Consider the following 47682-nt stretch of genomic DNA (forward strand, 5'->3'; position numbering starts at 1 on the left):
AATAAAAAGAATTGATTGAGATATGTAAATCTACATTATCTCAGATATAAGTTCTGCATTCAAAATAGAAGCGCCTGCTGCACCCCTTATTGTATTATGCCCAACTAAAACATACCTAAGACTTTTATCAAATGCAGCATCCTTTCTGATTCTTCCAACAGTGACCGCCATTCCATTATCTGTATTTCTATCCATTCTTGGCTGCGGCCTGTTTTCTTCTTCCCTGATTACAACAGGATTTTTTGGAGCTGAATACAGATCGAGTTTCTGTGGAAGACCTTTAAATCCATTGAGAGATTTTTTAATATCATCTATTTCAAATTCATCCTCAAATTCAATGAAAACAGCCTCTGTATGACCATCTACAACCGCAACCCTATGACATGAAGCGCTTACTCCAAAATTTGCTGGAGTAACTTTTTCACCATCAAAATCACCGAGTAAATGAAGGGTTTCAGTTTCCATTTTCTCTTCTTCCCCTCCAATAAACGGGACAAGATTATCTACAATTGCCATTGAAGGAACACCATTATATCCTGCACCTGAAACGGCCTGCATAGTTGAAACATAAACTCTTTTTATATCATACTGGTCATAAAGAGGTTTTAAAGTAATTGTAAGCGCTATAGTAGAACAATTAGGATTTGTAACTACAAAACCATCCCATCCCCTGTTTTTCTGCTGAAGTTCAATCATGTCCAGATGTTCAGGATTTACTTCCGGTATTACCAGAGGTACATCTGGCTCCATCCTCATTGCACTTGCATTTGACGCTACAATGCATGATCTGGCAAACTTGGGCTCTACAACCGCTGCAGTATCTGCCGGAAGTGCAGAAAATACTATATCTACATCTTTAGCTTCCTTTGGATCTGTATCTACCACAGTTATGTCCTTTACACTTTCCGGTATTTTACTATCAAGATACCATGTTGCTGCGTCTTCATATCTTTTTCCTGCTGATCTTGCAGATGCTGTGAGTGCAGTGATTTCAAACTTTGGATGATCCGCCAATAGTTCGATGAATCTCTGCCCAACCATTCCAGTTGCTCCGAGAATACCTACGTTTACCATATAAAATCACCTATAATCATATTTAGGAAGTTGATATTATAAATCTATTCCCCTAACAATTTTATTTTTCCATCATATTTTTGAAGTCCTAACCTTAATTCACCATCATAAACTTTTGTATATCCATTTATTATCTCAAACATGATACCTACTTTTATTTTTTCTTTAGGAACTACATTGTCCCAGAGTTCTAAAACAATATCTCCAGTATTGTCTCTAATTTTTACAAGAGTAAGTATTTTAGTGCCATGTTTATATTCCAGCTCAATTATGTCTTCAATTTTTACTATTTCTCCTTTTATTTTAATCTGACTTAAGCCGCTTTTTAAACTTTTTATATTAACAAATCGGTTTATCGGTGAAAATCCTTTAATGGTGAATTCCCTGAATCCTTCTATTTTACCAACCTTTCCAGAAATTTCAACTTCTTCCCCAATTTTAGAGGTTTTAAGTCTCTCATTAGTACCTATAAATTTTATAGCTATGTCCTTTCTTTTTTTACCCAGTACATACGCTTTATTATTATCCAAATATCCTAAAATTCCATTGAACTTTACAATCCCATCATCTGAAATGCTGAACTTTTCTTCTTCCATGATTTTGTTAAAATCCTTCCGGTGTCTCTGAAATATCCCTGATAGATGATAGGACTTACAGGATAATACGTATTCATCATCAACATATTCTTTTGAAGTATTATGACTCCATAACCTTAAAAAAAATCCAACAGCACCTTTTACCGCATTATTATCTTTTGTGTAAAGATTTGCTTCAATTTGAGGCTTTCCTTCATAATCTCTGGTCGATCCAAGTCCACTGCCAGTTAGATTAGAAGAACCTACAATCATTTCCTTGTCATCGACTATTATCATCTTCGCATGGATGCTGTTATTATATTTTATGGATATATTTTCTCCAAAAATATTTTTCCACCGTTCCACATCATCCAGTTGATGTAATCTTCGAACCACATCCTCTTTTTCAAGTTTAGTAATTAAATATACTTCTAAATCTTCATTTTTAGATAATGCATTTTCAAAAGGAATAACAAATTCTTCTCCAAGTGTGATCCATGGATATATAATATAAATATGGTTTTTTGCCCTGCTTATCATATCATGGATTTTTCTTAAAGCACTTCTATCTTCCCTCAGGAAAGTAGGAACAAATTCCGTTGTTGATTCGTGTTTCTTAAAAAGCATCTATCCGCCTCAAAAAAATAAAAATAATCGTTACAATGGTTTATAATTATTATATACCCAAAACGTCTGCCATGCCACTTATCTTACCTTCTGGTGCTCCCACAACATACCTGACAGCTTTAATTACCCCATTAACAAATGCCTGTCTGCTGTGAGCCCTGTGAACTATTTCAATCCTTTCTCCATCTCCGGCAAAAAGCACTGTGTGGTCTCCTACTATGTCTCCTCCACGAACAGCATGCATCCCAATTTCTTCTTTGGTACGTGCGCCTACCATTCCCTGTCTTCCATAAACACACACTTCATCTTTATTTCTTCCAAGTTCATCAGCTATAATTTCAAAAGCCTTAACAGCAGTTCCTGAAGGTGCATCAGCCTTATGCTTATGATGAGCTTCAATTATCTCAATATCATAATCATTTAAAATACTTGCAAGGTCCTTTAAAACTTTAAAGAAGACATTTACTCCAACTGCCATGTTAGGGGCTATAACTGCCCTGATTTTATTGGTTTCAATGGATTTTCTGATCTCAGCCATTTGTTCATCTGAAAATCCAGTGGTTCCAACAACCAGATCAACACCACACTCGGCTGAGGTTTTAATTGTTTTGACTGCAGCATCAGCTATTGTGAAATCAACAAGAACATCAGGTTTCTTTTCCTTTAAAACTTCTGAAAGATTTTGAGCACCATTAACAGCAACATCCATTTTTCCAACACCTATTACTTCACCTACATCTTTTCCCTCTAAAGGAGTATTTGGTGCTTCTATTGCTGCTATTACTCTCATATCATCCTGTTCTAGTATGGTTTTAATAATTTTTGAACCCATTCTTCCACATGCGCCTGTTACAGCCACTCCAATCATTTTATCAGTCTCCAATAAATTTAAAATAAATAAAAAAAATTTTTTATTGCTTGAATCAAATTAAATCAAGCTGTTCAAGCACTTCTTTTAATTTAGCTTTATTTTCATCTTTAAGAGGTGCAAGAGGCATTCTGACAGGACCTGCTGGCCTTCCCATTATATTTAAAGCTGTCTTTGCTGGAACGGGATTTGTCTCAATAAATAATACTTTCATAAGATCATATAGCTCGTAGTGTGCTTTACTAGCTGCTTCAAAGTCACCAGCCAATGCATAATTAACCATTTGACTCATACGAGCTGGATCGACATTTCCCACAACACTGATAACACCTTTTGCTCCCATTGCAATCATAGGGAGTGTAAGGTCATCATTTCCTGACAAAACCATGAATTTATCAGCTTTACCAATTTCATCAATTTTTTTAATTATTTTAGACACTTTATCCAGGTCTGGATTTGCTTCTTTTATAGCAACAACATTATCAAATTGTGCCACTTTTCCAATAGTATCGACGTCTATATCCGTACCTGTTCTTGAGGGTACATTGTAAACTATTATTGGAATATCAGTAGAATCATTCATCAATTTATAGTGCTCATAAAGACCATGAGGTTGCGGCTTATTATAATAAGGTGTTATAACTAACGCAGCGTCTGCTCCTGTATCTTCTGCATGTTTTACAAGTCCAAGAGCCTCCTTAGATGAATTACTTCCAGCACCAGCAATAGTTGTAACTCTACCATTTACCTCATCAATTAGAATATCAACTAGCTTACGGTGCTCATCATGAGATACTGTAGCAGATTCTCCTGTAGTTCCAGCTGCTAATATCCCATCAACGCCCTTTTCAATTAAGTAATTTATATTTTCACGAATTCCATCCTCATCTATTTCATCATCTTCTGTGTATGGCGTTACCATAGCTACGGTTGTACCTTCCAACTTCATTTTAAGACACCTTTTACAAGTTCATAAGCCTTTCTGCCGTCATTCCAATCTACGAAAATGACAACAGAAGTTTGACTTGAAGAAATTTCAACAATATTAATCTTATTTTTCTGTAAAGGTTCAGTAATTTCTGCGATTACCCCAGGAGTGTCTATAAAATCCTGGCTTGAAACACTAATCATTGCTATTTCCCTTCCAAGGGAAAGAGAACTTAATTCATCAGTTTCAACAACAACATCATGAAGAACTTCATGAGCATGTTCTGATTCTGCTTTATTTATGAACACTGTTATTGAATTCTGTCCTGTAGATATTCCATAAATGTTAATTTTATGTTCTGCAAGTGTATCTGTGATCTTTGCTAAAATCCCGGTTTTAGTAAGGATTTCTTCCCCAACAACAGCAATAACTGAAATTGGTTCACTATTTAATGTTGCACTTTTAAGCAAATTATTACCATTAGAAGGTCCAATTATCTCGGTTCCCGGAGCAGATAAATCTCCATGTTCATAACCGATTATTTTAGCATCTATTTTCGGATCTTTATATTTTAAAGCATGAGGATGTAAAACTTGTGCTCCATGAGTAGCAAGATCTCTCATTTCCTCAACAGATATCTTATCAAGCTTTCTAGCTGTAAGAAGTTTATTTGGATCAGTTGACATCACTCCATCAACATCAGTCACAATAATGACTTCTTCAGCATTGAGGCAATGTCCAAGCAGAAATGCTGTTATATCGCTTCCTCCCCGACCTAAAGTTGTTATATTTCCTGATTCATCTTTTCCAAGGAAACCACAGACTATAGGAATTATACCTTCATCTACCATCTTTTTGATTTCACTTGATTTTTTCTCTGTTGCTTTAAAGTCAATTTTTGCACTTAAAAAGTTGTTATCTGTACTTATGGGCCAAGTATCTTTATAAGGATCTACATATTCAGATTTAACACCTAACGATTCCACTGTAGCTGAAAATATTCTTACACTGGTCATTTCACCCATTGAAAAGACTTCTGCAAGTTGTTTATCTGTTATAGATTTACCCATAGCGTCATCTACAACCTTCAAAAACTCATCGGTCGTTTTATTAATTGCAGATACAACCACTACTACTTTTTTACCTTGCATATATTCATTTACAACAGATTGCGCTGCTTTCTTAATCCTTTCTCCATTTCCTATAGATGTTCCTCCGAACTTGGCCACTATAATTCCCATTAAATGTCACACCCACAGTCATTGCGATTCTTGTCTAACCAATCTGGTTATGTATCCTGCAATTTTGTTTCTAAGATGTTTAGTACTGACTGTTGAATATTCTTCCACTAATTTCTTATTCTCATCAAAGTCAGTTGTGAATTTACCTTCGTAATTTTCTATTAATTCTTTTGCAGTTCTTTTAACAAATGATGTTCTTATGTTACCCATTGGTATTCCTCCTGAGTATTTCTTCCTGTTCTTTTTTACTTAAATCAGTTAAAATTTTCATGATTTTTTTAACGCAGCTTTCATCTAATTTATTTTGTTCTGCTATTTTTTTTGTTTTATCTTGAATATAATCTTCTCTCTTTTTATCTTCTATTTCCATACCTAAAACAATCTTAGCATTGACAATATCTCCTGCAAGAGATGTTCTTTTTGCTATTAGATTTATGATTTCTTCATCTATTTTGTCTATTTTATCTCTAGACCCTTGAAGAATTCTTAAAGCTTCAGCCCTATCCACAATTCATCACCTTTAAAGATGACCTAAATAGCCTTAATTACAGTACCTGCATTATCAACTTTAGTACGAATAATATTTCCCTGATATGATTTCCATGCATCCAAAACATTATCAAAGTTTTTATTATCAACTACAGCCACAAATGAAGGTCCTGTTCCAGACAATCCAGATGCAATTGCACCGGCATTTAACGCATCAAGGGCAATATTAGGATTAAATTCAAGCGCTGCACAATATAAAAGCCCATTTAAAGTTAGAGCTTTATAAATATCTCCATTTAACGCAAGATCAAATGCGAACTTAACATAAGGAGCAAGAAGTTTCATTCTTCCAACATCTGATTGTGCAGTTAGTGATTTTTTATTAGGTATATATATTAATATGTTTTGCTCTTCCATGTTCTCTTTTTTTAAAATTTTTCTTTTCATATTGTCAGTAACTGTTAAGCCACCATAGAATGATGCACTGGCATCATCAAATGCACCCGTAATAGTAACTCCTGCCTCCAGTGAAGAGTCTATAGCCATATTTAGTATTTTAGAATCATTTAAATGGAAATTAGCACCATATTCTTCAGATAAAGCCAAAACTGTTGCCATTGTAACTGCATTTGAAGTTGCACTGCTGCTGGAAAGACCTGATGCCACCGGAATATCCGAATAAGTCTTAACCCTAACACCAGTATCAATATCAAAACTCTTAAGCACATTCCTGACGCATATTTCCATTAAACTTGTATCAACTTCTTTATCCGATTCACATTTTATTTTTGATGCCTTTAATTCCACTTCTGCTGTAAGATATAATTCAATGCCGAATGCTGCGCCGTAACCTGTAGCTATAGCATTAATTACAGTTGCAGAACCTGGTGATTTAACAATAGTCTTCAATTTACCACCTTTTTGGTGTTATAAATAATCAGTTCGATAGGAAATTAATAATTATCTTTTTATATCATTTAAATATTTATATACATTAAACCCGAAATGCAAAATCAATAAAAATGGTGCGAAAACTCAATGTATATATAACTATCTGAGAATTATATAAATTAATATAATGTCGATTAAAAGTGATAAAATGGATAAAAATACTAAAATACTATTAGGATTAGGTATTTCTGGAATTTTCCTTTTATTTATTCTTTTAATAGGAGCAATAATCCTTATTGCACCTACAATAGTAGATAAAGTAGCAGTTATACCAATCCAAGGTGAAATTGCATATGGATCATCCAATATATTTGGAGGGAATGTAGCTAATCCTGAAGTTATAAAAGATCTTATTAAGCAAGCTGAAGAGGATGATTCTGTAGGAGCAATCCTATTAGATATTAACAGCCCAGGAGGAACACCTGTTGCAAGCGAAGAAATTATGGATGCTGTTAAAAACTGTAAAAAGCCTGTAGTTGCATGGATAAGCGATACTGGTGCGTCAGGGGCATATCTTGCTGCTTCCCCTGCAGATAAAATCATTGCGGGTCCTTCATCACTTGTGGGAAGTATAGGAGTGATATTAGACATAACCGATCTTTCAGAACTCTATCAAAAGATTGGAGTGGATAAATATGCGATTAAAGGTGGGGAATACAAAGACATCGGGGCTGACTACAGAAAAATGACTGCTGAAGAGAAAAAAATGCTGCAAAATATGGTGAATGAAAACTATGACCATTTCATTGCATTAGTTGCAGAAAACAGGCATTTAGATAAGAAATATGTTAAAGGTATTGCAGAAGGACAGATATATACTGGAAACCAGGCTAAAAACCTTAAATTAATTGATGGTGTGGGAAGTAAAGAACAGGCCATTGATACTGCTGCAAAAATGGGAGGAATAGAAGGAGAATATGAAATTATCACAATGACCCCTCCAGAATCATTAGAAGACATTTTAAGTAATTTCTCCTCTAAAATTGGATATTCAATTGGAAAGGGAATTGGAAGTTTATTAGAGGAAGATACGATTAAAAATATTTTATATTAAAAACGCTGGCAATAAGTTTAAATCCTAAAAAAATTAAATATGTATTTTATTGAAACAGAAAATGAATGAATCTGAATTAAATTTAGCATATTCAAACGGAGGTTAAATAATGACTGTTAAAATTGAAGTATTTACATCTCCTTCATGTCCATATTGTCCTATGGCCATAGAAGTTGTTGATGCAGTTAAAAAAGAAATGCAAGATGCTATTGAAGTTGAAAAGATTGATATAATGAAAGACCGCGAAAAAGCAATAGAATATGGATTAATGGCAGTTCCAGCAGTGGCCATAAATGGTGTAGTTAAATTTGTAGGCGCTCCTGAAAAAGAAGATCTTAAAAACGCCATACAAGAAGAGATGCAACAAGCGAGTTAATCAGAGAGATGGAAAATAACAGTGCTCCTCTTAATAAAGAGTTTAAATATAAAAAAACAGTTACTAATAAAAATTTTCCTTTTGGCATTACTACAGGAAGCGCGGCAGCCGCAGCTGCTCTTGCAGCCTTCCTTTCCATTAAAAATAACGTGAAATATGTGAATATAAAAGCTCCTGTTGGAACGCTTGAAATTCATGTAGATTACGCGAAAAAAATAAATTCTAATTCTGGAAGGGCTTGTATAATAAAAATGCCCTATAATGACCCTGATGTCACAAAAAACCTTCAGATATGTGCTGAGGTCAGTTTAAGAGAAGATGGTCAAATTAAGATTAAGGGTGGAAAAGGTGTTGGAAAAGTAACAAAGCCTGGATTGCAAGTTCCAATTGGAAAACATGCTATAAACCCTGTTCCAATGCAAATGATACATGATAACATTAGGGAAGTTCTTCCTGAAGGCATTGGGGCTAATATAACGATCTATGTACCTAATGGTGAGAAAATATCTCGAAAAACCATGAATGAACGATTAGGTATAAAAGGAGGGATTTCTATTCTTGGAACAACTGGTATCGCTCGTCCAATGTCTTCTAAAGCATACATGGAATCACTGGTTTGTCAAATTGATGTGGCAATGGCCGAAGGGTTTAAAGATCTTATTTTTGTTCCAGGTAATATTGGAGAAAGACTTGCAATTGATACTTTAAATGCTCTTCAAGACCAGATAATTCAAATGGGGAATTTTGTAGGTTTTATGCTGGATAAAGCTGCCCAAAAAGGCGTGGAAAAGATTACTCTATTTGGACATGCAGGTAAACTTATAAAGATTGCTGCAGGTATATTCAATACAAAAAATAGTGTTGCCGACGGAAGACGTGAAATAATTGCTGCATATTCAGGCATTTTAGGTGCAGATAAAGATTTAATTTCAGAAATTTTTAAATCTAAAACCACTGAAGATATGATAGCTATTTTAGATAGGGAAAATCTCACCCATGATGTTTTTAATGCAATAGGAACAACTATAAAAGAGAAGTGCCAGGATAAATATAAAATGGATTTTGATGTTTTTATTGTAAAAATGGATGGCACTATTTTGAATAAGAAAAAATAAAAATTATATGGTGAAAATAGATGAACATATGCATGGTAGGATATTTTCCACCCCATTTAGGAGGAATTTCATCATATACATATCTTTTATCAAAGGAACTGGTTAAACGCGGTGATAAAGTTTTTGTATTAACATATCCACATGAAAACATAAGAAATATTGAAGAAATCAACGTCTATACTGCCTCAACTTTAAACATAAAGGGACTTAGAGGATTTATATTTTTTTTATCAGCAACCGTTAAATTAATGAGCATTATAAGGAAAAAAAAAATTGATCTTGTGCATGCTCACTATATTATGCCTCCCGGACTTATAGCTGTTATCTGTGGCATGATTTTGGGAGTTAAAACCGCAGTTACAATTCATGGGTCTGATATATTCGTTTTAGCCCGTAAGCCACTTATTAAAAGTGTGATTAAATATGTTTTAAATAAATCTGATTTTGTTTTTGTTGTTAGTAATTCAATAAAAGATAAAGTCTTAAAATTAGACATAAAAGATATTGAAAATAAGCTTAAAGTAACCTATAATGCTGTTGACATTCAAAAATTCAGACCAGACCAGGAAAGTAATTTTAAGGAAGAAATGAAAATTGATCCCCTAAAGCCAGTGATACTCTTTATTGGGAATTTAGTATGGCAAAAAGGTGTTGAATACCTTATAAGAGCAAAAGAATTCCTTAATGAAGATGCAGAAATTGTTATTGTTGGTGATGGGCCCTTATTTAGTGAACTTAAAGGCATCGTGGAATTTGAAAATATTAAAGGAATTAAATTCACCGGAGCAAGGAACGATATCGAGAAAATAATGTCTTCAGCCGATATTTTTGTCTTACCCTCTTTATCTGAAGGGCGCCCTACCGTAATTCTTGAAGCTATGGCTTCAGGCAAGCCAGTTATAGCAACAAATGTTGGTGGAATACCTGAAATAGTAAATGACCAGATAGGAATACTTATTAGTCCTGAAGACTCTGTAGGACTTGCAGAAGCAATAAATAATCTACTGGAAGATAAAGAATTAATGGAGAAAATGGGGAAAAATGCAAGGGAACAATCAATGCAGTACGCATCAATAGAAGTTCCATACTAATAACCAAAGTTTTATGTCCATATCACTATTTTAATTAACGGAGTTGTGTTTAATGGAAGAAAAAGAATTTACGCACCTTTCCAAAAAAGGTGTCCACATGGTAGAAGTGTCAGATAAACCTGTTGTAAAAAGAACCGCTATTTCACGAGGTAAAATACATTTAAATAAAGAAACAATAGATTTAATAGAAAAACAGGAGATCAAAAAGGGTAATGTGCTTACAACAGCTCAAATCGCTGCTATTAGCGCAGTTAAATCAACACATCATCTTATCCCCCTATGTCATTCCCTTAAAATAACAGGCGTTGATGTAGCTTTTAATGTAGGAAAAGAAAATATAGAAGTAGAAGTAAGTGTAACAACGCTTGGAAAAACGGGGGTTGAAATGGAAGCTCTTACAGGGACAAGTATAGCTCTTTTAACAATTTGGGACATGGTAAAAAGCGTTGAAAAGGATGAAAATGGGCAATATCCTGATACAAGGATATCAGATATAGTTGTTGTCAAAAAAGAGAAGAAATAATGTTTTTTAGTATTCTATTTTTAAATTAAGTTCCTTTTATTGCTCCACCAATTGCTCCACCAATTCCCATGAGAATTAAAGATTGTATAATTGATAGAATTACGAGAACTATTCCTGTTGCCAGCCCTGCTAAAAATCCTGCAGCACCTGCGAATAATGTTCCCAAAATCACAGCCAGTATAGCAAGGACAATTCCACCAAAAGCACCAGCTATGGCCGCATTCCAGGCTCCATTCAGGGCGCCATCACCAACCATCAGCCCCACAATCAACCCTGCTATGAATAATCCGAGATAAACTCCCCAATCACCCAATAAACCAAATAACCATGACAATACTATGGACAAAATAAATCCTATTACTACTGCTCCCCAATTTACCATTAAGATACCTCCTTAATATAATAATATTATTATTTATTATTTTATATATTTTTCCTTTTTAGATGAGACTATTTTTTAAATTAAAGCCATGATCACAATATTTGATTGATAAAATATGTAATATATTTAGTAAAAAATTTATTACTTAATGATTATATTAATTAAAATGAATAAACTTTCAAATGATACAGGAAAATCAGTTGGCATCATAGCCATAATATTTGGCGTGTTTGTTATCTCACTTCTATTTATTAATCTATTTTTATTAAATCAAATTTTAGGGATTGGAATATTATTTACGGGGATATGGTTGTTAATATCAAGTATTGACGCCTATAAATATAGTAAAAGTGAAAGTATAGTTTATTTAATACTTTCAATTATATCAATTGTAACAGGATTAGGATTATATTTAAATTTAACTTCTTACTGGCTATATGGAAGTAGATGGATTTATTTAACAGGTTTAATAATATTGATAACAAGCATAATAGCTTTTTTAGGGCCAAGTAAAATAGAAAAAGCAGCAGGAATTATGGGGGTGATACTAGGAATTCTATTTCTTTCATTATACTTGTACGCTGCAAATCTTTATGTTTTAGTTATTATTACAGGTATTTGGCTAATTATAATTGGGATAATTCAATTCGTGATTACATCTGATGAAACATGGTAGTACATTAAAATTTAAATTAAAAAATCAATATCTCTACTAAAATCTCATTATTTTCATTAATAACCTAAATTTTAAAGAATTTTGAACTTTAAAGGTTATTCTATTGAAATATTTTCATTGATTAGAATAGTATAAAAACCATAATGAACTATTTAAGTTCATGGAAACAGTAAATTCGCAGGTCAAAGATATAATCAGTGATTGCTATCCTACGATTAAAGAGCTAAATCCAGCGCAAAAAGCTGTTTTAGATTCAGGTTTACTTAAAGATAATTCTAATTACATTATTGCAATACCAACAGCAAGTGGAAAAACCCTTCTTGGATTGATTGCTGCATTAAACACCATTTTAAAAGGTGGAAAAGTTGTATATGCCGCACCTCTTATTTCAATACAGAATGAAAAGCTTTCAGAATTTAAAGAGCTTGAAAAATTTGGAATAAGTGTAGGTAAGCATCCTAAAACCTCAGATCTTTCAGTTATGGTTTTCGAATCATTTGATGCCCTTACACGCTTTTCATGGAATTCGCTTCGAGAAATAGATCTTCTAATAATCGATGAATTTCACATGATTGGTGAATACTCAAGAGGTCCAACAATAGAGTGCGCAATAACACGTGCAAGAATTATAAACCCTGCTATAAGAATTATTGCACTTTCAGCAACATTAAAGAATATGTATGAACTTTCAAGCTGGTTAAATGCAGAAGTTGTGGAACATGATTACAGACCTGTACCATTATACAAAGATGTTCTTATAACTGAGGAATATGAATTAAAAAATAAAAATGATATGGTACTGCGTGTTTTAAATGAATCAATTGAAGATTCCTCCCAGATACTTGTTTTCGTATCAACAAGAAGGTTTACCGAATCTCTCGCCAATTATATTTCCGGAAAAGTAAAAAAAAATATTCCGAGGGATAAAAAACTTAAATTTAGGGAAGTTGCCCGTAAAATTCTTGAAGTACCTGAAAGGAGAGGGTCACGCCCAACATCTATATGCCTTAAACTTGCAGAATGTGTTGAAAACGGAATTGCATTTCACCACGCTGGCCTTTTTGACAAACAACGCCAGATAATAGAAAATGAATTCCGTGCAGGAAACCTTTACATGATAACAGCCACACCAAGCCTGATGTATGGAGTAAATTTACCATCAAAAAATGTTATTATAAGAGATTACACCCGCTGGACATCTCGAGGTCCTCAAAGCATTCCAGTATTTGATTACGAGCAAATGTCAGGACGTGCAGGTCGGCCAGGTTACGATACTGAGGGACACTCATATTTAATTGCTAAAAGTCTTGATGAAGCTTATAACCTGAAAGATCATTACGTATACGGAGAAATAGAAGTCACAAGTTCCAAACTAATCGAAAACAAGGACGCTGTTTATAAACAAATAATAGCTCAAATAGCATCTACATTAGCAAAGAGTCCTCAGGATCTCATTGAATTTTTCAGTGAAACCTTTTACGGTTTCCAGATGAATAATAATGAATTTTTTGGTGCTCTTTCTGTAGATACAATGGAATATGAAATTAATAGCGCACTTGAATTTTTAATTCAAAATTGGATAATCCAGATGACTCCCGAAGGACTAAAAGCAACTGATTTTGGAAATCTCATTGCAAGAAGCAACTATTCAGTAGAAACAGCTGTTAGACTTAAGGAATATGCAAAAAGAACTACTGAAGTTGATATTAACCAGCTCATTTATGCAATTTCAAGGACCCCAGACATGCCCAAAATTTCATTCAAAGGCCGAAAAAGCAAAGAACCTGTTAGAGACATACTAAATGATAAGGGAGTTTTTTCAGTGGAAATTGGAAATGATGAAGCCACTACAGCCGCTTTACTTGAATGGATAGACGAAAAGAGCGAATATCAAATAGAAAATGCCTTCAATGTTTATGCTGCAACAACAAGAAGAGCTGCTTATGAAGCTTCATTAATGATAAAGTTCTTTAAAGAGATATGTGAAATATTGAACACATTTTCACTTTCAGATGAGCTTGATAAATTGTCTGCAAGACTTTATTATGGAGTCCGTGATGATATTATCCCTCTTGTTGTAAGTGTTAAAAGATTAGGTCGTAAAAGGGCACGTACACTTGTAAATGCATTTGGAAATGACTTAAGGTATGTATCAAAGGATGAATTAATTAAAATTGATGGTATAGGTCCCAAAATAGCCGAATCTATTATGAATAAGTTTGGCAAGAATCAATTCGCCAAATTCCAGCCATAAATTTAATTGTGATTCTATGATCAGGAGAGTTAAAAGTCTTGATTCCTCAGGAAAAATTAAAAAATCCGAATTACTATCACTTCTAAAAAGAGAAGCATCTGAAATATCTATGATAGATATCATGAAGGCCAGCAATTTTTTAATTGAAGATGCTAAATACGTACAGTCCAGTTACAGAAAAGAATACCTTAAATCATATACAGAAGCATTTATCTCCAGATTAAAAGTATTAAAAGATGATAAAACCCACTATGATGATCATATTAATACCTGCGAGCTGAAAGAAGCAGTAGATCTACTGGAAGAACAGGAATCTCGGGTGGATGCCGGAAAAGGTTTTGATCCTCATTTTTTCAGGATATATAAACTAATATCTATCTACACAACTTATATTCTTGAAGAAGCTGTTCATCCTCCTGGAACTCCTTTTCCTGGTGGATTCAAGGTAAAATATGAAGAAGGACGTTATCTATGCCCTGTAAAGGAAAGTCAAAAAGATAATCCTGGTGCTGTGTGTGGATTCTGTATTGCAGAGCAGGATGAGGACGTTTAAATGATTGTTTTTTATAATTCATGTTTAGAGGAATCAAATGATTGACAAAATTGAAGAACTTGATTTTTCCAGAAAAATTTCTAAAAATGAACTTTTGAGTGTTTTAAAGAAAGAAGCCTCAAATATTCATATGCACGATATAATGCTTGCCTCTGCATTCATTCAAGAAGATGCGAAGTATATGCAAGCAGGTTACAGAGAAGAGTTTGTTGAAACATTTACAAAAGCATTTATTAACCGCTTTAAGGATATAAGAGAAGACAAAACAAACTATAAAGGATATATAGATAATAAAAAACTTAAGGAGTTTTTAAAAGTATTAGAAACTCAGATGAAAGAATCCAAAATTAAACAGGAGCTCTATTTTTTACGGCTGGCAAAAATCGTTTCAATTTACACTACTTTCATTTTAGAAGCCTCAATTCATCCAGTTGGGACTTCATTTCCCGGTGGTTTTAAGCTTAAATTTAAAAATGGTGAATATTTATGCCCAGTAAAGGAAAAACAACTGAATACACCCGGAGCTTTGTGTAGATTCTGTGTTTCTAAGCAGGATAAGGATGTCTAACATTAAACAAGTTTTATATATAGTTCTGAACTTTTTTGCAACGTATAGACACAAAATTTTAAAGTGCATATACTTACTAAAAAAAATAACAGTTCTAAAATAATAGATTATTAACATAATTTAATACATATTAATGTGAATATAACCTTTATTGTCTGAATTCAATTAAATTATACCTCATAAAACGATAATTTTATTTATTATGTGATATAATAATGCTTATATCAATATAATTCTTTTAATATAATTCAAAGGAGATGAAGAAATTCAATAATTTAATTAAAGAATTAATATCATTAAGAAATATTTCAATTATTTGGATAATCATTTTGCTCATTATTGGACTTTCATTAGTCTTTTTAAATAATCACGAATCTAAGACTATCCTCGGCAATACCATTACTTTTACTATTAATATATTTGCAGTAATTGCACTGTTCTTCGCTGCTTCATATTGTAAAAGAAGTAATAAAGACTCCTATTTAGCCTGGTTATTAATTGCATTTGCACAATTATCCTATTTAATGGGCGATTTGGCATGGGGAATTTTGGAAATTGGCCTAAATCAAGATCCAACTTTATCAGTAGCTAATTTATTCTATTTCTTATATTATCCATTATTTGTTATTGGAATCCTTATTCTGCCAAAATATTCAGATAATCATTATAAAAAAGTTGATAAATTAATTGAAATTGGAATAATAATGATATCTGTTATTCTAATATTTTTTATTCTATTAATTAATCCTATTATTCAATTAAATGCCCCTAACAGCTTTTTATCGTTAGTGCCTCTTCTTTATGTTTTTCTGGATCTTTTTCTATTTTTTTCCCTGGTTGTATTGATATTTAACTGGTTAGATCAAATTAATCAGTTACCATTTTTAATTCTTGGTATAGGTGTTTTAGTTAAGATTATTACAGATTGCATATTTTTATACATGTTCTCATATGGAACATACTTTTCCGGAAGTCTTGTGGATTTAGGGTGGATATATAGTTATATTCTATTTATACTGGCTGCAATATCCCAAATTAATGGCACAAAAATCAGTTTTGAATACTTCTCTAATAAACACCTGCTTTATTTTAGAAAAATTCATTGGAATATATACCTGCCTCTCTTATTACTATCTTTAGCCTATGTTTTCCTTTTATGGGGAAATCATAACCTCAATAAAATAGATGTTGCCTTTTTAGAGATATTTTTTGGACTTATATTAATTTTAGTAATATTACGTCAAATTATTTCATTTAAAGAGAATAGAAGACTTTATATGGCGGCAAAAAACGAGTTAAAAAAACGCGAAATAACAGAAATGGCATTAAACAAAGTTCTTATAAATTTAGATGAAGAAATAGATGCCCGAACCCTTGAACTTGAGAAATTAATTAAAGAATTAAAACGTTCCAATAAAGAACTGGAAGTTTTCGCTTATGTAGCTTCACATGACTTACAGGAACCACTTAGGACAATTACAAGCTTTACACAACTTTTAGAGCGTCGATATAAAGGAAAATTAGATGATGATGCTGATGAGTTTATTGAATTCATCGTTGATGGTGCTAATAGAATGAAGCAGATGATTCTGGACCTGCTTGAATATTCCAGAATAACCACTAAGGGACAGGAATTCAAGCCAGTTAATATTGAAAACATAATTAATTATGCTTTAGATAGCTTAATTGTTCTAATTAAAGAAAATGATGCTGTTATTAAGTTTGATAACCTTCCCATTGTAAATGGTGATGAAAGCCAGCTTGTTCGAGTTTTTCAGAACCTTATTTCCAATGCAATTAAATTCAAGAAGGATGATAAACCTCCAGAAATATGTATTTCAGCAAAAAAAGAAGGGAATGAGTATATTTTTAAAGTTGCTGATAATGGAATAGGAATCGAAGAACAGTATTTTGATGTTATATTTACAATATTTAAACGACTGCATACAAGAGAAGAATATGAAGGAACCGGAATTGGATTATCTATTACTAAGAGGGTTATTGAACGTCATGGTGGGAAAATCTGGGTTGAATCACAACTCAACAAGGGAACTACTTTCTATTTCACAATACCCAAATGATTTACTAGATAATTAAATTCTTCCTCCGCTCTGGCCTCTATAAATATTTTCTTCTTTAATTTTAAGTTCTTTTGACCTTATAGGATATTCATAAAACTTCAAACCCTTAACAGGTATCTTTCTTGTCCATTTAGTACCTTCAAAAATGAAATCCACGCTAATGAGTTTATCATCTACTGTTATTTTTGTTGTTGATTCTTCAGATGTATCATAAGATACTGGATCCTCTCCAGGATAAGCAAAAATTATAGATCTAACATCCATCATGACTCTCCATTAATAACATTTTATACTTTATTATGATTATTATCTTATTAAAATCTGTCATTTAGGTGAAAATTGAATGTGTATATAACTTAAATCAGCACACCAATAAGTCCCAATAAACATACAAGGGTAAAATAAATCATAAAAAAATGGACATTTTTAGATTATCTGAAAAAACAGAAATCTCTTCAAAAATAGCTAATTTAAATATAATAATCTAATAATAACGCAATAACATGTTTTAAACTGGAAAATACTTCATATTCAAAGTCCAATAAACATTATAATTTATAGGAACAAAATAATCCATTAAGCAGGAGATAAAAAGTATAAAAAGCTCACAAATACCTATTTTTAAATAAATAAGCAATAATAATATCATTTTAGAAATAATAGTTCAATTAAAGTCCACATAGATGATAAAAGAAAATAGTTTATCTAATTTCATAATAAATAAATGATAATCCATTAAAATTAGCTTAATTTAATTTTAATTCTCAAATAAACTGCTACATAAAGCTCTAATTTTAAAAATAAGGATAAATTGCACAGATATTATTATGGAACATTCGAAACCACATAATAGCGCCTTTTTTCATTATATAAGCCCAAATTGTGTCTATTTTTTGAAAATAAACCGAAGTATTTATATACTATATGAACTTGATATAAGCTCGTCCTAAAAAGCTCGGAATTCATGTTATTCTGGGTAAGGACTCGGAGGCGATACAATTACGAAGAGAAAACAGTTAACTACTGGAGCGATAGCTATCGCTCTTTGCGTAGTATTAGGCCTTATGCCAATGGCATCGGCTACAGAAACCCCAAATTTAACAAAAACAATAGATAAAGACAAAATCGTAAATGCAGTCAGTAATAACGCAAATACTGGCAAAACAACAATATTGAGTAAAGAAGAGATAGCCAAACTACAACAATGGCTCAAAGACAAAAACTTAACCAACGATAACGGCTTAAAACTCGGAGCTACCGGTGAACAGGTAAAACAATTACAAATCTGGCTCAAAGAAAACGAATTCTACAATGGAGAAATAGACGGTAACTTTGGAATAGACACCGAAACAGCAGTTAAAGCCTTCCAAAAAGAAGTAGGGCTTAAAGAAGACGGACAAGTAGGAGAATATACCCTACTGGCCATGGAACAGTGGGATGAATACGCTGCTGCAGTGACCAATACTGCCAGTACAAGTACATCCTCAAAGAAAGTCTATTCAAGTGCTTCAAAAAAGCAATCATATAAATCTAAAAAAGCAAAAAGCACCAGATATAAATCCAGAGTAAAAAGTACCAGCCGAACTTATTCAAGAAGCCGCTACCGTGGATATACAAATGGAATGGATTGTTGGGCTATGAGTGCCTATCTATCCAGCAAACTAAGAAGTCAAGGATACAAAGTTAGAACTATACAATACGCAACATCTATGTCATCCCGCCACCGTTCAGTACAATACTGGAATGGTAACAGCTGGGTTAACTACGACTACAAAGGAAACGGTTACTCTTCAATATATTATGCTACCAGTAACTCAAACAGCGGAAAAGTAGTAGGCTAAAGTAGTGTGTATACATAAAAAGAAGGATTATTTCTTTTATAAATAATTCTTCCTACTATTTTTTAAATTTTAAAGTTTTATTTCCCAATTATCTTTATGCGTTTAAATAAACTAATTTTACAAATTTTACATGGTTTTTAATTCCTTATTTTAAATTAAGATGATTTATGGCTTTATTTCTGTTTAAATCAAAACGAAATTATATTTAATAAAATTATGTAAAGCATTTAAAATATAATCCCAAAAATTCATAAGAATTCATAGGGACCTATAAACCATTAATTAATGGTATATTTTTGATAAAACAAGCTTTTGGCTCTTAATAAATCCTAATTTTCTTAAATAATTGATATAATTTTATTTTTAATTTTTAGAACAAATATAGACAACTAAAATCATTTAATGGCTCTTTTGCGTTTATTAGGGGTTATTCAATGGTTTTATAAAGTTAAAAAGACATTATAATTCACTTATTTTCACAAAAACCTTTATTTATGCTTTTATGAAGATTGCGCCACCACTGATTATTAATAAATTACGATTATTACATATTCTATCTCTTTTACCGTAAATAAATATATATGTTAGTTTGTACAACCCCTAATCGTGTTAAGATCACTTAATACAAACTTGAATTCTTTAAAAACATAATCCGGCATAAAGGAGGTGAAAAAGATTAGAAAACAACTAACAATAATCACCCTCACACTTGCATTCATTTTAATATTCTCTGGAGCAGCTTCTGCAGCAGAATGGACTGTAGGACCTGATGGAACTTATAACTATCAGTCTATTCAAGGTGCAGTAGATGGCAGCAGCGAAAATGATACAATTACAGTAAGTCCCAATGGTACAGATGCATATACAGAAAATGTGGTCGTGAATAAAACAGGGCTTCTGATTAAAGCAAATGGATTAGTAACTGTTCAACCACAAAATCCTGCCAATCCTGTTTTTACCATAGATCAATTGGGTAACAATTCAACAATCCAGGGCTTTACTATTAGAAGCGGAGGTTATGACAATTCTTATTATGGTATAGGAATGGTTGAAACCAGCGGATGCAAGATAATTGGTAATAATATTTTAAATGCCAATCAAGCAATATATGCAGATAGATGCAGCGACGTTACAATTGATGGAAACACAATTTCGAATAGTTACAACGTAGGAATACATTTATACAACTCACTAGGATCTTCAAATAAAGCGTTGAACAATATTTTAATAGGCAACAGAGAAGGTATTGAATGGTACGCCACCAATAACGGTGAAATATCTGGAAATATTATTCAAAATAGTGGATTAGTGGGAATCTTTCTACATAATTCATTAAACAATTTAATATCTGGCAATACTGTAACAGGAACTCAAATTGCGCCAGGTACATATTATTGTAATGGAGATGGAATTTATCTTGAAACAGTTTCCAGCAACAACGTAATCTCAGGAAATACTATATCTAATAACGCCAATAACGGAATTCATCTATGGTATGCGTGTAATTCCAATACTATAAATGAAAATAACATAATAACCAGTAATGGCAACGGAATCTATTTAGAACAAGCTTTTGGAGTAGGTAACAGTATCAATACAATCGCAGGGAACACTATAAACAATAATGTAAATGGAATCAATCTCTATGGATCAGGCAGTAATACAATATCTGGAAATAATGTTTCAGATAATTCTAACGTTGGTATCTTCCTTCAAGAATACTCATCATGGAACAATGTGATCAATAATATAGCAAATAGAAATGTTCACGGTATTTACCTCAACAGATTCTGTGACTATAACACTATAGAAGAGAATACAGCAGATTACAATGATGAAACTGGAATTACCATTGGAGCATCCACTCTAAATACCATAAAAAACAATATAATATCAAATAATGGGTTTATTTCTGGTGAACAACGTTATGGAATTTGGAGTAACTACTATGGAAACACAATAACAGGAAATACTATAATAAACAATTTTAACGGAATTGGTCTTAGAAACTACGTATCAAACGATCAATCAGAAACCATAAATTATAACAGGATATTCAATAACACCAACTGGAATCTAAATAATCTAAATACAAATGGAATACCAGATGCAACTTATAACTGGTGGGGAACCAATTCCCCAACAGAAATTGCCAGTAAAATATCTGGAATTGTGAATTATACCCCATGGCTCTTCATGACCCTTAACACAACCCCCAACCCAATTAATAACGGTGCAACCAGTTTAATCACTGTCAGTTTCAATAACTACAGTTCAGACGGAATTAATTTTACTCCATTTGACCCTGCAACAGGACACATACCTGACGGAACTCCAGTAGCTTTTAGCGCAGAGAGAAGCATAGATGGCAGCAGTACTACCAGTGGAGGAGTAGCAACAGCTACTTTGACTGCAGATGGTGCTCCTGGTGAGGCAGATATAAATGCAGTTACAGATGCTCAGACAGTAAACACTAGTGTGCTCATTAACTCTAAATCAAGCCTTTATCTAACAATTACACCAAGCAAAACTAATCCAGTAGCTGGTGATACCGTTGTTTACACTTTAAAAGTTGGTAACAACGGACCTGACGCTGCAGAAAACGTGGTTATGACTTATGTGATTCCTGTAGGATTAGAATTTGTAACAGCTAATGATGATACTGGAAACACATGTACATACGATGAAAATACACGTACTGTCACATGGAACTTGGGAACAGTAAACCCCGGCGATCCTAACCTCTGGCTTACCCTGCGCGTAGCTCAAGCAGGACAGTATTTAATAAACCCCGTACTCAGTACCCGTACTTACGACCCAACACTTGAAAGCAGTATTCAATCAATTATTGTCAATGCTGCAGCAGCACAAACAAATGATGATGAACCAACAGGCACAACTGTAAATGCACAAACAACAACTGAAACTGTAGGCATGCAAGAAACAGGATTACCAATACCATTGATGGTCTTTGCCATTCTAATGATTCTTGGGGGATTAATTGGAGTTAAAAGGGATTAAATTTCCCCTTTTTTTTATTTTTATTTGCTTTTTTACTGGATAATCTTTAGATTTTAAATTATCTTAATTTATAAAGTATAGAATTAATTATTTAAATAATCAAGACTAATTTATCCATTACAAGACCATTTTTTCTTAGTAATCAATATTTACTAAAAATATTACACCAAGTGAGTGTTATAAATGTTAAGAGATACCCTAATCGACAAAGAACTGTTTAAAAACCTCAGGAAAAAAGCTTTAGAATCAGATGAAGAAAATTCTCCTAAAGAAGTTGAACTTCTGGAGAAAGCAGTCTTCAAAAGGTTAAAAAAGAAAAGATCTGTTAAAAAATATAGAAAATTGGGAGTTACTAAAGAAGACCTTAAGGAAATAATAGAACTTGCCGACATCCTTAGTTTAGACGCATTAGGCGGTCCCTCAAACTATGAAATTGCCAAGGAACATCAAGAATGGTGCACTATTTGTGGAAGATGCTGCAGGGAATCAGAATCTATATTCATACATAAAGATGAATTGAATATTCTTCTAACTTTTAACCCTGACCTGGAAAAAGGAATTATACCTAACAAACTTTTCCCTGAACATTTTGAGCTTAAACATATTCAGCCATGCAAATACATTGATCCTGAGACAAATAAATGTGGAATATATGATTCAAGACCGCAGGTCTGTCGAAGTTATCCTCTGGTACTTATTGAATCAGGAGGTAAGGCCCGTAATATTATCAATCTACGTCATAACTGTAATTATTCTGTTAATCTGATTTTAGAAAAGTCAATGATTCTATTTGATGATGCCATCAGGAGAATTGAAGAAAAAAATGGATTGTCTAACAAATCAAGAAATCGAGCAGAATGCTGCTAATCATAAGTAAACTTTAATTTATTTAATTATAGTCATTCCAATCTTTCACTGAAAAGAGCCGCAGCTTTCCTTGTCTTAGGACTTGAACTCCCCATTTGAGCCTTTACAAACTCTTTAACTCTTTCTTTATTTTTAATCTCAGGATACATATTCATTAATGACTCAATTACATTAGCTTTAATCATTTCCGTCTGCTTGCCCTGATGAATCTCATCAATTCTTAAAAGAGTATCTATTATCTTTTCTTGAAGTTCTGGCCTGTTCTGTGCAATTTTACTGGAATTCAATGCAACATGAGAAGCTGTCATGGCTCTATCTCCTCCAAGAATCCCAAAATAATCATCGAATATTGATTCAAATTTATTTTCCTCGTCGACTGGAGTTAGATTGGCCAGTAAATAAATTGCAATGTATTTATGGTAATTATTTTTGCTCTTAAGCATTTCTGCAAAATAATCCCATTTTGGATATAAAAATTCAGGATTTTCCTCGCTTACAATCTCCAGTGTTTTAAAGCTATTCCCTCTGATGGTATTATCCTTCGATAAAATCCCATCCATTAACTCTTTAAGTAACTCATCATCAGATAATGTTTTTTTGGCCAATTCTCTAATACTAATTCCCTTCTGATCTAAATTGTGTTTCATAATATCTCCAGCCATATTATAAAATTTCTTCTTTTATCATATTCGATTATATTCTATTGAGAAATATTTGATAATTAAGTTTTAATATTATGTAATTTTTATCTTATAGTAATAAAATTATATAATATAGTATTACTATTTAATTGCTCTTGATTAATTTTTAAAAATTAAAACTGAATTGTAATCATTCTATTTCTAAATAAAATTGATCTATACCGATTTAAATGATAATTTTATTTTTTTAGAAAGTATCGTATACCTTACACCCCGTAAATTTCCTAAAATAATCAATAAAAAATATTTTAGATACTAAATCACCTTTGAAAATGTAAACCAATACATTTTAGATTATAAAATGGCTTTAGAAATTATATTTTTATATATAGATAGACATTGTTGTCTAGTTAATAAAGAAATAAAAATTATTACTCATTTTTGCTGAAAGTTCCTCTGGGTTCTATAAAATTATTAAGCTATGGAGTTATTTTGAAAATCTAAGATTAATTTGAAGACCATTAGCCATAATAACCCCAAATTAATAAAATTCCATAATTGTTTAAAAAAAACATTCTGAATACGGCTTATTCACTAAAATAAGTCCTAAAAGGGGATTTTAATGAGAAAAAAACCGAAATATTTAAATAAAATGATGAATAGGAAAGTAAACTACGGCAGTTGTGAGAAATAACTGCTAAAAACTTGGAGGTGATACGATTACGTGGAGACCTGCATATATAGCAATAGTCATATGTGCGATCTTTACTGTGCTCCCTTTAGCCGGGGCCCTAGAAAGTCAAAATATGGTCAACAATAATGTGAAATCTGATTATGTGCTTAAAAAAGGAATGAACAGCCAAAATATCATTGAAATACAAAAATGGCTTAAAATAAATGGGTTTTATGAAGGAAAAATTGATGGATATTTCGGCCCATATACAGAAGGTGCTGTAAAAAAATTTCAGATAAAAGCTGGAATTACAGCAAATGGTCAAATTGGAATTGAAACTCTTAGAGCAATGAAAAAATGGGGATTTAAAACAAATAATTCAATGAAAGAGAACACCATTAGCCAAGAACAAAACTTAAATCAACAAAAATCATTATCAAAACCAGTATCTGCAGAAAAGGAATCAAAATCTATTGAAACCAAAAAAAGAGGAAAAAGAGAAATTACAGTGAATAAAGAAGATAATATAAGGACTAATAATAATCAAAAACGCAAAAATTACCGGAAAAATTATAATCAACGAAGTCAATATAAATCATATAGAAAGAACCAGTATAAAAGATATTACAAGAGTAATCGTGGTAAAGGAGATTGCTGGGATAATAGTGCAGCTTTATATGGTCGTCTTACTGCATCAGGTCAAAAAGCAAGGATAATTCAATATAGAACCAGTCTCTCATCAAGACATCGATCCGTGCAAGTATACAAAAATGGAAGATGGGTGGACTATGACTACAAAGGAAACGGATATGCAAAGACCTATTTTGCAACAAAAAATAAACCAGGGATGAGTGTAATAACCTAAATATCATCTCTAAAGGATATTATGGATTTAATCCATAATTTCTTTTTTAATTTGTTTTATCATAACTTTGCATTAATTAATCAAAAACTGTCAAAATTATAAATTTTGACACGAAAACGCTTTATTTTTGTTAGCTTCGTTTTTGGGATTACAAAAATTACAATTTTGTCACAACTTCATTTCTCACGCATCAAAACCTTAGGGTTTTTGAATGCCCGGTAAGTTTTTCCCTTATAATTAAATTTACATGGAATAGCTCCTCTTGGGCAAAAAGAAGTGCACCTTAAACAGTATTCACAATTCAAACCGCGTTCAGGATATTCGCCCTTTTTCATCTTAATATTTCCAAGTGGACAAAGCTTGGCACATATTCCACATTTTCTACAATTTTCTTCCTTAACATCGAAATTAAACCATTTTTGATGCATATCAGATTTAGTTAGCTTTAAAAGGCCAATAGAGAATGCATGTACACCATCTGAAAACAAATGTACTCTTCCCCATCCAGTTTCCCCATTAATAAGACCAATGGCATATTTTTCTGCTTCCATTAGTCCTTTTTGCACCTTAGTTTTATTGGTTTCTTCATTCTGGATAAAGAATATATTTAAAGGCATCTGGATCTCTTTTGCACCTATTGGGTTGTACCCTTTCTTTTTAACTATTTTTTGAAGTGGTCCTACAATTCCACCTGAAATTCCACCTAATGTATCAACCATAAAAATATCTGTGCCGTTAGCTGGAGGTAATGATTTTATGAACTTCCATACAAATGGATATGTTGAAAAAAAAGCTACTGGAAATGCAATTCCAATTGTATGTTCTAAATTGATGTCATGAAGAACTGAATCTTCAATTTTATGCAGATTAACCTTTATCCCATTTTTTTCAAATGTTTCTGCCATTTTCTTTACTACCATGAGCGTATTTCCTGTTCCTGAAAAATAGTAGAAATCTACATTTTTCATATTAAACCCCTCTTTTTTGGAATACTAAATGAATATTTTATTGCTCCTTTAACACATGAATCAACGCATTTTCCACATAAAATACATTCAGAGTCATACATATCATCTTTTAGGACTTTTTCTTGCACATTAAGACTCATTGGGCAGTTTTTGCATAATTTACATTGTACACATAGTTCACTATTAGCTTCAAGATGAAGAGATGGCCATCTAAAGAAATTTTTTATCTTAGTCCCCATAATCATAAAAGGCGCTATGAAACAAATATAATGACAATTAGCTCTTTTACCTGCTAATATAGCTACTAAAATTGTTAAAAATAATATTCCATAGTAAATAATATACATAAATGGTTCTGAAATAGAAACACCGTATTGTGTCCAGAAAAATGGATTAACTCTAGTCAAACCGCCGGCTAATATTGCCATCAAAGCTATAATGGCTATCCATGGAATAAAAATGAAATATTTAATCAAATTATATTTTCCACCCCTAGTTTTTCCACCATTTACTTTAAAGCAGTATTCCTGAACTCCGCCTGTAGGGCATGCCCATCCACAAAAGACCCTACCGAAAAATAGAGATAAAATAAACAAACTTGTAAATGTTAAAAAGCTTCCAGTTATTATTCCAAGTGAAGCTCCCCATATTATTAGAAATGGAGAAAAATAAAACATTGTAACAGGGAAAAGCAAAAATGAAATCAGTAAAGATGTTTGTCTAATTTTTTGTCTTTTATTATTCATAATATTCCACCCTCAACTTCGAAATATGATTATTAAGGTTTTTCAATTGATTTGATGAATTTTTCTTCAAAATGTTTTACCACATCTTCAAGTTGCAGACTTTCATCTAAAAACATATAGCTTATTATCCCGTCCAGAGCTCCTACTAACGTTATTGCACTTGTTTTAGCATTATGTGGTACAAATTCGCCCAACTGGATCCCCATTTCAAATGCTTCTTCAAAATATTTTATATAATCTCCCATAAATTGCTGATAATACTCTAAAAGCTCATGATTATCTAATATTTTGGTTATAGATAAAAATAGAAAAATTGTTTCCTTTGGATGTTCAAGCCAGTATTTAAGATAATTTTCTATGTAATACAAGATTCCTTCTTTAACTGAAGGCATTTCTATAGCTTTATTCAGTATTATTTCCATATTTTCGTTAATTTTTTGATTAACATATATTAGAACCATATCTTTACTTTTAAAGTAATGATATAACCCTCCTTTGCTTAATCCTGCATTTTTTGCTATTGCTTCCATGGTAGTATTTTCATAACCTTTTTTTAGGAAAACTTCCATTGCAGCTTCAGTTATATCATTTATTCGTTCCTCTTTAGATTTTTTTTTCAGTACATTCACCTCCAACATACCGACGGTCGGTATGTTATTTGAAACTCATGTTATATAAGCTTTAGGAATTACCCAGTTTCAAAAAAAATACAAAATTACAATTCTCTTAATTTAATAATCCAAAAATTAAGTCATATTATGAATCAACGCAATATTACGATTGTAGAACTAACCAAAACATATGAATAAATTTATAAAAAAATAAGAGCTTAATAAAAAGCTCTATTTTTTTCTAACCTATTTTATGTGAATACTGTTTAATATGGAATCAAATTGAGATTTATGCTCTACAAATCCATTATTTTCTGTTACATAAACCAATACTTGATACGTCATATTATTTTTAGAGAAAATGTACATCTTATAGTCCTTCTCACTTATTCCCAGGGCATTTATATTATCGATTTTAATTGAATCAATTTGATTTCCTGATGAATTATCAACAAGTGAGCTGTTTACTATACTATTAGGTTCAAATTCAAATATTCTGATATCATTTTCATTTTGACCAGATATTAGCTCGTTATCTCCTATAACAATCATCCAATTTGCATCTGGAATATCTGCAGGATCCTGTGTCACTGTTACTTTCCAGTTTTCAGGATAATCAAATGAAATATCTTCATTTTCAAAATGTTTTGTTTGGAAATAATCTTCATCTGAAATACACGCTGAAACAATAATAATACATAAAATGATCCCTGTTATTAAGAAAGCCTCTAATTTCATAATTATGGTACTGAATTACTTTTATTTAACTTTTGTTAAAATTGTAATTATATTTCAGGCAGTGATAATCTAAAGATCAAATTATATTTTAAAACAAGTAAAGAAACAATAAAAATATTCAATAAAAATAAAAAATCATAAATAAACTAGTTTAATATAAATGAGCCAGTATATACAGTAATACAATACAAAAAATGTCCCATAACGCTTTTACAAAATCACCGGTAAATTATATACCCATGAAAGTACAATATAAAAATTGAAACAAAAATTATAAATAGAAGTTAAAAACTAAGTTTAAGTTTTTTTAAATTGAATTGAAATTTTAGCTTTTTAATTACATTTTAAGTGGAGATGTTACCATACGTAACTTAAATGAAGAACTAAACGAATTTTTAGAGGACGCAGGGAAAAACAAAGAAATAAAAGAAATAGATAACAATCTATCTAGCCTCCATAGTAAATTAGAAGCCCTTGAGAATAAAAAAACAGAATATGAACAGAATATTATCAATTCAAGGGGTAAAATTGAAGATTTTAAACAAGAGTCTGGTAAAAAATCACAGGATAATATTAAAAAGGAAGAAACAAAACTTGATCAACTTGAAAATGATTATAAACTGGTTGATGCTCAGATATGTGAAACAGTTGAAAATATTAATAATTTAGAAGATGAAAAGAATGAATTAATTAAGAAATGCCTCATGAAACTCCATTCTGACATAAAAAAACACCATCAAAAAGTGAATGAAGATCACGACAGGTATGTGGAGTTGTATACAAAAGCAAGAGAAGAAAGGCATGTTTTAGAAAGAAAGATGATGAATATAAAGTCAATAGTTTATAAAAACTTTAAGGTACGGTTAATATAACTCATATTAAAATATAGTAAAAAGGCATTCATTATAATGCCTGATAAGTTTTAATTAACCTCCGCCGTCGCAGAGTTCTGTACTCATATCTACATCTTCAAATGTGCGTTTCTTCATTCTTTTGACTTTTTCTGCAGCCTCTTCTTTTTTGAGTTTGCTTTCGATTTTAGCTTCTTCCGCTTTATCGATTGCCTGGATAAACTGGCTGTTGTACCAGAGATCAGTGCTGTCCACCTTTATCCATGATTCGTTATTTTCGCTTTTAATGTCTATGATCTTTCCAATTGTCCCTGTTCCATTGTATATAACATATGAGCCTTTTTCAATTGGTTTTCCACATGAATCAAGACTTTCCATATATTTTTACCCCCTATCATTTAGTGAGTGTGAGTCTTTTTTTAGGTTTTTCCTCTTCTTCCTCCACAATTTCTTCAATACTGGACAATTCAATGTTTAAAAGTAAATAATCTCCTATTTGACTTATATCTTCTGGTTTAAACTCAAAATTCTTATTTCTCCACATTTCACCAGTAGACACTGTGATGCTATTAATTACTCCTTCTTTAGGCATTACATCCAGATCAGTTACTTTACCTATTTCCACTGCATTTTTATCAAGAACTTTTTTACCTAAAAATTCACTTACTTGCATGGCTTTTCCTCCGATGAATCAATGTAATATTATTTTGTTTTACATTAAATTTAATGATTGTTTTGATCTATTGTTTTTATATAATTTAATTATAGTAATCTTAAGATGTTATTCATAGTCATTTTATGACCTGAAAAACCCTTAAACGACGAACACCATGAAGAAAATGTTGAATTCATACATTAGTCGTATTTAAGAACCTTCCCTGCTCTATTATTTCGCAACAAAAATATCTCGCATTAAACTTAACCTATGAGATCTTCATTTTAATCTTCAAATGCATAAAATTTATTTTTTGTTAGCCAGAAATCTTCTAATGAGCTTATTGTTTCTTCAAATTCTTTAAAATCCACAGGTTTAACTAAATATGCGTTTGCATGATGCTTATATGCGTTATATATGTCTTCTTTATCATTAGAAGTTGTTAATATGATTACAGGTATTATTTTTAGTTCATCATGGTTCTTTATTTCTTTTAATATTTCTCTACCATCTTTTTTAGGTAAATTTAAGTCCAATAGTATAATTGAAGGGGTTTTAGCATTTTTATAGTTACCTTTTTTATATAAATAGTCCATTGCTTCTTTGCCGTCTCCAATGTCTATAATATCATTTTTAATTTGAAACCCATTAAAAACTTCTTTTATTAGACGCACATCAGCAGGGTTATCCTCAACCAGTAAAACTGTAATTCCCTCAATTTCATTCAATAAAAATCACCTATATATTAATATGTTGTTATTATTATTTATTTCATTATTATATTATAGTGAAAATTCAAACATTTTCAATGTGGTTTATGACCAGTTTGCCTCGGCGGCTAAAGCAAAGTTACTACCATGGTCGGCATTATTAGAGAATTCAATTTTTAATTCTATTGTTGAATTCAATTGTTGGATTAAATGATAAAATTATTTATATTACATTTAGAAATTGAATAATGGGGTAATTAAGTTGGTAAAAATCAGAAGTAAATTTTCAGTTATATTTGGTTTTATTTTGATGATTCTAATGGTTTTACCCCCTAATATGTCCTTGATTAGATTAAATTTGTTTTTATTTTCAATATACATAATTTTAGATGGAATTTTTTATAATAAAGCAGGATTATTGTCCATATTAATTGGTTTTGCAATTCTAGCATCTGCTTTCATTTGGTTGATAACTCAAAATGTATATTTATATTCTTTAGATGTAGTCGTAAGTATTATTACAGGATTAATGGGTTTATTATTAGGAATAATGGTTTATTCTGGCCATGTATCTGAAAAATGGATACGTGGAGCTTTAGATTAATTCTTTTTAAAATAATTCGCGAAGCGGTATTTGCAGTCCTTAGACGCAGTCTTCTCCTGGGAGGTGGCGGGGTATTTTGTTAAATACATTGTAATGACGAACGTGAACTTTTTAAAATAAATAATAGTTAATGTTCATGCCTGGTTTAACATTCAAAAATCTCTCAAAATTCGTAGAATTTTGGGGCACGAAAAACTTTGTTTTCCATAGCTTTGATTTTTGGTATATTTTGTGGCGTTAAACTGTCAAAATTCAAGGAATTTTGACGCACCGAAAATCGAAGATTTTCAATAGCTTTGTTATAACATCAGTATTTAACGAAAAGAGAGAATTACAACGTTAACTCTATAATTTCCCAGTTTCGCTTTAGATTTCAAGGAAAAGAATTTATTAAATTTAATAGTGAATAAGTGCCCCATAATGCATTGTCTAAGATTGTAATGTTTAAATGACATATGGTAAACTTCCATTAATATCGCAGATAAAGACAAGATTAACATGATATTCCAGAATTTTATTGGAAATACTTTGAAATTCAGAAGGGAATATGTAAAACCTATAAATTCATATTTCAGCCAAAAAAAGGTAAAAATGAATATGTATTTTCAATTTCTGATAAGGAATTGAATAAGTAGAACAATATTCTGACAGTATTTGAAATGTTCAAACAATTACATTCAATTGGAGAATATCATGTGCATGAATAGGATAAGCAATTGTTAAGAGGATTATTGATCATCATAGGGCATATCTGGGTTGAATAAGAGTTAGGAAAGAGTTCAACATTCCTGTTGAAACTGTTAAAAATGAGAAACCATTTATTACATCTGGAAAATTAACTGATTAAACTGTTTATTAGTTAATTACATGAAGTATTGGTGAACCTTTCATGATTCACCTAAATTCAAGTCAAATAAAAAAAAAAGATAAATATTAAAGGAGCCGAAGCCAGGGGATAATATTAAATGAAATCAATTTAAACGACTATTTTCAAAAAATAGTAGTTATAACAACTCGAATAATTAATTAATTTTGATATTAAATTTATTAATTTGATTGAACAATAAATATAATACATGAAGTCTTCCCTAAAAATATTCACAGTATTCGGAATTCCCATTGAATTACATATCTCTTTTCTCTTGTTAATGGTCTTTATTTATATTGTAGCTTTTATTGGTGCTATTTCATTATATCTGGCATTTTTAATCACATTACTCTTTATAACTGTTGTTATACATGAATTAAGCCATTCTTACGTTGCTCAAAGATATGGGGTTAATATTGAAAAAATAGTGCTCTTTCCAATAGGTGGAGTCTCCGCTATGGAGGAGATTCCCAAAGATCCTGCTCAAGAGCTTAAAATAGCGGTTGCAGGGCCTTTAACAAATATTATTATAGCTTTATTTTGTCTTGTATTGATTTTAATTCTTGGTTACACTGAATTTTTAACGTTATCATCAATATTTATATTAAGTGCTGGAGAAAGCAGTTTAGCCCTGTTTCTTACCAATTTTTTAGGTGTGAATCTGGTTTTAGGCATTTTCAATCTGCTTCCTGCCTTTCCAATGGACGGAGGGAGAGTTTTAAGGGCTTATCTTGCAAGAAAAAGAGATTATGTGGATGCAACTAAAACTGCAGCTAGAGTTGGAAAACAGTTTGCAATTTTAATGGCTATTGCTGGAGTGATTTTATTTAACTTCATTTTAATATTAATTGCAATATTCATCTATCTGGGTGCAGATCAGGAGTATCAGGCGATATTAGTTTCAAACATGCTGGAAGGAGTTCAGGTTAAAGATATTATGACCAGAGATGTGAAAACGTTAAATCCAGATAACACTGTTTCTGAAGCCCTTTACACCATGTTCCAGCAAAAACACATGGGCTATCCTGTAAAAGACCATAATAAACTCGTTGGCATAATAACTTTTGATGATATCTCCAGAATACCTGAAGATAAAAGAGATACACTTATTGGAGATATAATGACTAAAGATCTTATTTTAGCCCATCCAGATGAAGGAGTAGCCACTGTTTTTGAAAAAATCAATAGAAAAGCTGTTGGAAGATTACCTGTGGTTCAAAACGGCGAATTGGTGGGGATAGTTTCAAAAACAGATATAATTAAGATACTTGAAATGTTAGAAGCCAAATATAAATCCAGGGAATAGTTAGATTAATTCATATTTTTTCAGTTTATATTCAATTTATCATTATCTTACGTACCTAAATATCTCACGATCAGGACACTTTATTAAATCATTTATAGGCTTCATCAAATTAGACATTTCTGTAATCTATGTTGAAATAACCATGCAAATCTATTAAATCATGCTGTTTCTTGGCTTCCCCAAACAAGCAATAATATGGTGTTTCTAAACCTCAAATCTGTTATTTTTCCATATAGTATCAATCAGAGAGGCGAATGGTGTAATCCATGTGACATCAGTGTATGATCCAAACTCTAAGTGAACAATCATAAATTCCGCAACTGCTTTCTCACACATTCAGATCCTGACCCATAAAGGAACCAATCAAAAATTAAATACATTAAATCGGTTGAAAGTCCTGCGGTGACGCACCTGCTGGAAAATCCAGATTTTAAAAGAATAAATTAAAAAAAGGGCAAGTTATACGGTCAAAAACTGATACTTCACTCCTGCACAATTCGATTTATGAAAAAGAATACGGTTATAGAATTTAAATGTGAAAAACCTTTGATTTACATCCAATCCTGCAGTTCCAACATCTGAAAAAGCACTTAACTATAATTAAACCATTATTAATAATGTTTCATTAACAATTTATCTTTTGATGTCTTTAGTAAGGAATTCTGGGGTTTTAAATATATTTCATGGTCAGAGTTTATTTATTATGTATATTGTAAAAATTCTTGAAAGTTTACAAAAAAATAAAATGATTTCTATACTTAATATAGAATTATTTATATACTAAAAAATAATCATTATAGTATAGAAAATTATATTATAGAATTTCTATGACTACTATTTTTATAGATTACCATCGTACAAATTAGGGGCGGATTAAAAATGATGGATATAGTTCAGATGAATAATAAAAAAGTTAAAGTTGAGCCTGAAATATCTGAAGAGTTCCAAAAAAAGCTTAATAAGATAAGAAAAGGCAAAGCTACTGAATATGATAATATTGAAGATATGTTAGAAGACCTTGGACTAAAATCCTAATATTACTGCTTTTTTTTACATGACATACTCTATCAAATTATCTGATGAAGCTAAAGCTAGACTTAAAAAGTATAGTAAATCTGATTCAGGTACTAAAAGAGAAATAGAAAATAAATTCAGAACTATTGTAGAGAAACCATATCATTATAAGATTCTTAGTGGAGAACTGCATGATGCTAGGTCAGCTCCTGTAGGTAACTATAGGATTATCTATGATATTTTAGAAGATGAGAAGAAAGTTTTTATTTTATATTTTGGTCATCGTGATGATATTTATGATGATAGGAAGCTGTTTAAAGCTTTTAGGAATAGTCCTAAAAGATTTTCATTATAATTTTAAATTTTTATATTATTATATTGCTTGTTTCTAAAAAATAATTCGCGAAGCGGTATTTGCAGTCCTTAGACGCAGTCTTCTCCTGGGAGGTGGCGGGGTATTTAGTTAAATACATGGTAATGACGAACATGAACTTTTTAAATAAAATAATAAATTAAAGTTCATGCCTGGTTTAACATTCAAAAATCTTTGATTTTTGGTATATTTTATGGCGTTAAACTGTCAAAATTCAAGGAATTTTGACGCACCGAAAATCGAAGATTTTCGATAGCTTTGTTATACCATCAGTATTTAACGAATAGGGCGGATTGTATATTAAATAGTGTTTCCGGGGATTCTGAGGATTTCAACAAAAAGGCCACATTTGAGAATTCATTTGAAGGGCTTTATTGTAGAATTTAATTGTAAAAAATAAAAAAAGTAAAAAAGAGAAAAAAGAAGGGGATTTATTTCCTTTTACTAGATACTAAACCTCCAAATACTGCAAGAATTGCAAGTATTAATCCTGCAATTGGTAATCCTGTTTTTTGCATTCCTAAAGTTCTTTCGGTTGTAGTTTCAGTTGCTGCATTAACTGTTGAATTTGGAGATTCATTCTCATTCTGGTTTCCATTATCGGTAGCTGGAGTTATGGTTACCGTAGCGGTCAATGACTGACTGTCAAGGATAGCTGAAGTTAATGCTTCACCTGCGGCTTCATCACCTCGAAGTATTGTGGTTGCTATTCCGTTTAAAGTTCCGATAAAGACATATTTACTACCAACATTACCAAGATTAGTGGTAAATTTCACTAATGTTCCGTCTGGTAAGTGTCCGTTTGCTGGATCATGGAATGTTCCTTCTGAATCGTATCTGAAATCGGCAGTCAATACTGATGTTTGGCCTTGCTGGATAGTTATTGGATTAGTAATGTAGGCCATCACCAGCCATGGAGTGACACCAACATCTCCAGTGACTCGATCATCAAAATCTGGATTGTTTGAACCCCACCAGTTATAACGGGCATCCACATGATCACCTGCCTCATTATATACATCATAGGCACTATTTCCTATGATTCTACAGAAGTTAACCACTGTAGTACCATAATAGCTTAAGACTGCCCCTCCTGTTGATGCGATATTATTCAGGAATGTGCTGGAATAAACATTGACTGTACCCATATAGTTACTGATTCCGCCCCCATAATAGTTTGCAGAGTTCCCATCAAATGTGGTTCTATAGATACTTAATGTGGCGTAGTCGTGTCTGATTGCACCCCCATGTGCATTAGCTATGTTTCCAGTGAAGATAGAGTCATAAACTTCCCAGTTGGTACGATGTGCTAATATACCTCCCCCATAGGTTGCTATGTTATTGGAGAATGTGCTCCCATTAATTGTAAGAGTTCCTAAGATGGTGTACATTGCACCTCCATAAGCGTCATTGTAAAGTCTGGATGCGACGTTATTATTAAAAACACTGTTTATAATTGTTATAGTAGATCTGTCGGCATAGATACCTCCACCACCAACATTTGCATGGTTTTGACTTATGTTACTGTCTTTAATTGTTAATGTACCAACATAACTGGTTACTCCACCACCATATGCGTCAGTTCCCGCTGCGTTGTTTTGCTGTATGTTACAATTGTTTATAGTTAATGTACCACCATAGTTGGTTATTCCACCACCATAAGTTGCAGTATTCTGCTGAACATTACAGTTAGTAACGGTTAAAACGCCTCCATTTAGTATTCCTCCACCATATTCAGCATACCCGTTTTTAATAGTGAAATTGCTAATGTTTACAGTTGCTCCACTTTTCACATATATTACACTGCCAGCTCCGTTTCCATCAATGACGGTCCCAGTTTGACTTTGCCCTACCAGATTCACGTTTTTATCTATTACAACGTTCTCGGTGTAAGTTCCATCGGCAACATTAACTGTTCCATCAGGATCTACAGCATCAATAGCGTTTTGAATGGTTTTCATGGGTCCAATGGTTCCACTTGTATATGTAGGGCTGGTTCCATCCCATGCATCATCTCCAGTGTCTCCATTAACATACAATGGTGTGGCTGCACTGGAAGCAGAAATTGTTGCAAGTGCAAATAACAGTAAACTTAAAACGGCGATAATCCTGAAATTTGCATACTTTCTTGGTTTCACGCGTTTTTCACCTCCTTTATGCTTATCAATATTTATAATATGTAAAAATTAATTTGTTACCACTATAGTAAATACTATTGGATTAATTGTGACGATATTCACTGTTTATGAAGTTTAGTAAGTTTATTCACAATTCATAAGGTAATATTAGTAAGTTTCATAACTTAATGTAACAAAGAATCCATCCATATCAGCATACAATACCTTAAACCCATGTCTTTCAGCATCTCTCATCGCCTTTTTCATAAAATCCCTCCCCCATGCAGTAATCGCCTCTGAAGCTTCTACACAATACCAACAGTACTTTGGATGATTATATAACCCGTAAATTGTAGAAATTAGTGTTTTAAGAGCTTCCTATCTAAAATTTAAGATCTGTTTTTCCTCTGAATCATCGGATTCTTTCATCATAGACTTAATTCTTATCCTGTCATTTAAAAGTAAAGATGTAACTGGGGAATAAAGCCTTGGGGCTCTTTTTTTTAAATTTATATCCAAATTCAGGGCAAATATAACATGTCTTTTTATCTCCATCATTACAGATGGTTTCTGGTGAAATATTTTTGGCTATTATTATGCTGGGGTAAAGACTTCTAAAATCAAAGTAAATGATATTTTCGTGCGATCATTTAACTGGTTCTTCTACATATCCTCCCACATTCCCTTCAAATTTACTCCAGTCTTTCTTGGGCTTTTCTGTCTTGACTCTTCCTGCAAAAATTGGGTGTTTTTTATCTCTTTTAACTATCAAAATAGTATGTTAATTTTCTGATTAATTAAAATAAATACATAAGATATTAATTACAATAGTTTTTATAAATTTAAATAGTGTTTTAAAATATAGTTAAAAAGAAAATTTCATGTTTTTGGTGAAAATAGTGATGAAAAACGCGTGCAGAGCAATAATCGAAGATATACTGGAAGGAAATATCCAGACGAAACGCGAGCTTGAAAAAGCCAAACATAAGGCGTGCAGGGACTACAATCTTAAAAAATTCATGAGTAATGCGGACATACTGGAAAATGCAACTCCTGATGAAAGAAAGAAGATAGCGGCTGTTATCAGAAAGAAACCCACAAGAACAATTTCTGGTGTTGCCATAGTTGCTGTAATGTGCAAACCCCATAAATGCCCTCATGGTAGGTGTCTTTACTGTCCTGAAAGTGATATAGCTCCTCCAAGTTATACAGGAGAAGAGCCAGCAGCTTTACGTGCTAGAATGTTTAATTTTGACCCATATCTACAGGTTTACAACCGGCTGCTTCAGCTTGAAAGTATTGGGCATCCTTTAGATAAAGTTGAACTAATTATAATGGGCGGAACATTTCCTTCTTACTTCCTGGATTATCAAGAATGGTTTGTTACTAAATGTCTGCAGGCAATGAACGATTTTGGAGTAAAAGAAGTATCAGTAAATAGTGATCTATCCCATGACTTTAAAAAATCCGATTTAACTGATAGAATTAAAATTCCTGGCAGATTTAGGTATCTAAAAGATACTCAAAAGAAAAATGAAAATTCAGATATACGATGCGTTGGAATGACCTTTGAAACCCGCCCTGATTACTGTAAAATAGAAGATGTTGATAGAATGCTTGAAATGGGTGTTACAAGGGTTGAACTTGGAGTTCAGACTATTTACAATTACATTTATAAACGTATTGAACGAGGACATACAGTAGAAGATACTATTGAATCTGCAAGAATACTCAGAGATTCAGGGATTAAAGTAGCTATGCACCTCATGCCTGGGCTTTTTGCAGATTTTGATAGAGATCTAAGAATATTTAAGAGATTATTTTCTGATGAACGGTTTAAACCAGACATGCTCAAGATATATCCTTGTTTAGTTACTAAGGGCTCAAAGCTTCATGAAATGTGGGAAAAAGGAGAATATAATCCCTATACAAGTGAAGAAGCTGTTGATTTAATAGTTGAAATCAAAAAGATTCTTCCAAAATGGGTTAGAACCATGAGGATACAGAGAGATATACCATCTCCCCTGATTGAGGCTGGAGTTAAAAAATCTAACCTCGGCGAACTCGTATACAGAAAACTCCATTCTCAAGACATCAATTGCAAGTGTATTCGGTGCAGAGAAGTTGGTCATAAAGCATCCTATGGAATTGAACCCAAACTTAATAATGTGAAATTTTTAAAAGAAGAATATGAAGCAGGGAACGGTGATGAGCTTTTCTTATCATTTGAAGACACTAAAAAGGATATTTTAATTGGATTTTTAAGGCTCAGAATACCATCTCTTAAAGCCCATAGACCTGAAATAGATGATAAAACTGCTCTTATAAGGGAACTGCATGTTTATGGTTCGATGATGCCATTAGGCGAAAAAGATGAAAATGCATGGCAGCACATGGGTTATGGCGAAAAGCTACTTGTTGAAGCTCAAAAAATTGCATCAGAAGTTTATGATAAGGATAAAATACTGGTTACAAGCGGAATAGGGGTTCGAAATTACTATAGAAAATTTGGCTTTAAAAAATTAGGGCCTTATATGGCAAAAAATCTTTAAATTATAGTTATAAATCTTAGGACGTTAAATTATGGATTTGATTAAATATCCCAATAAATTGGCAAAAATGATAGATTACACCAATGTTAGTAGAGATGCGACCAGAACTGATATTAAAAGGCTCTGTGACGGTGCAAAAGAGCATAATTTTGGATGCGTATGTATTAACCCAACATACGTTAATCTTGCCTTAGATCAGTTGAAGGGCTCTGATGTAAAGGTTTGTACCGTTGTAGGATTCCCTTTCGGGGCAAATACCTCTAAAATAAAGTTTTTTGAAACCAAGGATGCTGTTGAATCTGGTGCAGATGAAGTAGACATGGTAATGAACATTGGTCTCCTTAAGTCTAAATTAGATGAAAGCGTTAAAGAGGATATAAATGGGGTAATAATGGCTGCAAATGGCCGCACAGTTAAGGTAATTATAGAAACTGGGTTGCTAACTGAAGAAGAAAAAATAAGGGCATGTAAGCTAGTAGAAGAATCTGGAGCAGATTTTATAAAGACTTCCACTGGTTTTGGCACTTCCGGCGCAACTGTAGAAGATATTGATCTTATGAAGGAAACTGTTGGGAAAAATGTAGGTATAAAAGCCTCAGGCGGCATTAAAGACCTGCAAACAGCTTTAAATATGATAGAAGCCGGTGCTACACGAATTGGAACATCAAATGGCGTTAAAATCATGGAAGAACTGTTACAGTCATACAGGTGAAATAATGAAAATCGAAATTGAAGTGGTGGGAAAAGGAAAAGCTATTGGAATATTGGATGATAGAAATAAAAAAACGGCAGAAAAAGTATACAAAGCACTACCAATAGAAGGAAAAGCAAACATATATTTTGAAGAAGTCTATTTTACCATTCCTGTAGGTCTAGATTACGAAAACCCTTCTGGAAAATCAAAATGCGGTGATATATCCTACTGGCCGCCAGGAAATGCCTTTTGTGTTTTCTATGGTGATTCACAGCCAGCATCCGATGTAAACCATATCGGCGAAATTACAGAGAATTTAGATGTGCTAAAGGCAGCGGAAGATGGCGATAGAGTTATAATTAGAAAGAAATAATTTTATTATATCTTATAATTCTTTTATTTCAGTGTATAGTGTATTCCTCTTAGCTGGAATCCTTCCAATATCTCTTATCACTCTTTCTAATTCGCTTGGAGGGGTATACACTCCATGTGCAGCTCCAGCAGATCTTGATATATTCTCTTCTCCTAAAGTACCGCCAAGATCATTTGTACCTGCCATAAGACAAATTTGAGCAAATTTAAAGCCGAGTTTAACCCATGAAACCTGAATATTTTTTATTAAATCCCTGAACATTAATCTTGAAACAGCATAAAGTTTTAAATCTTCTGCACCTGTTGTACCTGCATTAGAAATTCCCTGTTTAAAAATTGGGGCATTTTTATGCATAAAGCTTAAAGGAACAAATTCTGTAAATCCACCAGTTTTTTTCTGAATATCCCTTAAAATCTCGAGATGTTCAATTCTATGATCTATATTCTCAATGTGGCCATACATCATGGTGCATGTCGTTGGAACTCCTGCTTTATGCGCTGTTTCAACTACATCAATCCATTGAGCTGTTTGAAGCTTTCCAGGACATATAATACTCCTTACATCATCATTCAATATTTCAGCAGCAGTTCCCGGCATTGATCCAAGTCCAGCATTCTTCAACATTTTAAGTGTCTCTTTTATTGATAGATCCGCCTTTGAAGATCCATAAAATATCTCCATTGGAGAAAATGCATGTATATGAACATCTGGAACTTCTTCTTTAACTTTTAAAAGAATATCTTCATAAAAATAAGCATCGATATCTGGATGAAGACCTCCCTGTATACAGACCTCAATTGCACCATCATTAACAGCTTTTTTTGTCCTTCTTACAATTTCCTCAATGTTTAAAAAATAGGCACTTTCATCATCAGGGTTCTTTTTAAATGCACAGAATCCACAGTTTCCTGTACAGATATCTGTAAAATTAATGTTCCAGTTCTGGATAAATGTAACATTATCTCCAACTAACTTTTCCCTGAGCAGGTCTGCAGTAATAATCAGCGCTTGAAGTTCTTTTCCTCTGATTTCCATTAATTTTTGTGCTTCTTCAACTGAGATTTCCTTTTCAATGCTTTTTTCAAGTATATTCTGTATCTCTGGATCAATGTTCAGATTTTTAAACATGCGATTTCATATAATCTTCATTATCTTAAAAGTTTTGGTATATTATAATAATGACCTACAAACAACCAGACATCCCTAATATTTTTATAACTTATAAGTTAAAGTATAAATCCATAGTTCACTATCTACAATATTCCATTAATCATGGGTCATCTTATTTTTTTTCGATATATGCTATGCTCATTTACCATAACATTATGGGGTTTATCATAGCCAGATCTTGGATTAAAATAGATAAGTTTAAATATTATGGTTGCATAGCTTAAACTGGAGGTGAAATTATGGCTGAATTACCAATTGCTCCAGTTGGAAGGATCATAAAAAATGCTGGTGCTCAAAGAATAAGTGATGATGCAAAAGAAGCTTTAGCAAAATCCTTAGAAGAAAAAGGTGAAGAAATTGCAAAAAAAGCTGTAGAGCTTGCAAAACACGCTGGAAGGAAAACTGTTAAAGCTGAAGACATCGAAATGGCTGTTAAAACAGCCTAATTTTTTTATTTTATTTTATTCTATTTCAATCATACTATTTTTATCTATAAATGTTAATATTACCCTTTACTTGGATGAATACATTGTTTATTATTATTTAAATTGCATTGTATCCCTAATAAAATGAATTTAAATAACAAAAAATAAATAGTCCAGGCTAACAAAAATAAGATCGATATTATTATTTAGGAGGCCGTTAAATGAGCACAATGGATAATTTAAAAGAAGCTTTTACTGGAGAATCCGAAGCAAACAGAAAATACTTAGCTTTTGCTAAAAAAGCTGATGAAGAAGGATTTTTACAGGTTGCAAGATTATTTAGAGCCGCAGCTTATGCTGAAACTGTACATGCACATAACCATCTTCAATTTATGGGAGCAATAAAAAGCACCGAAGAAAATCTCAAAACAGCAATCGAAGGAGAAGTTGCTGAATTTAAAGAAATGTACCCAAAAATGATAGAATTAGCTAAAGAAGAGGGTGAAAAAGGCGCATTATGGAGCTTTGATGTGGCAAACAAGGTAGAAGAAATTCATGCAGGACTTTATCAAAATGCGTTGGATAACCTTGGAGAAAATGTGGAAACATTTTATTATGTATGTAATTTCTGTGGAAACACAGTAGAAAAAGAAGCTCCGGAAATATGTGCAGTCTGCGGAGCACCTAAAAAAGAGTTCAAAAAAATAGAATAAATAAAAATTTATTCTAAAAACTTTTATTTTTTATTCAAATACCCCTAAAAAAGAAAAAGGAGAAAAAAAATCTTATTTTCCTATAAGTCTAAGTCCTGTTATTGCTGCTGTGTTAGTATCAAGCGCTCTTAAATCATCTGGAGAGAAGTTACGTATGTCATTGTGACCAGCAAGTTGTGCTAGCATCTTTGTTTCTTCTGTCATAGATTTAATGTAGTTTCCAACTCTTTCAGCGGCTATGTCAACGTCCATTCTTTCTCTTAAGATTGGATCTTGAGTTGCAACTCCTACAGGACATTTTCCTGTGTAACACATACGGCAAGCACGGCATCCTGCAGCAATCATTGCTCCAGTTCCAATATATGCAGCATCAGCACCCATAGCCATGGCTTTAGCTACATCAGCACCGCTCCTTATCCCTCCAGTAATTATAAGGTCTATTTCATCCTTCATGCCCATTTCCTCAAGGGAATTTACAGCCTGAACAAGTGAAGCAAGTGTTGGTACTCCAGTATGTTCAATAACTACTTCAGGAGCAGCTCCTGTTCCACCTTCCATTCCATCAACTGAGATTATGTCAGCTCCTACTTCTGCAGCGATTCTAACATCTTCATCCACCCTTCCAGGTCCTAACTTAACTATTATTGGAATACGCCAGTCAGTTACTTCCCTTATGAGTTCAATGTGCTTTGCAAGATCTCCTTCTTTGGTTGCGTCCAGGAATCTGCATGGACTTAATGCATCAGTTCCAATAGGTATACCTCTTATTTGAGCTACTTCCGGACTGACCTTCTCTGCAAGTAGGTGCCCTCCCATTCCTGGTTTCGCTCCCTGACCTATTTTTACTTCAATAGCATCTCCAGCGTTTAAATAATCAACTGAGACTCCAAATCTACCAGAGGAGTATTGAACAGCCAGTTTATCAGCATATTCTCTTTCTTCTGGAAGCATTCCACCTTCACCAGTGTTTGCACATGATCCTACAAGTGATGCACCTTTAGCAAATGCTATTTTACATTCCTTACTTAGTGCACCAAATGACATTCCTGCAATTAAAACTGGAGTATCTAAAACGAGAGGTTCTTCTGCATACCTTGTCCCTAGAACAACTCCTGTATTACAGGCTTCTCTGTATTTATCTACCGGGGCAATTGATGCCTGGGCTGGTAGTATGATAATGTCATCGAAGTTTGGAAGACGTCTTTCAGTTCCAAAACCTCTTAATACATATTTACCTGCTTTAGATGTGAATCTTATATCTGCAATAGTTCTTGGATCCCAGATACTTCCAGCACCGCTTGGTATTAAAACAGGACATGCTGCAAAACATGATCCGCACATTATACACCTTGATTTATCGATTTCTGCATGGTTATCTACTATTTGAATTGCATCTGTTGGACAGACAATTTCACATGTTCCACAAAACACACACAGACCCTGTGTGGCATTTGCAAGGTCTGAAGAATCATATGGGACCAATGCTGAGCTTTGTGATGATGATCCGTTTATTTCAAATCCCTGCTGGATTCCTGTGGCCACATCCCTTACATCTACTGCTTTTAAGCACTTATGTTCGCATGCCTCAACACATGCGAGTTTTCCACCGTTAGTTTCAGCGCATTGCTGCTCACATTTTAGCATCAAGTCTTCAGTGTAAGTTATACTTCCAATAGGACACATTAAGACACATAATCTACATCCAATACACTTATCATGGTCAATTTTCACAACGCCGTTTTCACGATATATTGCGTCTCTAAAGCATCCTTTAATACATGACGGATTTATGCACTGTTGACAGACTGTTGTCTGGTATCCTTTGGTCATTTTATGTAAAAATAATGCGCTATCATTGTTAACTTTACTGCAAGCCTCTACACATTCATTACATCCATCACAATCTTCTGGATTTGTTAAAAGAATTTGTTTCATTTTTGATCACCCGTAAAATGGTCTTAATTTTTTAGGTTCGAGTTTAGTGAAATTACTGATATCTGCTTCTATTTTATAAGTATCAAAGATTTCCTTAAGTTTATTTTTATCATCAGAATCTAATTCACGCACTTCAGCGTTTGTACCGGTTTCATATGTTCCCCCAATGTAAATAGATCCTCCAATCATCCAGTCCCCGGTATCATTTCCTGCATTACCAGTAACGATAATATCACCACTTAACATGTAAAGACCGGCTAAATTTCCAATATTGCCATCAATAACAAGTACTCCTCCTTTGTTCAGCTGCCCTATTCCATTACCAGCATTTCCTCTGACAACGATTGTTCCTGCATAGGTTCCAAAGCCAACTCCATCTTCTGCTGAACCATTAACTATTATTTCCCCGCCTGTCATGTTATCTCCAACATAACGGCCGGCATTACCATCAATTTCTATTTTTGCACCATCAGTTAATGCACCTACAAAATCTCCAACATCACCTTTTAAAGTGATACTAACTCCTTCTTTGAGTCCAACTGCTATAGAATCTAACTTTTCAGGGACTTCAATCTTTAAAAGATTGTTATCATTTGCTATTTCTTTTTTTATTCCACTATTAATTTGACGTGTGGATATTTCCTCATTGGATGTCACTTCTTCGGTCATTTCCTCCGTTCCTCCATTTATCCATTTTTTATAAGATAAATAAGGGGTACTTAATAAACCTTGTTATCTGTATAACTTTTATTATAGAACATTCAATATTAAAGTGAGAATAATCTTACAATATTAAATTATTGAAAACCAGAACCTAATTTGAGGTGACCAGATGAGAACTTTGATTACTAACCTTAAAGGACAGTGTTTATTTAATGTATCAATGAAGACACAGGCTGAAGGCTTAATTTTAATAAGTGATAAGCATCATAGAAAAACTGAGCTTGATAAATTCATTAAAGGCGGAGAAATTATAATAGATACCGATGATCCTATAGAAATCTGTGAAAGAATTGCAGAAATAATAAATGCAGCTAAAAAACATGGTGAAATATTCATCGCATGTGGAGGAGATGGTCTTGGCTCCCTGATCAACTTTGTGGCAAATAAAGAAGGTGTAAATGCTATTTTTACCTGTCATAATGAGAAAATAATAAGAATTCCTGTTTTAAAATTAGATTTATCCAAAACAAGACTAAAAATCCTGGAATTTTTGTCTTCTGAAGACCTAACTGCGGCTGAAATAGGACAAAAAGCTGATATATCACGTGCTATGGTCTATAAACATTTAGCAGGGCTCATGGATATGGGACTTGTAGAAAAATCAAGATTTTTTGAAAAATTCGCCATTACAGAAGCAGGGAAAATTGCAGTTATATAAAAAAAGTGATTCAAAATAAGTATTTATATATATTATTAATTAAAAATAAGGTTATTATTCTACAGGATATTCAATACGGAGCTTGTATCCTGCTTTTTCACTAAGCAGCACTGTTCCTGGGATGAATTGATTTTCATATTCTTCCACAATTTTGGACATGTTCTCATAAGATTCATATTTGTCATCCACAAGTCCCTTCTTTACAAGGATCATATATCTTATTTTCATTATTTCATCTTTTAATTTTTCCATTATATCACCAAAATATCCTAACTTTGTAAACAAAATTTAAAGATATTGTAACCATAGTAATAAAGTATTGAAACTACTATATAAATATTATCAATAATTTGATTAAAAAATGAATTTTTATCCATCATAACAGGTATATTATATGAACAAAATTAACTATTTTAAATGAAAAAATAAACATTTCTTTATAAATACTATCATTATTACATTTTATTACATTAATTGTTCTATTTTCTTTCAATAATTGGATCATTGTCCAAAAAACATGAACATATATCAATATAATGCAAATATTTATATACATTGTTTATTCAATATTAATTTAGTAAAAAATTTAATAAGGGATATAATGGGCACAATACTTAAGAATATGTCGGTTGAAAGAGTTCCGGGGAAAATGGTAAAATCTGTTGTTGAAACACTTCAAAAAGAGGGATACAGTGTAAAAACTAACCTACAAAGACATCCTAATGGAATTTCAGGAGTAATTCCTATTAAATTCGGCAGATATATTCCAGATATATTCGCATTTCGTGGAATAAATGATATTTTAGTTGTGGAATTTGAAACATGTACCGATATTCTATCACCTGAAGTTGAAAATAAGTGGAAATTTCTGGCTTCTAAATCCTGTTTTAATCTTCACTTAATAGTTCCTTTTGGCTGTAAAGAAAAGGCCTATATGAAAAGCAGAATAAAAAACATCCCAGTTACTGTCCATTGCATAGATAAATTTGAAGAATCACTGAAATTTGCCATGGAAATGTCCAAATAAATTTATTATAATTGAATTTCTTTCATATTTTTAAAAGAAGAAAAGAGATCAAAAAGTTCATTTTCATCAATTTCTCTATAACTCAATTGAAAAATATACTTATCCTCATTTTCTTCAATAATTAGAGCAACTGGAGATATATCTAAAAGTCTTAAACCTGCAGTAATATTTAAAACATCCACAACTGGATAAATAGTTCTTCCTTCAACTTCAAAAGGTTCTAATACTGTCCTCTTTATTTCTAAATTATTTGAAAATTCTTTCATCATTATCTCATCTTTCTAAGTTCGTTGAAAAGAGATCTAAAAGATCTTTTGGTCAATGCTCTCAATGATTCAATTATTATCCAGAAGAGCCTTAACTTAATTTTTAAGGTTATTTTACCATCTATTCTTTCTTTTTGAAAATCAGGTTCTACAGATAAAGATGTATTTTGAAAAATACCTGTAAAAGCAGTTAAAGACCATAAATAACCACATATAACTACAGTATCCACTGGACTGCCGAGTCCAATGAT

At 32.4% G+C, this 47682-nt stretch carries 53 protein-coding genes; 26 read left to right on the plus strand and 27 right to left on the minus strand.

The features are described from left to right. Positions 1-30 precede the first annotated feature (30 nt). Genes asd through QMD61_07885 form a run of 8 tightly spaced genes read right to left on the minus strand, consistent with a single transcriptional unit; the run spans position 31 to position 6711 of the window. Entirely contained in the window at positions 31-1074 is a 1044-nt protein-coding gene (gene asd / locus QMD61_07850; GenBank protein ID MDI6724544.1) for an aspartate-semialdehyde dehydrogenase, read from the minus strand. A gap of 44 nt (positions 1075-1118) precedes the next feature. Then, positions 1119-2276, minus strand: a complete 1158-nt coding sequence (locus QMD61_07855; GenBank protein ID MDI6724545.1) for a phospholipase D-like domain-containing protein — start codon at positions 2274-2276, stop codon at positions 1119-1121. 49 nt (positions 2277-2325) lie between these two features. Further along, entirely contained in the window at positions 2326-3144 is an 819-nt protein-coding gene (gene dapB, locus QMD61_07860) for a 4-hydroxy-tetrahydrodipicolinate reductase (GenBank protein ID MDI6724546.1), read from the minus strand. 55 nt (positions 3145-3199) lie between these two features. After that, positions 3200-4093, minus strand: a complete 894-nt coding sequence (dapA, locus tag QMD61_07865) for a 4-hydroxy-tetrahydrodipicolinate synthase (protein MDI6724547.1) — start codon at positions 4091-4093, stop codon at positions 3200-3202. Continuing rightward, the gene (locus QMD61_07870) at positions 4090-5313 is read right to left on the minus strand and encodes an aspartate kinase (protein ID MDI6724548.1); all 1224 of its coding nucleotides are present in this window, start codon (positions 5311-5313) and stop codon (positions 4090-4092) included. Before QMD61_07870 ends, dapA begins: the two co-directional genes overlap by 4 nt. A gap of 18 nt (positions 5314-5331) precedes the next feature. Beyond that, positions 5332-5523 (minus strand): 30S ribosomal protein S17e, encoded by a 192-nt coding sequence (locus QMD61_07875; GenBank protein MDI6724549.1) that lies wholly within the window; start codon positions 5521-5523, stop codon positions 5332-5334. Then, positions 5516-5821, minus strand: a complete 306-nt coding sequence (locus tag QMD61_07880) for a chorismate mutase (GenBank protein MDI6724550.1) — start codon at positions 5819-5821, stop codon at positions 5516-5518. The genes QMD61_07875 and QMD61_07880 overlap by 8 nt, the downstream gene beginning before the upstream one ends. 23 nt (positions 5822-5844) lie before the next feature. Continuing rightward, the gene (locus QMD61_07885) at positions 5845-6711 is read right to left on the minus strand and encodes a shikimate kinase (protein MDI6724551.1); all 867 of its coding nucleotides are present in this window, start codon (positions 6709-6711) and stop codon (positions 5845-5847) included. Between the two features lie 190 nt (positions 6712-6901). Here QMD61_07885 and sppA point away from each other — a divergent pair, with 190 nt between their 5' ends. The 5 genes from sppA (at position 6902) to moaC (ending at position 10912) form a co-directional block, all read left to right on the plus strand. After that, on the plus strand, positions 6902-7807 hold the full coding sequence (sppA, locus tag QMD61_07890; GenBank protein ID MDI6724552.1) for a signal peptide peptidase SppA: 906 nt from the start codon (positions 6902-6904) through the stop codon (positions 7805-7807). Positions 7808-7916: 109 nt separating this feature from the next. Beyond that, on the plus strand, positions 7917-8183 hold the full coding sequence (locus tag QMD61_07895; protein ID MDI6724553.1) for an MJ0307 family thioredoxin: 267 nt from the start codon (positions 7917-7919) through the stop codon (positions 8181-8183). A gap of 8 nt (positions 8184-8191) precedes the next feature. Then, the gene (cbiD, locus tag QMD61_07900) at positions 8192-9298 is read left to right on the plus strand and encodes a cobalt-precorrin-5B (C(1))-methyltransferase CbiD (GenBank protein ID MDI6724554.1); all 1107 of its coding nucleotides are present in this window, start codon (positions 8192-8194) and stop codon (positions 9296-9298) included. A gap of 20 nt (positions 9299-9318) precedes the next feature. Further along, positions 9319-10389 carry a glycosyltransferase family 4 protein gene (locus QMD61_07905; protein ID MDI6724555.1) on the plus strand — a complete coding sequence of 357 codons (1071 nt, stop codon included), beginning with the start codon at positions 9319-9321 and terminating at the stop codon, positions 10387-10389. A gap of 52 nt (positions 10390-10441) precedes the next feature. Continuing rightward, a complete protein-coding gene (gene moaC / locus QMD61_07910; GenBank protein MDI6724556.1) occupies positions 10442-10912 on the plus strand; it encodes a cyclic pyranopterin monophosphate synthase MoaC in 471 nt (156 codons plus the stop codon). Between the two features lie 25 nt (positions 10913-10937). Here moaC and QMD61_07915 read toward each other — a convergent pair whose 3' ends face one another. Next, positions 10938-11294 carry a DUF5518 domain-containing protein gene (locus QMD61_07915; protein MDI6724557.1) on the minus strand — a complete coding sequence of 119 codons (357 nt, stop codon included), beginning with the start codon at positions 11292-11294 and terminating at the stop codon, positions 10938-10940. 166 nt (positions 11295-11460) lie between these two features. On the opposite strand from QMD61_07915, the gene QMD61_07920 reads away from it, so the two are divergent. From QMD61_07920 to QMD61_07940, 5 genes are all read left to right on the plus strand, one after another. Further along, a complete protein-coding gene (locus tag QMD61_07920; protein ID MDI6724558.1) occupies positions 11461-11970 on the plus strand; it encodes a DUF308 domain-containing protein in 510 nt (169 codons plus the stop codon). A 160-nt stretch (positions 11971-12130) separates the two neighbouring features. Continuing rightward, positions 12131-14224, plus strand: coding sequence for a DEAD/DEAH box helicase (locus QMD61_07925; protein ID MDI6724559.1), 2094 nt, complete (start codon positions 12131-12133; stop codon positions 14222-14224). Positions 14225-14240: 16 nt separating this feature from the next. After that, complete coding sequence (locus QMD61_07930; protein MDI6724560.1) at positions 14241-14777, plus strand: DUF2115 domain-containing protein; 537 nt, start codon at positions 14241-14243, stop codon at positions 14775-14777. Positions 14778-14814: 37 nt separating this feature from the next. Next, positions 14815-15345 carry a DUF2115 domain-containing protein gene (locus QMD61_07935; protein MDI6724561.1) on the plus strand — a complete coding sequence of 177 codons (531 nt, stop codon included), beginning with the start codon at positions 14815-14817 and terminating at the stop codon, positions 15343-15345. A gap of 329 nt (positions 15346-15674) precedes the next feature. Then, positions 15675-17426, plus strand: coding sequence for an ATP-binding protein (locus tag QMD61_07940; GenBank protein ID MDI6724562.1), 1752 nt, complete (start codon positions 15675-15677; stop codon positions 17424-17426). 12 nt (positions 17427-17438) lie between these two features. Here QMD61_07940 and QMD61_07945 read toward each other — a convergent pair whose 3' ends face one another. Continuing rightward, entirely contained in the window at positions 17439-17690 is a 252-nt protein-coding gene (locus QMD61_07945) for a hypothetical protein (GenBank protein ID MDI6724563.1), read from the minus strand. 800 nt (positions 17691-18490) lie between these two features. On the opposite strand from QMD61_07945, the gene QMD61_07950 reads away from it, so the two are divergent. From QMD61_07950 to QMD61_07960, 3 genes are all read left to right on the plus strand, one after another. Continuing rightward, on the plus strand, positions 18491-19267 hold the full coding sequence (locus tag QMD61_07950) for a peptidoglycan-binding domain-containing protein (GenBank protein MDI6724564.1): 777 nt from the start codon (positions 18491-18493) through the stop codon (positions 19265-19267). A gap of 666 nt (positions 19268-19933) precedes the next feature. After that, positions 19934-22288, plus strand: a complete 2355-nt coding sequence (locus tag QMD61_07955) for a NosD domain-containing protein (protein MDI6724565.1) — start codon at positions 19934-19936, stop codon at positions 22286-22288. Between the two features lie 183 nt (positions 22289-22471). Beyond that, positions 22472-23155, plus strand: coding sequence for a YkgJ family cysteine cluster protein (locus tag QMD61_07960; protein ID MDI6724566.1), 684 nt, complete (start codon positions 22472-22474; stop codon positions 23153-23155). A 32-nt stretch (positions 23156-23187) separates the two neighbouring features. Here QMD61_07960 and QMD61_07965 read toward each other — a convergent pair whose 3' ends face one another. Continuing rightward, the gene (locus QMD61_07965) at positions 23188-23802 is read right to left on the minus strand and encodes a hypothetical protein (protein MDI6724567.1); all 615 of its coding nucleotides are present in this window, start codon (positions 23800-23802) and stop codon (positions 23188-23190) included. A 764-nt stretch (positions 23803-24566) separates the two neighbouring features. Here QMD61_07965 and QMD61_07970 point away from each other — a divergent pair. Next, positions 24567-25334 carry a peptidoglycan-binding protein gene (locus tag QMD61_07970; protein ID MDI6724568.1) on the plus strand — a complete coding sequence of 256 codons (768 nt, stop codon included), beginning with the start codon at positions 24567-24569 and terminating at the stop codon, positions 25332-25334. 176 nt (positions 25335-25510) lie between these two features. On the opposite strand, the gene QMD61_07975 is transcribed toward QMD61_07970, so the two are convergent. From QMD61_07975 to QMD61_07990, 4 genes are all read right to left on the minus strand, one after another. Then, the gene (locus QMD61_07975; protein MDI6724569.1) at positions 25511-26302 is read right to left on the minus strand and encodes an EFR1 family ferrodoxin; all 792 of its coding nucleotides are present in this window, start codon (positions 26300-26302) and stop codon (positions 25511-25513) included. Next, the gene (locus QMD61_07980; GenBank protein MDI6724570.1) at positions 26299-27048 is read right to left on the minus strand and encodes a 4Fe-4S binding protein; all 750 of its coding nucleotides are present in this window, start codon (positions 27046-27048) and stop codon (positions 26299-26301) included. Before QMD61_07980 ends, QMD61_07975 begins: the two co-directional genes overlap by 4 nt. Positions 27049-27080: 32 nt before the next feature. Further along, positions 27081-27677, minus strand: coding sequence for a TetR/AcrR family transcriptional regulator (locus tag QMD61_07985; protein MDI6724571.1), 597 nt, complete (start codon positions 27675-27677; stop codon positions 27081-27083). Between the two features lie 228 nt (positions 27678-27905). Beyond that, the gene (locus QMD61_07990; GenBank protein ID MDI6724572.1) at positions 27906-28397 is read right to left on the minus strand and encodes a hypothetical protein; all 492 of its coding nucleotides are present in this window, start codon (positions 28395-28397) and stop codon (positions 27906-27908) included. A gap of 704 nt (positions 28398-29101) precedes the next feature. Here QMD61_07990 and QMD61_07995 point away from each other — a divergent pair. Continuing rightward, positions 29102-29269 (plus strand): hypothetical protein, encoded by a 168-nt coding sequence (locus tag QMD61_07995; protein ID MDI6724573.1) that lies wholly within the window; start codon positions 29102-29104, stop codon positions 29267-29269. A gap of 54 nt (positions 29270-29323) precedes the next feature. Here the strand turns inward: QMD61_07995 and QMD61_08000 are convergent, their stop codons facing one another. The 3 genes from QMD61_08000 to QMD61_08010 form a co-directional block, all read right to left on the minus strand. Further along, positions 29324-29626, minus strand: a complete 303-nt coding sequence (locus QMD61_08000) for a DUF2098 domain-containing protein (protein ID MDI6724574.1) — start codon at positions 29624-29626, stop codon at positions 29324-29326. Between the two features lie 16 nt (positions 29627-29642). Next, the gene (locus QMD61_08005; protein ID MDI6724575.1) at positions 29643-29921 is read right to left on the minus strand and encodes a PRC-barrel domain-containing protein; all 279 of its coding nucleotides are present in this window, start codon (positions 29919-29921) and stop codon (positions 29643-29645) included. 266 nt (positions 29922-30187) lie between these two features. Continuing rightward, positions 30188-30631: a response regulator gene (locus QMD61_08010; GenBank protein ID MDI6724576.1), complete on the minus strand. Its 444-nt coding sequence runs from the start codon at positions 30629-30631 to the stop codon at positions 30188-30190. Between the two features lie 244 nt (positions 30632-30875). Between QMD61_08010 and QMD61_08015 the strand changes: the two genes are divergently transcribed. Then, complete coding sequence (locus tag QMD61_08015; GenBank protein MDI6724577.1) at positions 30876-31217, plus strand: hypothetical protein; 342 nt, start codon at positions 30876-30878, stop codon at positions 31215-31217. Between the two features lie 1148 nt (positions 31218-32365). Next, positions 32366-33391, plus strand: a complete 1026-nt coding sequence (locus QMD61_08020; GenBank protein ID MDI6724578.1) for a M50 family metallopeptidase — start codon at positions 32366-32368, stop codon at positions 33389-33391. A gap of 204 nt (positions 33392-33595) precedes the next feature. On the opposite strand, the gene QMD61_08025 is transcribed toward QMD61_08020, so the two are convergent. Next, positions 33596-33727, minus strand: coding sequence for a hypothetical protein (locus QMD61_08025; GenBank protein ID MDI6724579.1), 132 nt, complete (start codon positions 33725-33727; stop codon positions 33596-33598). Positions 33728-34270: 543 nt separating this feature from the next. On the opposite strand from QMD61_08025, the gene QMD61_08030 reads away from it, so the two are divergent. Together QMD61_08030 and QMD61_08035 are read left to right on the plus strand one after the other, a co-directional pair. Beyond that, a complete protein-coding gene (locus QMD61_08030) occupies positions 34271-34426 on the plus strand; it encodes a hypothetical protein (protein ID MDI6724580.1) in 156 nt (51 codons plus the stop codon). Between the two features lie 19 nt (positions 34427-34445). Further along, positions 34446-34760 carry a type II toxin-antitoxin system RelE/ParE family toxin gene (locus QMD61_08035; GenBank protein MDI6724581.1) on the plus strand — a complete coding sequence of 105 codons (315 nt, stop codon included), beginning with the start codon at positions 34446-34448 and terminating at the stop codon, positions 34758-34760. Positions 34761-35209: 449 nt separating this feature from the next. Here QMD61_08035 and QMD61_08040 read toward each other — a convergent pair whose 3' ends face one another. Together QMD61_08040 and QMD61_08045 are read right to left on the minus strand one after the other, a co-directional pair. Beyond that, the gene (locus QMD61_08040; GenBank protein MDI6724582.1) at positions 35210-36916 is read right to left on the minus strand and encodes a hypothetical protein; all 1707 of its coding nucleotides are present in this window, start codon (positions 36914-36916) and stop codon (positions 35210-35212) included. 625 nt (positions 36917-37541) lie between these two features. Further along, positions 37542-37667 carry a hypothetical protein gene (locus QMD61_08045; GenBank protein MDI6724583.1) on the minus strand — a complete coding sequence of 42 codons (126 nt, stop codon included), beginning with the start codon at positions 37665-37667 and terminating at the stop codon, positions 37542-37544. Positions 37668-37797: 130 nt separating this feature from the next. Here QMD61_08045 and QMD61_08050 point away from each other — a divergent pair, with 130 nt between their 5' ends. From QMD61_08050 to QMD61_08060, 3 genes are read left to right on the plus strand one after another with little or no spacing between them, the layout of a single operon-like run. Continuing rightward, complete coding sequence (locus QMD61_08050) at positions 37798-39447, plus strand: tRNA uridine(34) 5-carboxymethylaminomethyl modification radical SAM/GNAT enzyme Elp3 (GenBank protein ID MDI6724584.1); 1650 nt, start codon at positions 37798-37800, stop codon at positions 39445-39447. 31 nt (positions 39448-39478) lie between these two features. Beyond that, positions 39479-40159, plus strand: a complete 681-nt coding sequence (gene deoC / locus QMD61_08055; protein ID MDI6724585.1) for a deoxyribose-phosphate aldolase — start codon at positions 39479-39481, stop codon at positions 40157-40159. A gap of 4 nt (positions 40160-40163) precedes the next feature. After that, entirely contained in the window at positions 40164-40514 is a 351-nt protein-coding gene (locus QMD61_08060) for a cyclophilin-like fold protein (protein MDI6724586.1), read from the plus strand. Between the two features lie 12 nt (positions 40515-40526). Here the strand turns inward: QMD61_08060 and cofH are convergent, their stop codons facing one another. Continuing rightward, complete coding sequence (gene cofH, locus QMD61_08065; GenBank protein MDI6724587.1) at positions 40527-41642, minus strand: 5-amino-6-(D-ribitylamino)uracil--L-tyrosine 4-hydroxyphenyl transferase CofH; 1116 nt, start codon at positions 41640-41642, stop codon at positions 40527-40529. Between the two features lie 281 nt (positions 41643-41923). On the opposite strand from cofH, the gene hfoA2 reads away from it, so the two are divergent. Both hfoA2 and QMD61_08075 read left to right on the plus strand, forming a co-directional pair. Beyond that, a complete protein-coding gene (hfoA2, locus tag QMD61_08070; GenBank protein ID MDI6724588.1) occupies positions 41924-42130 on the plus strand; it encodes a histone HfoA2 in 207 nt (68 codons plus the stop codon). A gap of 200 nt (positions 42131-42330) precedes the next feature. Continuing rightward, positions 42331-42822: a rubrerythrin family protein gene (locus tag QMD61_08075; protein ID MDI6724589.1), complete on the plus strand. Its 492-nt coding sequence runs from the start codon at positions 42331-42333 to the stop codon at positions 42820-42822. A 72-nt stretch (positions 42823-42894) separates the two neighbouring features. On the opposite strand, the gene QMD61_08080 is transcribed toward QMD61_08075, so the two are convergent. Both QMD61_08080 and QMD61_08085 read right to left on the minus strand, forming a co-directional pair. After that, entirely contained in the window at positions 42895-44757 is a 1863-nt protein-coding gene (locus QMD61_08080) for a glutamate synthase-related protein (GenBank protein MDI6724590.1), read from the minus strand. Between the two features lie 6 nt (positions 44758-44763). Then, entirely contained in the window at positions 44764-45426 is a 663-nt protein-coding gene (locus QMD61_08085) for a tributyrin esterase (GenBank protein ID MDI6724591.1), read from the minus strand. Between the two features lie 163 nt (positions 45427-45589). On the opposite strand from QMD61_08085, the gene QMD61_08090 reads away from it, so the two are divergent. Beyond that, positions 45590-46138, plus strand: a complete 549-nt coding sequence (locus QMD61_08090) for an ArsR family transcriptional regulator (protein MDI6724592.1) — start codon at positions 45590-45592, stop codon at positions 46136-46138. Between the two features lie 54 nt (positions 46139-46192). On the opposite strand, the gene QMD61_08095 is transcribed toward QMD61_08090, so the two are convergent. Continuing rightward, the gene (locus tag QMD61_08095; GenBank protein MDI6724593.1) at positions 46193-46390 is read right to left on the minus strand and encodes a hypothetical protein; all 198 of its coding nucleotides are present in this window, start codon (positions 46388-46390) and stop codon (positions 46193-46195) included. A 349-nt stretch (positions 46391-46739) separates the two neighbouring features. Between QMD61_08095 and QMD61_08100 the strand changes: the two genes are divergently transcribed. Next, positions 46740-47165, plus strand: coding sequence for a hypothetical protein (locus QMD61_08100; GenBank protein ID MDI6724594.1), 426 nt, complete (start codon positions 46740-46742; stop codon positions 47163-47165). Between the two features lie 5 nt (positions 47166-47170). Here QMD61_08100 and QMD61_08105 read toward each other — a convergent pair whose 3' ends face one another. Both QMD61_08105 and QMD61_08110 read right to left on the minus strand, forming a co-directional pair. Beyond that, on the minus strand, positions 47171-47431 hold the full coding sequence (locus QMD61_08105; protein ID MDI6724595.1) for a hypothetical protein: 261 nt from the start codon (positions 47429-47431) through the stop codon (positions 47171-47173). A 2-nt stretch (positions 47432-47433) separates the two neighbouring features. After that, positions 47434-47682 (minus strand): DUF2953 domain-containing protein (locus tag QMD61_08110; GenBank protein MDI6724596.1); only part of this gene is annotated, 249 nt, incomplete at its 5' end.

Origin of the sequence: Methanobacterium sp. (assembly GCA_030017655.1) — an archaeon.
In the GTDB taxonomy this organism is placed as follows: domain Archaea; phylum Methanobacteriota; class Methanobacteria; order Methanobacteriales; family Methanobacteriaceae; genus Methanobacterium_D.

Excerpts from the sequence above, each read along its gene's own strand:
- asd (MDI6724544.1), bottom strand. The coding sequence starts at position 1,074 with ATGGTAAACGTAGGTATTCTCGGAGCAACTGGAATGGTTGGGCAGAGA.
- QMD61_07855 (MDI6724545.1), bottom strand. The coding sequence starts at position 2,276 with ATGCTTTTTAAGAAACACGAATCAACAACGGAATTTGTTCCTACTTTC.
- dapB (MDI6724546.1), bottom strand. The coding sequence starts at position 3,144 with ATGATTGGAGTGGCTGTAACAGGCGCATGTGGAAGAATGGGTTCAAAA.
- dapA (MDI6724547.1), bottom strand. The coding sequence starts at position 4,093 with ATGAAGTTGGAAGGTACAACCGTAGCTATGGTAACGCCATACACAGAA.
- QMD61_07870 (MDI6724548.1), bottom strand. The coding sequence starts at position 5,313 with ATGGGAATTATAGTGGCCAAGTTCGGAGGAACATCTATAGGAAATGGA.
- QMD61_07875 (MDI6724549.1), bottom strand. The coding sequence starts at position 5,523 with ATGGGTAACATAAGAACATCATTTGTTAAAAGAACTGCAAAAGAATTA.
- sppA (MDI6724552.1), top strand. The coding sequence starts at position 6,902 with ATGGATAAAAATACTAAAATACTATTAGGATTAGGTATTTCTGGAATT.
- QMD61_07895 (MDI6724553.1), top strand. The coding sequence starts at position 7,917 with ATGACTGTTAAAATTGAAGTATTTACATCTCCTTCATGTCCATATTGT.
- cbiD (MDI6724554.1), top strand. The coding sequence starts at position 8,192 with ATGGAAAATAACAGTGCTCCTCTTAATAAAGAGTTTAAATATAAAAAA.
- QMD61_07905 (MDI6724555.1), top strand. The coding sequence starts at position 9,319 with ATGAACATATGCATGGTAGGATATTTTCCACCCCATTTAGGAGGAATT.
- moaC (MDI6724556.1), top strand. The coding sequence starts at position 10,442 with ATGGAAGAAAAAGAATTTACGCACCTTTCCAAAAAAGGTGTCCACATG.
- QMD61_07915 (MDI6724557.1), bottom strand. The coding sequence starts at position 11,294 with ATGGTAAATTGGGGAGCAGTAGTAATAGGATTTATTTTGTCCATAGTA.
- QMD61_07920 (MDI6724558.1), top strand. The coding sequence starts at position 11,461 with ATGAATAAACTTTCAAATGATACAGGAAAATCAGTTGGCATCATAGCC.
- QMD61_07925 (MDI6724559.1), top strand. The coding sequence starts at position 12,131 with ATGGAAACAGTAAATTCGCAGGTCAAAGATATAATCAGTGATTGCTAT.
- QMD61_07930 (MDI6724560.1), top strand. The coding sequence starts at position 14,241 with ATGATCAGGAGAGTTAAAAGTCTTGATTCCTCAGGAAAAATTAAAAAA.
- QMD61_07935 (MDI6724561.1), top strand. The coding sequence starts at position 14,815 with ATGATTGACAAAATTGAAGAACTTGATTTTTCCAGAAAAATTTCTAAA.
- QMD61_07945 (MDI6724563.1), bottom strand. The coding sequence starts at position 17,690 with ATGGATGTTAGATCTATAATTTTTGCTTATCCTGGAGAGGATCCAGTA.
- QMD61_07950 (MDI6724564.1), top strand. The coding sequence starts at position 18,491 with ATGCCAATGGCATCGGCTACAGAAACCCCAAATTTAACAAAAACAATA.
- QMD61_07960 (MDI6724566.1), top strand. The coding sequence starts at position 22,472 with ATGTTAAGAGATACCCTAATCGACAAAGAACTGTTTAAAAACCTCAGG.
- QMD61_07965 (MDI6724567.1), bottom strand. The coding sequence starts at position 23,802 with ATGAAACACAATTTAGATCAGAAGGGAATTAGTATTAGAGAATTGGCC.
- QMD61_07975 (MDI6724569.1), bottom strand. The coding sequence starts at position 26,302 with ATGAAAAATGTAGATTTCTACTATTTTTCAGGAACAGGAAATACGCTC.
- QMD61_07980 (MDI6724570.1), bottom strand. The coding sequence starts at position 27,048 with ATGAATAATAAAAGACAAAAAATTAGACAAACATCTTTACTGATTTCA.
- QMD61_07990 (MDI6724572.1), bottom strand. The coding sequence starts at position 28,397 with ATGAAATTAGAGGCTTTCTTAATAACAGGGATCATTTTATGTATTATT.
- QMD61_07995 (MDI6724573.1), top strand. The coding sequence starts at position 29,102 with ATGAAACTCCATTCTGACATAAAAAAACACCATCAAAAAGTGAATGAA.
- QMD61_08000 (MDI6724574.1), bottom strand. The coding sequence starts at position 29,626 with ATGGAAAGTCTTGATTCATGTGGAAAACCAATTGAAAAAGGCTCATAT.
- QMD61_08005 (MDI6724575.1), bottom strand. The coding sequence starts at position 29,921 with ATGCAAGTAAGTGAATTTTTAGGTAAAAAAGTTCTTGATAAAAATGCA.
- QMD61_08020 (MDI6724578.1), top strand. The coding sequence starts at position 32,366 with ATGGTCTTTATTTATATTGTAGCTTTTATTGGTGCTATTTCATTATAT.
- QMD61_08025 (MDI6724579.1), bottom strand. The coding sequence starts at position 33,727 with ATGTGTGAGAAAGCAGTTGCGGAATTTATGATTGTTCACTTAGAGTTT.
- QMD61_08030 (MDI6724580.1), top strand. The coding sequence starts at position 34,271 with ATGATGGATATAGTTCAGATGAATAATAAAAAAGTTAAAGTTGAGCCT.
- QMD61_08035 (MDI6724581.1), top strand. The coding sequence starts at position 34,446 with ATGACATACTCTATCAAATTATCTGATGAAGCTAAAGCTAGACTTAAA.
- QMD61_08050 (MDI6724584.1), top strand. The coding sequence starts at position 37,798 with ATGAAAAACGCGTGCAGAGCAATAATCGAAGATATACTGGAAGGAAAT.
- deoC (MDI6724585.1), top strand. The coding sequence starts at position 39,479 with ATGGATTTGATTAAATATCCCAATAAATTGGCAAAAATGATAGATTAC.
- QMD61_08060 (MDI6724586.1), top strand. The coding sequence starts at position 40,164 with ATGAAAATCGAAATTGAAGTGGTGGGAAAAGGAAAAGCTATTGGAATA.
- cofH (MDI6724587.1), bottom strand. The coding sequence starts at position 41,642 with ATGTTTAAAAATCTGAACATTGATCCAGAGATACAGAATATACTTGAA.
- hfoA2 (MDI6724588.1), top strand. The coding sequence starts at position 41,924 with ATGGCTGAATTACCAATTGCTCCAGTTGGAAGGATCATAAAAAATGCT.
- QMD61_08075 (MDI6724589.1), top strand. The coding sequence starts at position 42,331 with ATGAGCACAATGGATAATTTAAAAGAAGCTTTTACTGGAGAATCCGAA.
- QMD61_08080 (MDI6724590.1), bottom strand. The coding sequence starts at position 44,757 with ATGAAACAAATTCTTTTAACAAATCCAGAAGATTGTGATGGATGTAAT.
- QMD61_08085 (MDI6724591.1), bottom strand. The coding sequence starts at position 45,426 with ATGACCGAAGAAGTGACATCCAATGAGGAAATATCCACACGTCAAATT.
- QMD61_08090 (MDI6724592.1), top strand. The coding sequence starts at position 45,590 with ATGAGAACTTTGATTACTAACCTTAAAGGACAGTGTTTATTTAATGTA.
- QMD61_08095 (MDI6724593.1), bottom strand. The coding sequence starts at position 46,390 with ATGGAAAAATTAAAAGATGAAATAATGAAAATAAGATATATGATCCTT.
- QMD61_08100 (MDI6724594.1), top strand. The coding sequence starts at position 46,740 with ATGGGCACAATACTTAAGAATATGTCGGTTGAAAGAGTTCCGGGGAAA.
- QMD61_08105 (MDI6724595.1), bottom strand. The coding sequence starts at position 47,431 with ATGAAAGAATTTTCAAATAATTTAGAAATAAAGAGGACAGTATTAGAA.